The following is a 57,671-nucleotide window of genomic DNA, read 5'->3' as shown; positions in this document are numbered from 1 at the left end:
GACCGTATACGTAGTCAGACATCGAGGAGATGCTGAGCAGGCGAGTACGTAGTTGTCGCCTCGTGCGCTCTGCCTGCCCATCTGTGGGCGAAATGGACTAAGAAAATTCTTCTGCCGTAGCGGCGGCCAGAAAACTGGCAATCGCCGCCTATCATGTGCTGTCGAGAGAGAGGGAGTATGAATGGGTGCGACCGGCGTCATGGATGACTGAGGGCAACCGGGTCATACTGTGGCCCCGCTCGGCCGGGCGCGGCAGTCAGGAGGGGCGGGGCGGGGCATCAAGAAATTGCTCTATGCGGTTTGCCGCCGTTTCTGCTCCGCCGCTGCTCCTGATGATTTGCTTCATATGGGCAATTCTACTGGCGAGCGCTGAATCGCCCAACAACTCAGCTACCTTTTCCCTTATGGTATCAACGGACATCATTCTCTCTGGGAGATAGCCACCTAAGCGGAGTTCGGCTAGGCGGTAGGCCGTCTCTGCGTGAACTGGCATTCTAGGAATAACGAGCAATGGTACGCCGTAATACAGAGATTCCATGACGGTGCCCGTGCCTCCCTGAGATATCGCTATTGCTGCGTGTGGCAAAATCTGAAAGTTGAACGCGTGCCTGTTTAATTCAAAGTTATCTGGAAGCGAGCCGAGCAATTCATCCGAAACACTTGCTCCAGGAGACAGGATAACAAAAAAGTCAGATCCGGAGAAAGCATCGATCATAGCTCTAAAGTAAGTTGCGCCATCGTCAGCTTGCGATCCTGAGATGATTGCGATCCGTCTCCCCGCACTATGGTTCTTCCACTCCGAGCGGATAGGTCTAGTGAGGCATGGACCGACGAAGCAAAACCGATCATCGAATGAGTCCCCATGTGTCTGAAACTCACGAGGGATAAAAAATATGTTCAGGTCTTCCGCATGCGTAAGGTTGTTGCTGCTCCTGATGCCATATGCTTGCAAGAATGAATCGAGCACCTGCGAGAACGCAGGAATTGGGGAGGGATTCAAGAAGATCCCGTTCTCGCGAATAAATGTATCGGCATAGGGAGCAAAGTGAGGGCTAAGTTGAATGGCGGGACATCCAATACGAACAGCTAGCATTCGCCCCGCAAAACATGCGCGATCATACAAGACCAAATCCGGGGGGTTGTCTTTATAGAAGTTTTCCATTCGAGGTAATGCGCTTGCTGCGATAAGGAGGAGTAGTGGGCCAACGACAGATGCCCAAAAGGTATAAAAGTGCTGATCGTAGAATTCCGACGGCGTAAAGAACGACTCGGTATTTTCTACCTTCACATCTTTGATGAGAACGAGCTCTGCTCCTGCCAGCTTTACCTCAGGCGCGTAGCGATCGTTCGTGACGAAGGTCACACGATAGCCTCGCCTGACTAGTTCTGAACACAGGCCAAGAACAGGATACAAGTGAGCATTAGTCAAAAGCGTACAGATGGCGATGTGACGGTTCTTCATGATTTCCTCGGGTCTGTGTGCGGGTCCAGTGTGAGCAAGAGTTCGTAGGGCGCCGGGATGCGGCTTAGCGCGTGCCGCAGAATGATAAGGGCTGAAGGTGGGCGCGACGACGTGTCACCGCAGGATGGGTCCCCCACTTCTGAGAGATTGAGCCTCGAGCGGGTCTCCAGTGTTCACAGAAAAGATTCTTGGTCGCAGATGGTTCTTGTTCGTCAACGCCAGCGCCAGGATCATCAGCTAGCATCAATGCTTTCATATGCTCGCTCCGCGTGGTGGCCAGATCCAGATAAGGAGGTGTCGTGTTCTCGAAGAATCGACTGATTTATACCTACAATAGATAGTTACTGTCGCAAGAAGATCCGGCGAAAGAGCGCATAGATGTCTGTTGAGAGTTTAGAGATTTGAGAGTGCCATACTCGACGTGCAAGATGCTTGCGTTGAATGATGATATCGCTGCAGGCTCGGAAATCCGATGATCGAGCAATTCCAAGTTAGGATGTCAGCTAGTGGATTAATTCTGTTCTTACCTTCCAAAGTATCTATGTGAATGCACGATTTCCTCCGTTGAGACCCATCCGATTTCCTGGGTTGGGGACCACCTGATTTTCTGAGTTCGGGATCACCCGATTTCCTAGTGGGGACCACCTGGCGGAGCGCTTTTTCAGGCGCCGCCGGGCGCCAGGAGTGGTCCGCCGATGTCCAGAGTCGATCCGCCTGAGCCTGCCTGTAATGACCCAGTGAAAACCTGCTCAGGTGTTAATCTATCGGGAGAGACACTTGAGCACATTGATGGACGATGAGATCAAACGCTGGACAGCGCGCCGTAAGAGCGCGCTGGTTCTGGAGATCATCCAAGGCAAGACGACGATCGCTGAGGCGAGCCGAGCCTACGACCTACCACCTTCTGAGGTCGAGAAGTGGGTCGAGGATGGCAAGCGCGGGATGGAGAACGCACTGCGCGCCAACCCGCAGGATCTTCGCGAACAGTATGAGCGGCAACTGAAGGACCTGCAGGAAGCCTATGGCGAGGCGATGCTGGAAACTGCGTGCCCCGAAAAAAAANTTTTGCAGTCCCTGCTGGGCGAGAGCGAGAAGTGATCGGAACGATCCGCTAGGGACTCCACGATGATGGCTACACCGTTTCGATCAGTCAGCTGTGCCGCTGGTTCGGCGTTCCTCGCCGCAGCGTCTACTACAAGGCAACGAAGAAGCCGCCGGTGGTGCAGGAGCGCTTCGCTCGGCCGATCAAGCAGATGATCGAGGAGAATCCCTCCTTCGGCTATCGCACGGTCGCGTACCTGCTGAAGTTCAACAAGAACACCGTTCAAAGTAAGCGTCTGCTGAAGGCACCTTTTGTTTGTTGCTTATTCTGCCGCTTTGACCTTGCCGGCGACCTCGCGGGCAATGTTCCAAGGCAGCAGTTCTTCGATTCGATTGATCGGATGCTCGGCGATGCGCGCGAAGACCTCGCGCAGGTAAGCTTCCGGATTCAAGCCATTGAGCTTGGCGCTGCCGATCAAGCTGTAGAAGGCCGCAGCCCGCTCGCCACCCGCGTCGGAGCCTGCAAAGAGGTAGTTCTTTCTTCCCAAGGCGACAGTACGCAACGCGCGCTCAGCGGCGTTGTTGTTGATCTCAATGCGCCCATCCTGGCAGTAACGTGTGAGCGCATTCCATCGTGACAGCGTATAGCCAATAGCGCCGGCAATCGCAGATTTGCGAGAGGCCTGACGGACAGTGGCATGCAGCCAAGCGTGCAGCTCTTCTAGTTTCGGGAGCGCGCGCGCCTGACGAACGGCTCGTCGTTCTTCGGGCGATCTTCCGCGGATCTCTGCTTCGATCTTGTAGAGCACGCCGATACGCTCCAGCGCTTCGAGCGCGACCGGTGAGTCGGTGGCCGCATGGATCTCGAAGAACTTGCGTCGTGCGTGCGCCCAGCACGCGGCTTCCAGCAACGGTTCGTGCGACCGATCGTACAACCCCTGGAAGCCCGCATAGCCGTCGGCCTGCAAGGTCCCGCGGAAGTCTTCGAGATGCACCCGCGGCCGCTCAGCTTTGCGATCGGGCGAGTATCGGAACAGCACGGCCGGCGGGTCCGTGCTGCCGGCAGGCTGATCATCGCGAACGTAAGTCCATAGTCGTCCGGTCTTCGTCTTTCCGGTGCCCGGCGCCAGCACGGGGATCGGCGTGTCATCCGCATGTAGCTTGTTCGCAGCCATCACATAGCGGCCGAGCGCGTCAGTTAATGGCGCAATGACAGGTGACTCAGCGTGCCGACCCACTCAGCCAACGTGGAGCGATCAAGCTCAACACCCGAGCGCGCATAGATCTGGCTCTGCCGATACAGCGGTTGGTGATCGCAATACTTTGAGACCACGACGTGAGCGAGCAAGCCTGGGCCGGCGTAACCGCGCTCGATCGGTCTCGCCGGCGCGTTCGCTTGTACGAGACGTTCGCAGGACGTGCAGCTGTACTTGGGGCGGACGTGCCGATGCACCTTCCAATGCTCCGGGACGTACTCCAGGACTTCGGAGACGTCTTCGCCGATCGCACGCAGCGAGCCACCACACTGTGGGCAGTTGCACGTACCGGTGTTGGGCTCGTGGCGATGAGACTCGCGCGGCAGGTCTGCGGGTAATGCTTGGCGCGTGGGCTTGCCGGGAGCGCTGGCGGGTGTGACCGCTGCAGCATTCGGCTTCTCGGCGGCGTTCGCTTCCAGCTCTTCCAAGCTCAACTCCAGCTGGGCGATCTGCGCATCGAGTTGTTCGGAGGAGCGGCCGAATTTCATCCGCTTCAGCTGCGTCAGTTGCAGCTTCATCTTCTCGATCAATACATCGCGGGTGTGGAGCTGCGCGGATAAACGTTGTACTTGATCGTGCGCGGCGGATAGGAGCTTCTTCAAGCTCTCAACATCGTTCGGTAGCGAGTCCGCGCGAGGCATGCGCCAATATATCAATACGCACAGCGCTACGCCACACGCAAAGCCTAATAAACAAGCCACTTCACACCGCCAGCTGCGGAGACTCGGCCGTTCTCACAGGCCGACGCCAATCGATCCCCGCGAGCAGCATCGATAACTGTGCGGCCGTGAGCGCCACGCTGCCGTGTGAGGCTTGTGGCCATACGAAGCGGCCGCGTTCCAGGCGCTTCGCAAACAAACACATCCCATCACCACTCCACCACAGGATCTTCACGCGATCGCCGGCACGACCGCGAAAGACGAACAGCTGACCTGAGAAGGGATCTTCGGTCAGCTGCATCTGGACCAATGCCGCCAGTCCGTCGAAGCCTTTGCGCATATCGGTGGCGCCAGCGACCAGCCACACCTTTACGCCGGCCGGCAGCGCGATCATCGCAACGGCAACTGGTTGAGGATGCGATCGAGCACCAGGCGCTGAGCACCATACAAGCGGACGCGCACGCCATCGGGCAACACGAGCTCGAGCATCGATTCCGCAGTGTTGTCAGCGGTGCGCGCTCGGCGACGCTTGCCTCGGCCGGACGGAACTACTCGTTCGGTCGGGGTAAATGTCGGCGTCGCGATCTTCACGGGTAGCAGCGGCACCGGCTTGCCGTGCCGCAGACTCTCCAGCAGACCACTGCGATGCAGGCGCAGCCATCCGAACACCTGTTTCGCGTTCACGCCGTGATTGCGTGCGACCAAAGCGACCGACGCGTTCGGCCGGCTGGCTTCCTCGATGATCGCTAGCCTCTCCTCGAGCGTGCGCATCCGCCGAGATGTACCCTCGACGCTTGAATCGCCCGGACCACTCTTGGCCGAAGTGTCCATCTGAGCCTCACGTGGACACCTGAAAGGGTGTCGCCTTGAAGCTCAAGCTTAGTTGACGATTAGATAGGGTGCCGGCACCGGACGCCTATCGTTCAAAGGGTTTTCCAGCTGATGCATTGGCAGGTACGTAAGCGGCCCGTCGGCTTCCGGCCGCGCGTTCGAGCTCTGCCGTCGGTGGCGAGCGTGCCCAACGAACGCTGGGCAACGGACTTGTGTCGCGTCTGGAGTGGCCGCGACGGTTGGGCAGTGCTGGCCCTGGTCATCGACTGCTGCACCCGAGAGCTGCTGGGATGGCATCTATCTCGGAGCGGCCGATCGCGAACGGCCGAAGCGGCGCTCGAGCAAGCACTGATCGCGCGCTTCGGCACGCTGGGGCGCGTACCAACACCGTTCTTGCTTCGCTCGGACAATGGCCTGGTCTTCACCAGCCGCAGCTACACCGCGCTGGTGCGGGCTACGGGCTCCGCCAGGAGTTCATCACGCCGCACTCACCGGAGCAGAACGGCATCGTCGAACGCGTGATCCGTACACTGAAGGAGCAATGCGTGCATCGTCATCGCTTTGAGACCTTGCAGCACGCCAGTCGAGTCATCGGAGACTGGATCAACTTCTACAACAACGGCAGACCTCATCAGTTGCCGGGAATGAAGACACCCTCTGAGGCATTCAAATTAGCAGCATGACCTGAGCAGGAATCGCTGGGTCATTACAAAGACTAACAAGACCGACGCAGCTGACGCTGCGGCGACTTGGGAAGCAGCGCAAATGGCCAGGCATGGGCTTTGTTCCAGTCAAGAGTGAGCTGTAGCAGGGAATCCTCGCGCTCCACAATATGCCTTTCGATCGGCATAGTACGCGACCTGAGCACGCTATTCGTGGTCCTCGTTACCGCTCATTGACGTCAGAGAAAATGTGACTAGAGTCGGAACTCTCGATTCCAACACGGCTTCTCGAGTCAAGACAATAATGGCTTTAACCGGAGCGCAATTGCCGCTCGGAAAAGGGCGTTTGCCAAGGTGCGAGGAAGCAAGGCGACGAGAACAGGAATAAGCCCTGCGGCGCTGGTTGTCAATCGCGGGCGGATCCACAGCTTATACTGAACCAAAGAATAGCCCTGTTTGCCGCGTAGCCATAGTAGCGTGGGCACGTTTTTCCAAGGTCTCATTGTTTTAAGCGTTGCTTTAGCTGAGGTAGATAGTGCCAGCGAGTCCACAAGTGATGGCCACTTGTGAAGGAAGAGTTCCGTCCACATCGACGAAGCCGATTGCGTGTTGCCGAGGCGGTAGTTGATCAATGGCTCCGCAATGACTAGGGCTTCCCCCGGAAGATGATCCTGAAAGATCACGCCAACGTGGACGAACCAGGATCCGTAGTATCGTTCCCTGTCGCGGGCGATCCACATGCTTCGTTTCACGATGACATTCCCGATATTCCACAGGGTGTAGTCCAGCTCCACGAACAATCGATCCATTTCTCCCCGTTCATAGCGGCGGTCGGAGTCAAAGTTGATCCAGCGGGGGCGAATGACCTTAGACATACTGAAATCCCTGAGTTCCATGTTTACGATGAGTAGGCTTAAGTCCATAGACAAAGCCTCGAGGACTCGTGTTATGGCGTTTGGCTTCAGCCAGTCATCATCCGACATTAGCCAGCAATACTCGCCGCTGGCAAGCTCAACGGCACGGTCGAAATTTCGGTCAAGTCCCCTATTGGTTTCCTGTCGAAAGTAGTGCAGACGGTCGAAACGGCGAGCGTACGCTGCGATCAATTCTTCGGTGTTATCGGTCGATGCATTATCTGAAATTATTATCTCGCAGTCGCTGGTTGCCTGAGAGATAACTCTATCGAGTGTCGCTCCGAGGAAACTCGATCGATTGAACGTCGCGATACATATAGATAGCTTGCAGGAAGGTTGTTGCGTCATGGAATATCGCCTCGTTTGAGAGGGGGCAGGGAGCTTCTCGCGTTAAGATCGAGATGTGCGCGATGCTGGGAGGGACGGAACTATTCCCGATTGGCGGAGCACTGCATGCAGTGGAAGCAACGACCGAGAGGCGTTGCATAGCCTTTCGGGGGAGGCTCCACTGCGATAGCGGTGTACGCACCGGTAGTTTAGGTGCTGGTGACGCCACTGGCCCATCGTCAGGTCTGCTCCGAGGATGTACAGCGTGATCTTGATGTGGTCTTAAGCGACCTAGTGGCATGGCGCTAGGTCCCGTTTCAGATCAATCACCTAAGGCCGCCCTTGCAGCTTCTTCACCACTCACGAAAGCCTGATCCGTCCATGCGTGATCCCAGTTTCCGAATCGGCCGCAACACCGAACCTCCGCGTCACGGAGGTAGCCATGCACGACGCGCAGGGCAGCCATACGATCGAAATCGTAGATCACATTGGCGTATCGGCTCATGGCGGCGTCCGCGAGAAGTATTCGGTCATCCGCGCGCAGAAACCCGCAGCGTCTCAAGTCCTCGATCGTCCGCTCGATTAGATTCTGAGGAGAGCTGGCAAACGGCTTATACTTTTCGGAAAAATATATCTCAGCTTGAATTGTTCCACAGCCGACCGGTGCATTTTTGCTCGAGAATAGGTGCGGTAGATTAATTCTAGAGAAGATAACGTCTTCATCGTAGAAGTATGTGACCATCGCGTCAGAGAAGTCTGCGCGGCCCACGCCGAGATTTACCAGCCATACCGTACTGAAGGCAAGTCTCTGGGAGGCGGCGAGTACATCACCCGGGACGCCCTTCATGAGAGAAATCAGTTCTGGCAAAGGAATGGAGGAGATAACGGAGCCATACGAAATCGTCTCACCGTCTGCAAACTCTATAGCTTTTGCCACGGGATCGAGTTGGGTCAACCGTTTATTTAATTGAATACGGAATTGGCTTTCAAACGGTTCAAGGTAACTCAAGAAGCCGCCGGTCGACGGATATCTAAAGTGGTCAATATAGTTTGGAATAGGGGCCGTGCCAGGAAGCGCGGATCGAACGAGTTCCTGGATGGTAGGGCGGTACATGCGGGGCCCGATCCAATCTGTCGTCAGATTATCCATGTCAGTTGTGTGGTACTTCTTTCCATAGGCCATTGGGAAAGTCTTTGCAAATGTTGGGCCATATGCCAGATGTAGCCAGTCTGCATATGTTTGATGAGCAGGTGCGCCATTGCCAGATGCAGTTCCACAGGCGTCAAGAGTTTTGTAATCCGAAATTATTTGTACGATGAGTTCAGGTGGCAAATGGCGAAGATTGTTCTGTATAGGATGTGGTAACCGAAGTCCTTGCCAATAGTTATCGATAGTAAGCCGGTTCTCCACGAAGGCGCCACGCACGTTCTCAGCTAATACCTGTTGAACATGGGGGTTCTTGGTAAAGGAAATGTGTCCGCCCTCGTCAAAGATGAAGCCATTGTCGTAACGCAATGTTCGTGAGTGGCCGCCAACATAATTGTTCTTATCGTAGCAGGAGAACGATACGCCAGCGGAATCCAAGGCGTATGAGGCGCCAAGGCCTGCCATTCCAGCTCCAAGTACGACGAAAGGGACTTCTTCCATGACATCCTCTCAGAAACAGCGATGGGGTGACTATGTTGGCGGCGTAGTACTACACGAAGAGTGCAGAAGGAGCAATTAGGATCGTGATGTGTCTGGTGGCACACTACCCCGACATAACTTAACGAGCAGCGTGCGTCTCCAGTGAACGCCGCGGTCATCGGACCAGCTGACTCGACCTTCTCAAATACTCCACATCTGACACTGGTCGGATAGATGCTGAGCTATCGGAACAGTATCGTCAGTCGGGAGCGATTTGTTTGCAGCGTTGCTGTATCTGATGGATCCAGGGGGGGGCCTATGTCGTTGTCAATGGAGTTTCGGTGGTCGGCGGGCAGTAAAAAGTGCCGTCGCGAAGCATGGCGAAGAGCACATCGCAGCGCCTGCGCGCGAGTGCGATGAGGGCCTGATTGTGACGCTTTCCTTGACTGATCTTACGAGCGTAGTAGGCCCTCGAGATGGGGTCTCGCAGTGCCGCGAACGCCGACAGGAATAGCGCGCGCTTCAGTTGTTTGTTTCCCCGTCGAGAGGGTTGCTCGCCACGGATCGACGATCCAGAGCGTCGCGTGACCGGCGCACAGGTCGAGCATCGCGGGATGATCCAGATGTGGACCGACGGCGCGCTCCAGTGCCGGATGGATCTGCGTGAGCAGGCCACGATGCGATTGCTGGTTTGCGTGATCTGACTGGCGAGATCATCATCGAAGCCGCACAGCATCGTCAGCTCGGCGACGTCCTGATCAGCAATCTTCAGCGAACGAAGCGTGTGCGGCAGGCTGCGCCTTCTGCGATGGGGCATCGCGTGCATCGGTCTTGGCCTCACCGGCATGCAGATCAGCGATGCATCGCATCGCTAGTCCCGGCAGATAGGCGACGAGCGCGCCTTCATCGCGAGCGACAGCGACGGGCAGCGCACCGACGGTGGTAGGTTGGTCGATGACGAGCAAGATTGCGCCATGCTCTTTGAACTTGGCGATCAGCGCTCGCAGCTTGGCTTCATCGTTCGGCAGGGCGCTGTCGAGCAGGCGTTTGCCAGCACGGTTCAATGCGACGGCATGATGCGCGCCCTTGTAATGACCCAGTGAAAACCTGCTCAGGTGTTAATCTATCTGGAGAGACACTTGAGTACATTGATGGACGACGAGATTAAACGCTGGACGGCGCGCCGTAAGAGCGCGCTGGTGCTGGAAATCATTCAAGGCAAGACGACAGTCGCTGAAGCCAGCCGAGCTCACGACCTGCCACCCTCAGAGATCGAGAAGTGGGTCGACGATGGCAAGCGCGGGATAGAGAACGCGTTGCGCGCCAATCCGCAGGATCTTCGCGAGCAGTATGAGCGGCAACTGAAGGACCTGCAGGAAGCCTATGGCGAGGCGATGCTGGAACTGCGTGCCCGAAAAAAATTGCAGTCCCTGCTGGGCGAGGACGAGAAGTGATCGAAACGATCCGCCAGGGACTCAACGATGATGGCTACACCGTTTCGATCAGCCAGCTGTGCCGCTGGTTCGGCATTCCTCGTCGCACCGTGTACTACAAGGCGACGAAGAAGCCACCGGCGGTGCAGGAGCGATTCGCGCGGCCGATCAAGCAGATGATCGAGGAGAACCCATCGTTCGGCTATCGCACAGTGGCGTATCTGCTGAAGGTCAACAAGAACACAGTGCAGCGCGTTTTCCAGCTGATGCATTGGCAGGTGCGCAAGCGCCCCGTCGGCTTCCGGCCACGAGTTCGAGCGCTGCCGTCGGTGGCAAGTGCGCCGAACGAGCGCTGGGCGACGGATCTGTGCCGCGTCTGGAGCGGTCGCGATGGCTGGGCGGTTCTCGCTCTGGTTATCGACTGCTGCACCCGAGATGGCATCTATCTCGGAGCGGCCGATCGCGGACGGCAGAGGCAGCGCTCGAGCAAGCGCTGCTCGCGCGCTTTGGCGCGCTAGGGCGCGTACCCGCACCGTTCTTGCTTCGCTCGGATAATGGCCTCGTCTTCACGAGCCGCAGCTATACCGCGTTGGTGCGCGGCTATGGGCTTCGACAGGAGTTCATCACGCCGCACTCACCGGAGCAGAACGGCATGGTCGAACGCGTGATCCGCACGCTGAAGGACCAATGCGTGCATCGTCATCGCTTCGAGACGCTACAGCACGCGAGCCGAGTCATCAGCGACTGGATCAGCTTCTACAACAACCAGCGGCCACACCAGGCATTGGACATGAGAACACCCACCGAGGCGTTCAAATTAGCAGCATGACCTGAGCAGGAACCACTGGGTCATTACACCCTTGCCCACGTCGATGCCGACGAAGACTTGGATGGCTTCATGCTGATCGAGATCAGTCAGGCACACTCCTAAGTTGAGTCCGCTCGGCCAGCGACACAAGGCGACTGATCTCGGCATCCATGTTACGAGCGACCTCGGAGTAACTCCGGATCGGCCCCTATCAGCGATCATGAGCCGCCGACCAGACCCGGTGACAACACCCCTCGGATCATGGACGACTGGGGGCAGGAATCACTGGCTGGCCGATCTCAGGGTAACTGAGATGGGAAGAAGGTAACGGGGGCGGTAGATCCATTCCTTACTACGCCATCCGCGTAGTCGAACCGTTGCTCCGTGGTGGGACTCGAGGTAAGGCTCAGGCTTGCACAGAGGGTCACGACGAGCGCTCGCAAGTATCCGGCTGTTATTGAATGTGCATTGACGTTCGGTTGTGTGAGCCGGTGTGCGTCAATCGTAGTGTCGCTTTGTATCTATGTGCGAAGCTACTAAGTCCTCAAGGCAGGCATCATATCTCACTGTGCCCGGCTCGGAGGAAGCCGGGCCAGGATTGGATGCTCACGCTCAGCCGAGAATCCTCGGATCGAAGTAAGCGCGAACTTCGCGAAACTTTCCCGCCTCGACGCGCACAATGTTGACGCCAATCGGCCTATATACCTTGCCGGCCGCATCGGTCAGGGTGGCCTGCCATTCAAACGATGCCTCATTTCCTTGAACGATCTCGTGGACGATTTCAACCTTGACGCCTTGGAACTGGCGATATGTGGCTTCATACCATTTGCTGATGCTATCCCAGCCAACGAGGCGTTCTCCCGGGGGCATGAAAATAGCGTCGGCGTGATAGTGCTGTCCCACCTTTTGGACGTTTCGTTCGGCTTCCGCGCGCCAATAGGACTCGGCGACCTGTCGAGGTGTAGCGTTCTGACTGAGGTTGGCAGCCGACTTGGCAGGTGTGGCATGAGCGGGTGTAATGAGCATTGCGCTCGTTGCACTTGCTGCTGCAATTGTGAGCGAGTTCGATGCAGTCCGAGTCAAAAAGTAACGACGACTGAATAGGGATTTGTTCATACGTGGTTTGAATGTGGGTGAATAGAGAGCTTTAGGAGCGTCTAAAGTTTGCACGACCGCGAGCGTCGGTCAGTAGCCCGTGACACCTGGCGGTGCGAACTGCCGAGCCCGCCACTTGAAAGCGAGGATCCAGCGATTCCGCTCTCTGGAGCGAAACTGTGAGTTCCACGGAGCGAGGCCGTCAGCGAATTTCGCCAGGGTACGTGATACTACCGCCTGATGAGGCAATTTGGCCCCTGGGGATATGTGCATCCATGATCCAGAAATCGATTGAGGGGCAAGCGTCAGTGGCTATCTCTGGTCTACTTTGTGACTAGTTCGCGGTGGTCTCATGCAAAAGGCAGTCATCGAGCCACTCCGCATGAATGTGCTCAGTTAACGCCGGTGCTCCATGCTTGAGCATTGCCGCCGGTTATAAAGACTAGTCAATGACAGCCTAGCCGCCGGGTCGAGCTTTCATTTGATCTGCGGTCAATGCGGGACCTTCGCACATGATTCAATGACTGACATGAGTGAGTCACGATTGCTGCGCGTCGTTGATAGAGAACGCGGAGTGGGCATACAGCCTTGTACTTGGGGTGAAAGTCGACTGCGGCTAGTTGCGCTGTTCTCTGACACTGTCACTGTCGCTAGCACCGGCTCGCCTGCGACAGTGGAGAAAGTAGACTCCTGTTGCGAACTCGTCATCAGTGTGGATGAAGGTAACTCTTCGAGAGGCAATAATGATCCCAGTCGAAAGGATGCGAATCACCCGACAGGAGGACGGCACTGCGGTCATTGCGCGAGACCTCCCATGGCAGAAGCTCTCTGGCACCAGCTTCTTCATCACGGGTGGCGGAGGTTTCTTGGGTGGGTACCTGGTCAGGACGCTGCTCGCATTGAATTCATCCAGAGTACTGGATCAGCCGGTTCGGGTAACGGTTCTGGTCCGGAATGCGGCGAAGGCTCGCGCGAGCCTGATTGACGTACTGGACGATCCGGATCTCCAGCTGCGCGAGGCAGATCTGAGTGCTATCACGAAAGTCGAAGTTGCGAACTCTAACTATGTGATCCACGCGGCCAGTCAGGCCAGCCCGCGCTTCTATGGCAGCGATCCTGTCGGCACGCTGCTGCCAAACGCCGTGGGTACTGCCGCACTGCTGGAAGGTTTGAGAGAAAGTTCGGACCCGCGTGGCCTACTGTTTGTCAGCAGCTGTGAGGTCTACGGCGACGTGCCCCGCAGCAGTGCGTTGCATGAAGAGTCTTATGGCTTTCTAAATCCAACAGACATTCGGGCCTGCTACGCAGAGGGAAAGCGATTTGGCGAAGCATTCTGCGCAGCTTGGTATCACCAGTACAAACTGCCCACCTATATCGTCCGCCCGTTTCACACCTACGGGCCGGGACTTCAGGAGGATGATGGCCGGGTGTTCGCCGATTTTTCCTTCAATGTAGTACGAGGTGAGAACATCGTCATGAATAGCGACGGCTCCCCACGTCGTGCCTTCTGCTATGTGAGCGACGCGATCGCTGGATTCTTTACGGTACTGCTGAAGGGCGAGCCTGCTGTTCCCTACAACGTCGCGAACTCCGCGGGCGAACTGTCTGTGTACGAGCTGGCCCAGCTGCTCGTGAATCTATATCCGGAGAAGAGACTGTCAGTCGTGCGCCGCCAGACGACGCCATCGGCATCGCAGGCAAACGGCATCTCCTCGGAACTTCTACCTGATACAACCCGACTTACGGCGCTCGGCTGGCGTGCTACGGTGGATCCCGCAAGCGGATTTCGGCGGATGATCGATGCATATTTGGAGTGAAGCGAGTCAGCGGGACGGCTGGGAGCGTATTGATCCTGCGGTGAAGTTCTTGCAAGCGGTGTAGCCGCCGTCGACAACGATTTCCTGTCCTGTCACATGACTGGCGAGGTCGGAGAGCAGAAAGGCGCACACGTTGCCGATCTCATCGGCTGTTGCGGGACGGCCCATGGGAATGAGCGCTTGCGCTTCCTCGGGACTCATTTGGCGCAAGGCCCCGTCGGTGGTGGTGAACCCGGGCGCGACGGCGTTGGTTCGCACCCCCCGTCGGGCCCACTCGACGCCCAGTTGTCGAGTGAGACCCGCGACGCCAGCCTTCACAGAGCAATAGGCGGCGCCCCCATCCACGGCATTGTGGCTAGCGATGGAGGTGATGAAAACGATCGCGCCTGAACCCTGCTGCAACATCGGTCGAGCCGATTCCTGTGCGCAGCGGAAATACCCAGTCAGCCCCTGACCCACGACCATATCCCAAGCTTCCTCGGAGAAGTCCTCCGCGGGCTGGTAGGCACGCCGCATCCCGCCGCACACGAGCCCATCCAGTCGACCGTACGCCTCCAGCGTGCTACTGACCATGCGATGGCAGTCGCTGCGACGACTAACATCCATCTCCACGGCAATCGACCGGCCGCCTGAGGAATTGATCGTATCGCTGACTGTACGGGCCAGGGCTGCGTTGATATCGCATACCGCCACGTTCGCACCGAACCTTGCACAAACGAGCGCGGTCGCCTTGCCGATGCCTTGAGCGCCGCCGGTGACTGCGATTGATTTTCCGGAGAGCATGAACGACCACCTTGGTTTGTTTGGGCTTGTCTCAAGCAGGGCGCAGGTGCTGTTTGTTCAAGCAACTGCGTAGAGCGCCATTCTTCAAGTATCCCACCATCGTCTTCATCGAGATTTTCCTCGCGTCATCGCGACTCTCGACGCTTGACCATGCTGCATGTGGGGTGACCAGAAGCCTGCCATGCAGCCAGGGCTCGCGATTCGCATGACAGCGCAGCAGCTTCGGCACAGGATCGGGCGGCTCCGTCGGTAACACGTCGATGCCCGCCGCACGTACATGTCCGCTCTTCATCGCATCATAGAGGGCATCCCAGTCGATCAAGCCACCGCGGGCAGTGTTCAGGAGCGTTGCCTGGGGCTTCAATTTCGCAAGCGTAGTGGCATTGATGAGATTGGCGGTTTGAACGGTCAGTGGCGCATGCAGACTCAGGATATCGACCGCACTCAACAACTCCTCCAGCGATTCGACGCGTTCGATACCGAGTGCCAGCTCCTGGCCTCTGGGGAGGAAGGGGTCGTACGTCATCACCTGCAGGCCGAATGCCTTCGCCCGCAAGGCTGTTGCGGTCCCCACCGGACCCAGTCCGACGGTTCCGAACACCCGACCGGCAAGGCGCCGCTCATCCATGAAGATGCGGTGATCGAAATTCTTTATCGGATCTGCGCGAACGGCTTCATCGAACGGTATCAGTCCGCGCTCCAGGGCAAGCAACAAAGCAATGGTGTGGTCCGCGACTTCGGCCGTGCCGTAATCCGGCGTGTTGCACACCGGGATGTTCAGTTCGCTCGCCGCGGCTACGTCGATGTTGTTGTAACCCGTGCCACATCGCACGATGATCTTGCATTTGCGCAGCCGAGCGATCGTGGCAGCGTCCATGCTAATCATCTGCCAGAGCAGCAATCCATCCGCATTGGCGAGCAGGTCTTCATTCAGCTGTTCCTGACCATGCCACTTCTCGACACGCAGATCGATCAGGTCGCCGCCGATCTGCCTTTCCAGCACGCCGCCGTCGTCATATACGGCATCGGGGGTATACACCAAGAATTTCATAATGAAGTATTTCTCAAAGCAGTTTTGCGAGCAGACCGCCGTCGGCGATCAGGCCATTCCCGTTAACAAATGAGGATGCGTCCGAGAGTAGAAAAGCGATCACCGAAGCGATTTCCTGTGGCGTACCTACACGCGGAATCGCATTCAGATTGAACGAGAGGCCCAAGGCCTCAGCGCTGCCGGCTGCGGCGAACGCAGGTTGAGACATGCGCGTGTCCACGGAGCCAACGATCAATGCGTTCACTCGGATGCGATCAATGGCGTAGTCGAGTGCTAGTTGACGCGAGAGCGCCAACACAGCGCCTTTGCTCGCGGCGTAGTCGGCGTGACCTCGTGCGGTCGCCATCGCGTGTACCGAGGAGACGTTGACCACGCTGCCGCCGCCCGATCGACGCAGCACGGGAAGCCCGGCGCGGCAGATTCGGAAGATTCCTTTCAGGTTGATGTCAAGAGTGGTGTCCCATTCCGCATCGGACAAGTCCTCGAGGCGCTTGCCCGTGTTACACACGGCCGCGTTGTTGACGATGCCATGGAGCTGCCCAAAGTGTTGCTCCGCGAACTCAAAGGCAGCGTCGATCTGTTCCTGGTTTCGGACATCGACTTCCAGGAAATGCAGTCGTCCCGCCATTGCTGCACTCTCGCTGGTGAGCGACTGCGCATCACGGGCATCGCGGCTGACAGCGAGCACGGAGGCGCCCAGATCGGCGAGCATGAGTGCGGTCGCGCGTCCGATGCCCTTGCCGGCGCCCGTGACGAGCACTGACTTACCGGCCACTGAAAACTGCGTCTTGTTCATTGCTGTATCACTAGATTTGACTGTGCACTCGCCAATGCGGTGGGCGAAGATACCGCGCGCAAGATGCGCTTCTCATCGCCGTCGCCGCGGCTGAATTCGTCGACGATGTGGCCGTCAGCCAGGACCACAATTCGATGGGCCAACCCCAACACTTCCTCGAGCTCCGAGGACACGATCAAGACGGCAACGCCGCGCTCTGCCAGGCCCACGACGAGGCGATAGATTTCGTGACGAGTGGCCACGTCCACGCCCTTGGTGGGATCGTCCAGCAGCAGGATCTTGGGCTGCGGCATGAGGACGCGCGCAAAGAGCAGCTTCTGCTGATTGCCGCCACTCAAGTGCGAAACAGTGGCTTCGGGCGATGATGCTTTTACGGAGAGTTCCCGCATCGTGCGAAGCACGTGGTTGCGCTCGGCACTTGCCCGAACGAATCCGGCGGTGGAGAGCAGGCGCAGATTTCCGGCGGTAATGTTTGCCCGCAGTGGAAGATTGAATAGCAGGCCGTCTCGCTTTCGGTCCTCGGTGAGTAGCCCGATGCCGAGCGCTCGCGCATCGCGAGAGGAGCGTACAGAGCACTCGCGACCCTCGACATACATCTTACCGGTGTGTGGAAGATGGCCGTAGATCGCGCTCAGCAGCTCGGTTCGCCCCGCGCCGAGCAACCCGGCGATACCCAAGATCTCTCCTCGATGCAACACCACGCTGATTTCTCGCACTCGGCGCCGACCGTTGTGAGTGACCGAGAAATCCTCGAGCTTCAGTACGGCAGGCCCGCCTGCGGGTGACTTAACCTCTGGGAACTGAGTCGCGACTTTGTAGCCCGTCATCGCATCGTGGAGTCGATGGATGTCGAAATCCTTGCGCTCGAACTCTTCGGCAATCACTCCATCGCGTAGCACCGAGGCGCGATCGCACAAGCTCAGCACTTCCGGCAGACGGTGCGTGATGTAGATGATAGTCGTCGAGCGCTCCTTCAGCCGTCGCAACACACCGAACAGCCGCTCGATCTCCCGCGACGTAAGCGATGCAGTGGGCTCATCCAGCAGCAATACGCTGGGGCGTGCAACGAGCGCGCGAGCAATCATCACGAGATGACGCTGAGCGGCGGACAGTGAAGCCACTTGCGCACGAGGGGAGAAGGATAGACCCAAGTCGGTCAGGAGCTGATGGGCTCGCTGTTCGACATCCGGCCACGGCACGAGTGGACCTCGGCCAACCCGCAGCTGGCCGCAGAAGATGTTCTCCGCGACACTCAAGTTCTCGATGACCTCGATTTCCTGAGGAACGAACCCCACGCCTTGCTTACGTGCGTCCGCGGGAGAGCGGAAGGCGACAGCGCGTCCGTCGATCTTGAGCTCACCGCGAAACGCTTCACGCGGATGCACGCCGTTCAATATCTTCAGGAGCGTCGATTTGCCCGCGCCGTTCTGTCCGAGAAGCGCGTGAGTTTCTCCGCGTCGCACGCGCAAGTCGCAACCCCGTAGGGCAAACACACCCGAGAAATCGAGTTCAATCCCCAATGCCTCGATAGCGAAGGACCGCATCTACTGACCCGCCTTGTCCAGCAGAGCGTAGTACGGCCCGACCTCAGCGGCGGTGATGACTCGGGCGGGTAGGGGCGTGTGATAAGGAACGTCCTGACCTTGCGCCAACGCAGCCGCAAGCTCGGCGGTCTTAGCGCCCTCTTCATAGAGGGGCTGTGCAACGATGCCGAAGACCTCGCCGGCCTTCACCAGATCGAGGTTCGCTCGGATGTAGTCCATGCCGATGATGACCAAGCTGCGCCCCGCGGTTCGGGCCGCGCCTGCCCACGTTTGCGCGCCGTTACCTGTCGTGGAGAAAACACCCGTGATGTCGCGATTCCCCTGAAGCAAGCTGATGGCCTTGGCTTTGGCAGCCGTCGCTTCATAGCCTTCGAGTTGCGGCGGCAACACTGTGATCTTGGGAAAGTGTTCCGCCATGGAGCGCCGGAAGGCCTCCGCTTTGGCGTTTTCTTCAACGTTAAAGCTGCCTTGAGTCAGAGCAATGACGCCTTTACCGCCCAGGCGCGCTCCAAGTGCCAATGCCGCTTCCTTGCCGACCTGAGCGAGATCCTGTCCGGTCGCGGCTTTCAACCCTTTGATCGTGCCGGGCGGCGGCAACTCATGCCAGGTCACGACTGGCAATCCTTCCGCGGCAAGCTTTTCGACAAAGGGATAGATCGCCGTGTCGAGCGTGAAGACTCCGACCGCTCCAAACCTGTCTCGAGCGAGGGCAGCTTCGGCGAGCGGAATGGTTGCTGCCACATCGAGGTTCGTGGCGCTCGGATTGCCCACCACCTCACACGTATAACCGAGCTCCTCGCAACGGTTCAGAAAGCCCGCTTGCATCAGCTTGCACACGGGATGATCCCGCAGGGGTTGCACCCACAGCAGACGCTTGTTCGCCTCCTGCGGCACATGCGCGCTCGGAACTGTCGGCGTAGAATTCAAATGCGCTCTGACGCCCATAGCGCCGAGCACGGCCACCAACACGAGCAGAGAGACGGCCGATCCTCTTCGGTAGGTCATACCGAAGAGCTTGCCGACCCCGGATGAGGCGGCTGTCTGTGAGTGCGACTCGGGTGCCTCGGCGTGCAGGCCGCTCACCGCCAAGCGCCGACGCGCGGTGTCCAGGGCCACCGCAAGAATCATGATGAGTCCGACGGCAATCTGCTGCCAGTTCGCGCTGACGCCTACCGTGACGAGTCCACTTTGCACGACTTGTAATAACAAGACGCCAATCAAGCCGCCGATCACAGTACCGGCACCACCGAACAAGCTGACGCCGCCGACGACGACGCCGGCAATGACGGCCAGCTCCCAGCCTGAGCCAATGCCAGTGGTGGCGCTGGCAAGATCGGCCATGACAAACATGCCGGCGATCGAGGAGAGCGCCCCGACGGCCACGAACGCGGCAACCCGATATCTCCGAGTCGGGATGCCGACGAGGTCGGCCACGAGCGCATTGCCCCCCACGGCATACATGTTGCGGCCCATGACGGAGTGACGCAGCAGAATGTCCGCGGTCACCGCCGCCAGAAGAAAGAAAACAAAACTCCAGCCCAAGCCTGCGAACACCGCGCTCTGGCCAAGCTGCCCCACGCTCGAAGGCAACGGATAGACCGGATAGCCGCCCGTGACGAGTTGAATGAGCCCTTGTCCGATGAATAGCATCCCCAACGTTTGGATGAACGCCGGAATGCGAAGTCCGACCACGGATAGGCCATTGATCAACCCCACGGTGCAGCCACACAGCAATCCGCCGAGCAGCGCCGCGGGCACCGGCAAGCCCACTGCCGTCATCAGTTTTCCGCTGACGACGGCGGCCAGGCCTGCCACTGAGCCCACGGAGAGATCGAACTCACCATTGATGAGCAGGATGATCTGGCCGATCGCGATGATGCCGATGAATGAGACCATGTTGAGCATGGCTCGCACGTTGCGATCGGAGAGGAAGGCCGGCTCGAGCAGCCAGAACAGCAGCGCGATTGTAATCAGCGCGGCGATGACACCTGCTTCACCCAAAGCGAACACGCGCAGCAGGCGATCGGACGCCGACCCCGCCGTAGTTGTACCGGCAGCCGCCATCTAGTCATTCCCCCGGATCGACGTTGTATCGTTATAGTGGATTGGAGATATCACATATATCGGCGACTGGTCAAAGAACGCGCTGACCCCCTCGACATTCGCTGATGTCACATCGCAGCGACTGAATGTTCTCTGTCAGCGAGGACTTATGCTGACCGACCAGAAGATCAAAAAGCCAAAGTCTCTGACCCTCCTGGCGCTGGAGAAGATTCGCGCGGGAATCACCAATGGGGACTATCCATTGGGCTCACCGTTGTATGAGAAGGCGCTCGCCGAACAGTTTGGCATCAGCAAGACACCGGTCCGCGAGGCCCTCGTGCAATTGCAGCGAGAGAATCTCGTGGTGGTTCAGCCACATTCGGGAACGTTTGTCTTCGAGCTTGCGGACAAGGAAGTCACCGAGCTGTGCGAGCTGCGGCTGATTCTAGAGAGCAACGCACTGCAGCTGGCGATGCGCCGTCAAGCAGGGCGGCTGTTGGTTGAGCTGCACGATATCGTTGAGGGAATGTGTGTCGCCATCAGGGACAAGGAATCCGACGAATACCGCCGACTCGATGCGCGGTTCCACGCCGCTTTCTTCAAGCACTGCGGCAATGCCTATCTGGCGGGCGCGTACTCGATGATCGATGCCAAATTGCAAACTCTGCGGGTCAGTCTGATTGCGCCGATCCCCAGCCTGCTCGATGTCTCGCTCGATGAGCACCTACGCATCGCTAAGGCCTTGAAAGACTCGGAGATCGAGGTAGGGCTGAAGGTACTGAGCGAACACATCAAGCGGGCGCGCGAACTGATGCGGGGGCTTCGGGAGGTTGAACCCGTGACCGTGGAGGAGATGTGATGTGATCGCGGCGCCGATTCTGTCTCGAACAGATATATCTGGTGTCCGCGGATGACGGTCCGACGGGTCATCAAGGACGGTCCACCAAGGATGAGTCGCGTCGATCTCGCCCCTCACTGTGAATCGGGAGAACTCGTGTTAGCGGACAGACAGATGACGGATACGACCGAGCCCACCCCAGCGCTCCAGGCCTCCGCTGAAACACTGCTGAAGCTGTTCGAGACCATGTTTCGGATCCGGCGCTTCGAGGAGACGGCGACGGATTTGTTCAAGAAGGGCGTCATCAAAGGGACGGCCCACAGTTACATCGGTCAAGAGGCGATTGCGGCGGGCACCTGCGCCAATTTGACGGAACAGGACTTTGTCGGCAGCTATCACCGCGGGCATGGGCACTGCATCGCCAAAGGGGCGCGCGTTGATCGAATGCTCGCGGAGCTCCTTGGAAAGGAGACGGGATATTGCCGCGGGCTCGGCGGTTCCATGCATGTCGCCGACCTCGAGCTCAACATTCTGGGGGCCAATGGGGTCGTCGGTGCGACCATGCCGTTAGGCGCCGGAGCGGCGCTGGCAGCGCAGTATCACAAAACCAATGCCGTCTCGATTGCATTCTTTGGTGACGGTGCGGCAAACCAGGGCGTGTTTCACGAGGCGCTAAATCTTGCGGCGGTGTGGAAGTTGCCCATGGTGTTTATCTGCGAGAACAACCAGTACGCCCTGAATACGGCATTCAATCAAACGACGTCGGTGCCCCAGATCGCGCTGCGGGCATCGGCCTATGGCGTTCCCGGGCGGACCATCGATGGCAACGATGCGGAAGAGGTGTATCACGCCACCCGGGTTGCTATCGAGAAAGCGCGCTCCGGCGAAGGCCCGAGTCTCGTCGAGGCGATGACCTGGCGCTGGGGGCCGCACAGTATGCGAGCGAACCTGCGCGAGCCGCGTACGGAGGAGGCGATGAGCGCCTGGAAGGCGCGCGATCCGTTGATCCGACTGCAGGAGAAAATGGCCACGGCGCGCGTTCCGAGCGCTCGTATCGATCAGGTGAAGGCCGCTGTCGAGCGGGAGATCGAAGCCGCCATTGCCTTTGCCACTCAAAGTCCTGAGCCGTCGATCACGATCCTCGATACGGCCGTCTATGCGCCGCATCACGCACATCAGGAACCCACCGACAGGGGCGAACGCCCGCTCACGTATACCCAGGCGTTGAACGAGGCGCTCCATCAAGAAATGGAGCGCGATCCCAGCGTGCTGGTGCTGGGCGAGGACATCGCGGAGACGGGCGGCATTTTCCAGGTCACCAAGGGACTGGTGGAAAAATTCGGGGCCACGCGCGTGCGCGACACGCCGATCTCCGAGGCGACGTTCTGCGGCGCCGCCGTCGGTGCCGCGATCGCAGGCTTACGGCCGATCGTTGAAGTGCAGATCTTCGACTTCGTGACTCAGATGATGGACATGATCGTGAATCAAGCCGCGAAGTTTCGCTTCATGAACGGTGGCGTCGCGAAAGTCCCGCTGGTGATTCGCGGTCCGCAGGGCGGTGGCATTCGCCTCGCCGCGCAACACAGTCAAAGTTTGGAGGCATGGTTTGCCCATATACCTGGGTTGGTCGTCGTCGCTCCGTCCAGCGCATACGATGCCAAGGGCCTCTTGACCGCGGCCATTCGCGACGACAACCCGGTGATATTCCTGGAGCACAAGATGCTCTATCTGGGCGAGAAGGGGCCGGTGCCGGTGGAAAGCTATGCGATCCCCATCGGCAAGGCGGACGTGAAGCGCGAGGGCAAAGACGTGACGGTGGTTGCGACACAAGCCATGGTTGCGAAGGCCCTGTCGGTTGCCGTGTTGCTGGAGGACGAGGGCATCAGCGTCGAGGTCATCGACCCTCGGACCATCCGTCCGCTCGACGAGGACACTATTCTCGCCTCGGTGCGCAAGACCCATCGCCTACTCATTGTGCATGAGGCGTGCAAGACCGGCGGCTTCGCAGCAGAAGTATGCGCGCGGGTCGTGGAAAGAGAATTCGGCTCGCTAAAGGCGCCGGTGGTTCGAGTGGCCGCGTACGACACGCCGATGCCATTCAATGACAAGCTCGAAACTGCGGTCATTCCCTCGCGTGAAGCAATCGCGGATGCCATTCGCGCTGTGATGAAGGCGTAGCACATGACCGACATTCAATGCGTCTTCGATGCCAAGGCCCAGCTGGGTGAAGGCGTGTGCTGGGACCCTGAGGCACAATGCCTGTGGTGGTTGGATATCTTCGCGCAGGCAATTCATTGGTATGAGCCCAAGACGGGACAGACGAAGACCATCAGCACGCCCGTGCGACCCGGTTGCCTTGCCGTTCGGCGTCGGGGCGGCTTGGTGCTTGCGATGGGGGACGGGTTCTATTTTGTCGACCCGTCACACGGACGTTTTGAGTCGATCGTGAATGTCGAAGCGGATATTCCAGAAACGCGCATGAACGACGGCAAGACAGATCGGCAGGGAAGGTTCTGGTCGGGCACGGTGTTCGAGTGCGAAGGTCAAACACCGCGGCCCATCGGCTCGTTGTATCGCTTGGGTGAGAATCTGACGACCCAAAAGGCGGCGACGGGCTTCGTCTGCTCCAACGGTCTGGCATGGAGTCCGGACAGCAGCAGGCTCTATTTCACCGATAGTGCAACTCCCTATGTGTGGCAGTGGGACTTCGACCCGTCCACGGGTGACATGGAGCGCCAACGCATATTTATCGATCTGTCCTCCGAGCGGGCGGTGGGTGACGGCGCCACCATCGATGCGGACGGGTGCTATTGGTTGACCTTGCCCTTCAAAGGTAAGGTGCAACAGTACGATCCCAACGGAAAGCTCGTGCGAGCGATCTCATTGCCGACGGACACGCCTACGTGCTGCGAGTTCGGTGGGCCCGAGTTGGATATCTTGTATGTGAGCACGGCCACGTTGCGGCGCCCTGCGGCGCAGCTGCGAGACCAACCTTGGGCGGGCGGGCTGTTGGCGATCGACACGGGAGCGAAAGGATTGCCGGGAGCCGCGTTCGCCGGATAAGGGTGCGCGCCTAGCCAGAGTCGATCCTCCTCACCTTTCCAACAATAGACACAAGCCTAACCGTGACCCGCGGCGTGCTGAAACGCCGCGGTCGCTAACGATTTGAGGTCTGGCAATCCTACGGCTGCGCTCAGCGACTACCGCAACCCTCCTACTGATGATGAAGTGCCCGCAGATCGGTGAGGGGCATTCAGTATGGAGCATCCATGAAGGTAGTCATTCTGGCGGGCGGCTATGGCACGCGGATCAGTGAAGAGAGTCATCTTCGCCCGAAGCCGCTGATCGAGATTGGTGGCCATCCAATCCTATGGCACATCATGAAGATCTATGCGGCGCATGACCTGCAGGACTTCATCATCTGCTGTGGCTACAAGGGCTATCTGATAAAGGAATATTTCTCCAACTACTTTCTGCACATGGCTGACGCGACCTTTGACATGCGTCATAACAAAGTGCAAGTCCATCATCCCCACGCCGAGCCGTGGACCATCACGCTGGTGGATACGGGTCTCGAGACATTGACCGGTGGACGTCTGCTTAGAATCAAAGACTATCTGGATGGCGGGACGTTCTGCTTCACCTATGGGGATGGCGTGAGTGATGTGAACATCACCCAGGTCATTGAGAGCCATAAACGCCATCGGCGCCTGTCCACCGTCACTGCCGTGCAGCCGCCCGCGCGATTCGGCGCCTTGGAGCTCGATGACGATCGAGTCACTCGCTTCGTCGAAAAGCCGAAAGGCGACGGGATATGGATCAATGGCGGATTCTTCGTCCTGGAACCGGGCATCTTCGACTACCTGGAGGGCGATCAGGACGTCTGGGAACAACGTCCACTACGCATGTTGGCCCAGCAGAATCAGCTGAGCGCCTATCGGCACCCGGGTTTTTGGGCGGCGATGGATACGATGCGGGATAAGACGCACCTTGAGGAGCTCTGGGCGAGCCATCGCGCGCCGTGGAAAGTCTGGCGCTAATGCGCGTGGGCCTGCCGCTATCAGCGTGCAATAGGGAAGGGAAGCGGTGGCCAAAGTCACCCTGATCCGGGGGCACGAACTCTTCGAGTTCGAGGGGGGCGCTCACGAGAGCGTGCTGGATCAGGCGCTCGCATGCGGGGTACCGGCAAGCTATTCGTGCAAGCGGGGTAACTGCGGCCAGTGCGCCGCGCAGCTGATCGCCGGAACGCTCGACTGTGTCGATGCCAGCCGCCCGCTGACCGAGGGTGGCGAGGTACTGCTCTGTAACGCTCGGGTGGTATGCGATGTCTCGCTCCGCATTCCCCATTTTCCAGAGCTTGCCGGCGTTGAGGTCAAGCGCGCTCCCTGCAAAGTCCATGAGTTGAGGCGGCTTGCGAGTGAGGTCATGGAAGTGACCTTGCGACTGCCGCCCACGACGGTGTTTCGATCTCTGCCGGGACAGTTCATTCGCATCTGGAATCGCTGGCAAGTGGCACGCAGCTATTCGCTGTCGTGCGCGCCGGATACCAATGGGTTGCTACGAATCCACGTCAGGCGAGTCGAGGGCGGGCAGTTCAGCCATTACTGGTTCTCGGAAGCCAAGGTGGGCGACTTGCTGCGGATCGAAGGACCGCATGGGCGCTTCTTTCTACGCGATCGTCAGGTGAGCCGCGTGACATTGTTCCTTGCGACGGGCACCGGCATTGCTCCAATCAACGCAATACTGGAGGGAATGAACAAGGAAACTCTCCAACGGCTAGGAACGGTCGTGTTGTATTGGGGTAACCGTTACCACCGGGACGAATACTGGGCGGATCACCTCACTGAGCTTTGTTTGACGCGGGGAATCCGGTATCAACCGATCTACTCGCGAGAGCCGGCGGTGTCCGGCGTCGCCAGATACGTTCAAGATGCCGTTGCGGAAGAGCACGCGTGTCTCGAGGACGCTGCGGCGTTCGCGTGTGGCTCATCGCAAATGATCACCGCAGCGAAAGACCGGCTCGTAGGCCTAGGGCTTCGTGCCGAGAATTTCGTTGCCGATGCGTTCACGGCTTCGTGAGATCGAATCGCCTGGGAAGGTGTGATGATGCACAAGGACTTTTGGGCGGGAAAACGCGTTTTTCTGACCGGCCACACCGGGTTCAAAGGTGGCTGGCTCACACTCTGGCTGCAATCGCTTGGCGCCGAAGTGACGGGGCTTTCGCTATCGCCCGAAACGACGCCCAATCTATATACGCGGGCTCGGGTAGATCACGGCATCGCATCGATTCTTGGGGACATCCGGGATCCCGTGCTCGTGCGTCGCGCGATGTCCGATGCGCGCCCGGAGATCGTTATCCACATGGCGGCACAGCCGTTGGTGCGTTACTCGTATGCAAACCCGCTCGAGACGTATGCGACCAACGTCATGGGCACGGTTCATGTGCTGGAGGCGGTCAGGCAATCGCGCGGTGTGAAAGCGGCCATCGTGGTTAGCAGCGATAAATGTTACGAGAATCACGAGTGGGTTTGGGGTTATAGGGAGAATGACCGTCTGGGCGGCCACGACCCGTATAGCAACAGCAAGGCCTGCACAGAGCTCGTCACGTCCTCCTATCGGCAGGCGTACTTTCCATCGACCAGTTACGTCACCCATGGAGTGGCGCTGGCGAGCGCCCGCGCCGGCAACGTCATTGGAGGCGGTGACTGGTCGGAGGATCGTCTCATTCCCGACGTGATCAGAGCGATGGAGCGCGCGCAGTCTGTGGTGATTCGAAATCAAAGCGCGATTCGTCCCTGGCAGCATGTGCTCGAGCCGCTCAGTGGCTATCTGCTGCTGGCTGAGCGGCTGTACACGGAAGGTAGCACCTACGCGGAGGCGTGGAACTTCGGACCAAGCGACACCGACGCGCGACCCGTACGATGGATAGTCGAACGGTTGACCGCTCGCTGGGCGCCCGGGGCGGCCTGGCTGCCCGATCAAAACCCTCAACCCCACGAGGCTCAGCTGCTTAAGCTCGATTGCTCCAAAGCGCGAAGCCGGCTGGAGTGGCAGCCGCGGTGGTCGCTGAGCACGACGATTGATCGAGTCGTCGAATGGTACCGGGCTGCGCAGTCGAGCACGGATATGCGCGAGTTTACGTTGGGCCAGATCGAGGCGTACCAAACAGACGCCTCGGTCTGCGCGTAGTCGATCGACGAGTCCGTTCGGCAAGTGGCGCGACAGAGGAGCACGATGGATCGTTCACAGGCACTGCGAACACAAATCTCCGAACTAGTTGCGGAGTACGCCGCAACGATGTTTCGACCTGCGACCTTTGAGCCTGGCACGACGGTGATTCCACCGTCCGGCAAGGTGATTGGTGCGAGCGAGCTGCAGATGATGGTCGAAGCCAGCCTCGATGGCTGGTTGACCACCGGTCGATTTAATGAAGAGTTCGAGCGGCGCCTGGCCGCGTTTCTCGGCGTGAAGCACGCCATCACGGTCAACTCCGGCTCTTCGGCCAACCTCGTGGCGTTCTCGACGCTGACCTCGCCCAAGCTGGGGAAGCGCGCCATCAAACCAGGCGATGAAGTCATTGGCGTGGCCGCCGGTTTCCCAACCACCGTCAACCCCATTCTGCAGTTCGGCGCGGTGCCGGTGTTCGTGGATGTGGAGCTCGGCACCTACAACATCGATGCTGAAAAGATCGAAGCTGCCATCTCGCCGAAGACCAAGGCGATCATGCTCGCGCATACGCTAGGCAACCCCTACAACCTGTCGATCGTCACTGCCCTATGCAAGCAGTACAACCTTTGGCTCGTGGAGGACTGTTGCGATGCGCTGGGCGCAACCTACGGTGGGCGACTTGTAGGGACCTTCGGCGACTTGGGCACGCTCAGTTTTTACCCCGCGCATCACATCACGATGGGCGAGGGAGGGGCGGTGTTTACCAACAATGCCGAGCTCAAGGTCATTGCAGAATCGTTTCGTGACTGGGGTCGGGATTGCTACTGCGCACCGGGCAAAGACAACACCTGCGGCAAGCGATTTCAGTGGAAGCTGGGGGCGCTGCCGGAAGGCTACGATCACAAGTACACCTATTCCCATCTTGGGTATAACCTCAAGATCTCGGACATGCAGGCGGCCTGTGCGTTGGCGCAGATGGATCGTTTGAATGGCTTCATTGCCACTCGCAGACGGAATTTTCAATTCTTGAGCGATCGTCTGCGCTCCTGCGAAGAGTTCCTTGTTCTTCCGACAGCCACCACGAACAGTGAGCCCTCGTGGTTTGGATTTCCGCTCACACTGACATCGGCGAGTCCTGGCAGCCGCACGGAGCTGCTGACCTACCTCGATCAGAACAAGGTCGGCACGAGGCTTCTGTTCGGCGGCAATTTGACTCGACAGCCCTACATGCAGGGCCGAACGTACCGCATCTCGGGGCCGCTGGACGTGACGGATCGGGTAATGAACAGCACGTTCTGGATCGGCGTCCATCCCGGTCTCGACGAGCAACATCTTGCTTACGTCGTGGAGAAGATCGAGCAGTTCTTTGGCATTGGATTCTGACGCTTAGAACGTCATGACGGGCATCGCACACGGATGAGAAGTATGAGCAATAGCTTTGATCCTGCCGCGCTCCGTCGCACGATTCTCGAGATGGCCTTTGCCGGATCCACAGTCCACATCGTGTGCGCCTTCTCAATTGTCGAGATTCTCGCGGTGCTCTACCGCAATCACTTGCACTTGGGAGATGGCACGCCGCGCGCCGAAGGGCGTGACTATCTGGTGCTCAGTAAGGGGCATGGGGTCATGGCGCAGTATGCGTGCATGCGTGAGCTTGGCTGGCTCAATGACGACGACATTCGCAACTACTTTGGAAATGGCACGATTCTGAAAGGGTTGTCGGATGCACACGTACCGGGTCTCGAGGTGACCTCCGGGAGCCTGGGACATGGGTTGTCGGTGGGGGTCGGCATGGCGCTCGGCGCGAAGCGCAAGGGCTCTGGGCAGCGGTGCTATGCCATCGTGGGCGATGGAGAAATGAACGAGGGCGCGATCTGGGAGGCGATTCTGTTCGCCGCCCATTTCAAGCTCGACAATCTGACCCTGATTGTCGACGAGAATGGATTCCAAGCCATGGGGGCGACGTACGACATCCTGAACCTCGGAAATCTCGTCGAGAAGCTCACCGCATTCGGTTTCGACAGTCAAGCAGTGGACGGGCATGATGAAGTCGCGCTCGATGAGGTACTTTCAAAGATAAAACATTCATCGAATGGCAAGCCCCAGGCCATCGTTGCCAAAACCGTCAAGGGTAAAGGCGTGTCGTTCATGGAGAACCGAAACAGTTGGCACTACACGCGCTTGACCCAAGCGAGCTATGCCGACGCGCTCGCGGAGATCAACGCGACATCGGCGGCGAATGGAGATAGGCGACGATGAGAGAAGCATTCTCGAGATGTCTGGTTCAAGCAGCGAAGGCGAACCCGCGGCTGGTACTTCTGACGGGAGATCATGGCTACGCGTTGTTCGACGAATTCCGCAAAGAGTGCGGCTCACAGTATCTCAATGCGGGTGTGGCCGAACAGAACATGGTGGGTGTCGCGGCGGGGCTGGCCAAGGTCGGATTCTTTCCGGTTGTGTATGGTCTGTCGTCCTTCGTGCCGATTCGTGTGCTGGAACAGATCAAGATGGATCTTTGCTATGAAGGACTGCCTGCGCTGTTGATCGGAGATGGCGCGGGTGTCGTCTATAGTTACTTGGGTGCGAGCCATCAGTCGACGGAGGACATCGGGGCACTTCGCGCAGTTGCAAACGTTTCTATATATTCCCCCGCGGATGCAGCGGAGATGGAGTGGTGTTTCTCGGCAGCCATCGCATCAGGACGCAGTTGTTACTTGCGGATGGGTAAGGCCGACCTGGGGCGCGTACATGAGTCTGGCGTTTCAAATCCGCTCGCCAACCCGGTGAGGGTGCTGGGCAGTATCGATGATGACATCGCGTTTGTCGCCACAGGGTCCATGGTGCGTACGGCGATACGGCTCGCGGAACAGTGGCGGGGAGTGTCGGTGTGGAGTGTTCCGCGACTCAAGCCCTTGCACGATATGGTGATGGACGTCTGCATTGCGAATGCCAGAAAAATCGTCACATTCGAGGAGCATTCGGTACACGGCGGCCTAGGATCTATTGTGGCGGAACTGAGCGCGCGGCGAGGCTCTTCCATGAGGGCTACGCTTCTCTCACTTGGGATTGACAATCAGTTTTCGGATCTGTGTGGGTCATATGAATATCTAATGGATTGGCATGGGTTGAGCGAGGACAAGCTGCACATTCGTTTGCGAAGATTTCTCGAAGGCGATGACCGCACACCGCCGCAGGTCGATCGATAACGCCCTGAATCGCATGCGTGATGAGGGGCCGCGCATTTTGATAGACATTTCTGCGAGTGTCGCGATCTGATGCACATACTACAACGAGATGCGGTGTCGACCGACTCGGCGCATCTCGGCAAGCTCAAACCAGCGCGGGAGTAAAGCTGGCTGGTCCCCTGGAGCGCACGCTTCAGATTGGACCAAGAGCATGAGCGGGCCAAGGCGCCAGCGACTTGTCGAGCTGGCTAATCCGGCGATCGTTAGCCGAGTGCTGGGCGCGGCCCCTTAGAGTTGCGGACGTCTTCGATGACCTGCAGGGGCCGAGTCACGATGTCCTTGAGCGTCTCGTAGTCTCCCCAATGCAGTCCTTAGACTTTCATGGCTTCATGAAAGTTTCGAAGCGTGCTCAGTGATTTGAACTCCCGGGTGATGTCATAGAACCAATCAGGCAAAGGCGCCCAACGCCCTGAGGTCGTGAGTGCTAGCAGTATTAACTGCCACGATCGATTGAAGGATGCAGGTCCGTCCGCGGCATCGGCCTTGGGTTCGCGCTCCAACTCGACGCGCTCACTCCAGCGGGTGATCAGTGCAGTCGGCGTCGACAGACCACGTAGGCGGGCTTGCGAGGCACCGGAATGCTCCTGAGACGGTGCCCGACGTCTCAGTCGAAGAAGGCGGACCTCATCGCCCAAGGGGTCAGGTTCGTTAAGGAGCCGATCTGTCCAGTGATACAGCGTTTCTGTCGAACTGTTCGATACAGAAGGGCGGAGATAATAATGAAAACTACTACACGTTGGCTCTTCATTTCTGGCGCGGCCAGCCTCGCGTTTCCTGCTTTCGCGCAGACAAACGTTGTGGCGGCGCCGGATCAACCGAACGTTCATGCTGCGGAGAACGCACGAAGCTTAAATTCAACCAGTTCACGACGCGGTACTTTGGAAGAGGTTGTCGTCACCGCTCAGAAGCGGCAAGAGAATCTTCAGGACGTACCGATCTCGATCTCGGTGCTAAGCGGCGTTGAACTCGGCAAGTCGTCCGCCCAGGGGGTCGGTGAGGCTTTAAACCAAGTCCCAGGCGTAGTGGCGACGGACTACTATGGTGGATCCAGCCACATCGGAATAAGAGGGGTAGCCGCCGGTGCACCGTATCAAGGAGGCGCCAGCCCCGTGGGCTACTATCTTGATTCGGTGCCGCTGAATGGGACCGGTGGTTCACTCCTTCCAGATGCCAATGTCTATGATCTCCAACGGATAGAGGTGATGCGCGGCCCTCAGGGAACACTGTACGGGGTGAACTCCGTAGGCGGATTGGTGCGAGTGCTAACGCAGGACGCGAATCTAACACGATGGGATTTTAAGGGGCGCGTGTCCGCTCAGACCACCGATGGGGGCGATGGCAGCTATCGCGGTGACGCGGCAATCAATGTCCCCCTCATCGAGGGAAAGCTAGGGGCGCGAGCCGTTCTGGGCTATCAAGACATCGGCGGCTGGATAGATAGTCCAAACAGGAAAGACATCAACGGGGCGGAACTGCAGACATACCGTGTCAAGTTGAATGCTCAGCCGCTGGAGAAGCTTGCGGTAGGTGTATCCGCATGGAGTTCGCGTCAAGACTATTCCGGACCATCGAAGGCGGATGAAGCTGGTCGCCTTTCGTATGACGATCCGGAACCTATGGCCACGGATTATGATATTTACGGATTCAGTATAGCCTATGACTTCGCTTCTTTCTTATTGTCAAGCACAACGAGTTACATTGATCAACAGACCAATATGCTTGTCAGCCTTACCCCGTTTGCTTTGGACGTGCATACCGTAACAAGCCTCGGCAATAGAGTTATTTCGGAGGAGCTACTGGTGAGGTCCAACGATGCGGAGCGATGGAAATGGAGCGTTGGTACTTTGCTGAGGGACGAGACAATCACTTACTCTGCGGACATTCCAGGAATGTTTTTATATCCGATCCGAACGCGTGCCAGATCCGAATCATATGCAATATTTGGCCAGTTCGGTCGGCGATTTGGTGATGATAAATTCGAGTGGGCGCTCGGTCTGCGGAGTTTCCGGGATCGGCAGTCGAGCGATGGCTTTGGTACTTTGAACGAGCCACTGCCGAGCGTGGATGGATTCATTTCTTCGGCGACGACGCCACGCGCGGTGTTGACGTGGTATCCGGCCAAGAGCATCACAATATATGGCTCATATGGACAAGGTTTTCGTAGCGGCGGTCCTGCGCCTGCTACGGCGCCTCAGCTAGGTGCGCTGCACCCGGACAAATTGAACAACTATGAACTCGGTGCAAAGGCAGACGCGTTGGATGGTCGCCTCTACTTCGATAGCGCGGTGTACTACATCAAGTGGGATGACGTGCAACAATTTCAGACGGTGATAGTGCAAAACGTACCATATGGACTACTTAGGAATATTGGGGCTGCAAGCGGGGTTGGTGTCGACTTAAGTGTCGCTTCGCGGCCAATTGAAGGTGTCAGTTTAGGGCTCAACCTTAGCTGGAATGACTTGAAGTTAGATCAAGATGTAACGTCGATCACGGGGCTCTTGAAAGGTAGCCGTCTGAACTATTCATCAGAATATACGGCTGGAATATTTGCAGGATATGAGTTTGCCATCGGAAGCACTGGCCTGAGAGGCTCGTTATCAGCGTCGGCGAATCACATTTCTAAGCAATCCTACAACGGAACAGCAGGGGATGCCCTGTCGATTGTTGGGGCAAGCTTCGCAATCGCGTCAGCCGACGATCAATGGACAGTCACGCTGCTTGGGGACAACCTCTCGAATGAGCGGGGCGGCCCTCCGTCCATGGATGGAATCGCAGAATGGAGCGCGCGCATGCGTCCACGGAGTATCGGGCTTCAAATCGAGTATCACCTCTAGTGTTTTCTAGCGTGATCGCTATTCAGGTCAACGCATACCAATACCGCTGACGACATAGAGGTCCCTGAGAGAGAATCAATAAGTCTTGGCCTCACGTTGCACAAGCGGGTCACCGTATGATGGCTTGGAGCCGCGCAGAGGCTCGCAGCAGTGTTGCGCCTAGGTGTGGAGATTAGTCGTGAATCGAGGCGCGAAAACTACTGACAACATCATGGGCCCATTCGTTGATGGCCTGCCCTTGATATCCGCGAGCGAAGGTATTGTCGAGGTGGTCAATCCTTCGAACGGCCAGCATTGCTTGACCATTCCAGCTGGCTGTGAAGAGGATGTAAATCGCGCGGTGGCGTCGGCGCGCCGCGTTTTTGACGCTGGAGCGTGGGCTGACGCCACTCCCATGACGAGGAAGAGGGTGCTTCATCGGTTCGCCGACCTGATCGCGGCCGAAGCCGTGAGGCTTGATGCATTGGACGCCGCTGAAATGGGTAAACCGGTTCGGGAGCGGTTTGCCAGTGCTAGCGTTGCCGCCGATCTGATGCGGTTCCACGCTGAGGCGATTGACAAGGTCATGGGCGATGTGTATGGCACCGATAAGAACAGCTTCGTCACGCAGCGTCGCGTGGCACGCGGGGTTGTTGCGGCGATCGTGCCTTGGAATTTTCCGGTCTACAGCGCTGCGGTCAAAATCGCTCCCGCGATTGCTGCTGGAAATAGCGTCGTACTGAAACCCTCCGAGCAATCTTCACGGTCCGCCATGCGGCTGGCGCAACTGGCATTGGAGGCTGGCCTTCCGCCTGGCGTCATGAATGTTGTGCCGGGCTTGGGAGAGACGGTCGGCAAAGCGTTGGGATTGCACATGGATGTGGACGTTGTCGCTTTCACCGGGTCCTCGGTCGTCGGCAAGCGGTTGCTTGAATATGCCGGACAATCGAACATGAAATTGGTGTTAGCCGAGTGCGGGGGCAAGTCGCCGCAGATTGTCTTCGACGATGGTGTGGACCTCGACACCGCGAGTGAGTCGATCGCGAGGCTCTTGCTCACCAACCAGGGACAAATATGCACAGTTGGTTCGAGACTACTAGTGCAGCGATCAATAGAGGGTGAAGTGTTGGAGAAACTCACAACCATTTTCCAACAGATCGTGATGGGCGATGCCTTGGACCCGTCCACGACTTTCGGCCCCGTCGCGTCGGCTAGACAATGCAAACAAATCATGCGCTACGTTGAAACGGCGGCGGCAGAGGGAGCGCGATTGGTTGTGGGGGGGCGCGCTGTGCTTCAGGAGACGGGCGGGTACTTTGTCGAACCTACCATTTTTCGCAATGTATCGCCTAGGGCGCGCATAGCGCAGGAGGAAATCTTTGGGCCTGTGTTATCAGTGACCACGTTCGAGGATGACGCGGAGGTGATCCGTATCGCCAACAGCACGATGTATGGACTCATGGCCTACGTGTGGACGACCGACATAACAACCGCGATGAGAATGGCAAAAGGTATCCGCTCCTCGGTGCTCATCAATGCCGACGCGCCGACCGGAGAGGGAGGCGGTCACGCGTGTTCTTTTGAGCCTGCCGGTCAGTCTGGGGTTGGCACCGAAGGGGGGCTCGCCGGCTTGGAAAGCTATCTGCGCCGCCAGCTGGTATGTATCAATCACAGCTAGGTGCGGAGTGCGCCAGAAGAGCGCTGCACGCAGTAGCGGCGGGAATTGATACCGTGTTTGGTTTGATCTTCAAGGAATAGAGACATGGCAAGTGCATCGATGGAAACGGCAAGCGATGAAACGATACGGCCGAAGAGCGACGCTTCGCCCGAGGCGGGCGGTGCAGGTATCTGGGCATACGCCGCGCCCGTCATGGGATCGTATTTCTTTTACATCCCCATGTGGAGCATCTTGCCGGGCATCTACGCGACGTACTTTGGTTTAACGTTGACCTCGGTCGCCGGCGTGCTTCTGTCTATTCGCTTGTTTGATGGCGTGAGCGATCTGACCGTGGGCTACCTGTCGGACCGGCACAGGGCGGCTGGTGGATCCCGAAAACCATGGGTGATCGTCGGAGGGATAGGCGCCATTGTCGCATGCTATTTTCTCTTTACTCCGCCAGCGCCAACTACGACGACGTACTACCTGATTTGCTCATTGGCATACTTTCTCGCCTTCGCTGTCTCGGAGATTCCTCATCTAACGTGGGGAAGCGAACTCACGTTGAATTATCAAGTCAGAGCGCGGGTATATGGCGCTCGTAACGTGCTTTCGAAGGTCGGTATCTCGGCTTTCTACGCTCTGCCCCTGTTGCCAATTTTCAGTTCGGCCGCCTATACGCCCGATGTTCTACGCGTCGCGGTGCTTGTGGGAGCGGTCGTGACAGTACCGGGGCTCATGTGGGCGCTATTCGGCGCGCCGGCGGGTGTTCCCATCCAGGCAGTACGCGAAGACAGCGTCCGATTGTTGCTCCAATCAATTGTTCACAACAAGCCGTTGCTGCTCTACTTCGCTGCGGTCAGCTGCGGGGCGCTGTGCTACGGAATGTGGTTTGGCCTCGTCTATATCTATCTAGACAGCTATCTGCGAATGGGCGAGCAGGTCGCGATAATATTCTTGCTCGCGACGGTTGCCTCGATACTCACGACTCCGCTTTGGCTGAAGCTGATTCAGAGGACAAGCAAGGCCACCACGTGGGCGGTGGGCGTCGCGCTATTTGGCTGTCAACTGTTGGGAACGCTCTGGATCGCGCCGGGCGATCCTTGGTGGATGGCGCTCTTGGTGGTGTTTCTTGCGAACCTATGCTTCACCGCAAATGATGTGGCCGCGGTGTCCAGCATGGGAGATATCGTGGATTACGGGAAGTTGAAATTTGGGGTCGATCGAGGCGCCACGTACTTTGCGATTCTAAACCTGCTCTTCAAGGTATCACTCGGCATTGGGGGAGGTTTGGCGCTTGGAATCGCTGGCGAGTTTGGATTCCGAACTGAGGATGCAATCCACAGCGCCTCCGCGATATGGGGGCTTCAGCTCGGGTTCATCGTCTTGCCGGCGTGTTGCGCGCTGGTGTGCTTGCTGCTGGTCCTTCGTACGCCGATCGATAGACAGCGGCATCGCACTATTCAGCGTCGGCTTGAGTCTCGCTTGCTCCGGAGCGGCGCGTAACCGCCCAACTGGGTTTGATAACTGACTGGGGAAAGGAGGCAGGTCTTGAAGATGCCCTTGTCCGATTGGCAACAGCGCGAAGCCTATCGTCGCATGCTGCGCATACGAAGGTTCGAGGAGGAAGGAACTCGGCTTTTCAAGGCGGGGAAGATTCCCGGCGCCTTCCACGCCAGCATCGGTCAAGAGGCCACCATAGTGGGGGCCTGCATGGCGCTTCGCGACGACGATGCGATGACTGGCACGCATCGCTCTCATGGTCATCCCATTGGCAAGGGCGCGGACTTGAAGGCGCTTATGGCAGAGCTCATGGGTAAGGAGACGGGTGTTTGCAAGGGCCGTGGTGGATCGATGCATCTAGCGGACAATAGCGTGGGAATTATCGGTGAGTCGGCGATCGTGGGCGGCGGTATTCCGCTGGCGACCGGGTGTGGTCTAAGCGCAAAGGTTCGAGGCACCGACCAAGTGAGTTTGTGCTTTTTCGGCGATGGAGCGGTGAATCAAGGAACCTTCCACGAATCCCTCAACATGGCATCTCTCTGGAAGTTGCCGGTCATTTACCTGTGTGAGAATAATGGGTACGCAATTACGACCTCGATCGCTCGCAGTCATGGGCAACCACATATCTCGAAACGAGCGCCTGCATATGGAATGCCAGGAGTTTTCGTCGACGGGCAGAATCTCTGCACAGTCTATGAAGCAACGATCGACGCGGTGGGGCGAGCGCGGCGCGGTGAGGGGCCGACGCTGATTGAGGCGAAGACGTATCGGTTCGATGAGCACCAAGTCGGCCTGTTCGTTCCAGGTGAGCCCTATCGCTCGTCGAATGAAGTCGAGGAACACCGAACGCAGCGAGATCCTCTCGCTCTATTCCGGAAGATTCTCCTGGCGAACGATTTCGGTGAGTCTGAACTGTCGATGATCGAACATGAGATCGCGGACGCGGTTCAAGACGCGATTCGTTTCGCGGAAGAAAGCTTGCCGCCCGATCCCGCAACATTGTTCGACTTCATGCATAGCCAACCGATTCCTTAGCCTGGAGCTCGTAATGTCAGCCGCAATAGAAGGTACCGACGACAGCGTGCTTCGTATGACCTACTTGGAGGCGATAGTTCAGGCTCAGATCGAGGAACTGGAGCGGGACGAGCGCGTCATCCTCATGGGCGAAGACATCGCCGTATACGGAGGAGGGAAATTGGTGGCTCGTTTCGATTCCAGCCGTATCTGGAGCATGCCCATTTCCGAGACCAGTTTCACAGGCGTGGGCATCGGAGCGGCCATCACGGGCCTGCGCCCAATCGTGGATCTTAATATCGCTAGCTTCATGTATCTGGCCTCGGATCAGATTATCAACCAAGCCGCGAAGCTTCGGTTCATGACCGGCGGTCAGATTCAAGTGCCAATCGTGTTTCGGTGTTGTATGTACTATGGCGCGGCGATTGCCGCCCAGCACTCCGACCGGCCCTATCCGCTCTTCATGAACGTGCCGGGACTGAAGATCATCTGCCCGACCAGTCCTGCGGACGCGAAGGGGCTATTGAAGTCGGCGGTGCGAGACAATGATCCGGTCCTCATATTCGAGGACACGAAACTGTGGCCTGTGAAGGGGTTGGTGCCAGCGAACTCCGATCATCTTGTGCCGCTAGGGAGGGCTGACGTGAAGCGAGTGGGCGATGATGTCACGGTGGTCGCCATTGCCGGCGCAATGCGGCATGCGCTTGAGGCCGCCAAGAGCCTAGCGGAGCAAGGCATATCCGCGGAGGTCATCGATCCTCGGACGCTCAAGCCCTTGGATATGGAGACCATCATCCGCTCGGTCGCGAAGACTCGCCGTTTAGTGCTGGTGGAGAACGCGCATCGCATCGCGAACGTGAGTGCTGAGATCGCGGCGACGATTTGCGAAGAGGCGTTCGAGAGCCTCAAGAAGCCAATTGTCCGCCTTAGTGCTCCCGATGTGCATGTTCCGTTCAGTCCCGTGCTCGAGGCAAAGCTATTTCCCACCAAAGACGACATCGTGGCGGGCGTAAGGAAGATCTGCTGTTGACTAGGCGCGTCGTCGATGCATTTGTCGGAGGTGTTTCATGAGTACCAGGGTCGTGCTTCCGAAGTGGGGCATGGGAATCGAGGAAGGAACCGTCACTCGTTGGCTGAAGTCGGTGGGCGAAAAGGTCGAGAAGGGAGAGCCTCTCGTGGAAATCGAAACAGCCAAGGCGACACAGGAGGTCGAATCGCCAGTCAGCGGCATCCTGGTCGAACTCTTGTTGGCCGAGGGCGAGACAGCGGCTGTCAATAGTGAGATTGCGGTGATCGACTAGAGGTCATGGTCAGGTGCCGCGTGATCTCGAGCGTCAACGAAGCATGTTGACGAAGCGTGGAGAAGTTAAGCGTGGCGACGTACACGTGAGGCATGCTTGAAGAATCTTGACTTGATTCAGAGATGGTTGGGAGACAGTCATCTCGCTGGGCTGATAGTTCCGTCCACGGATGAGTTTCTCAGCGAGTTTCCTCCAGCAGCCAATCGACGCCTGCTCTGGGCGACCGGTTTTCGCGGGTCGGTTGGGCTGGCGGTCATCCTGCGCAAAGCGGCCGTCCTCTTTCTGGATGGGCGATATTTGCGCCAGGCGACGGAAGATGTCGGAGAAGCGGAGATCGAAATCTTGCCCACGAGCTTGGCCGCCCGGCGAGGCTGGTTGACTCGATTGCTTTCGCCAAACTCACGCCTCGGTCTCGACCCACGGCTGCATTCGCCAACGGAGGTGACGCAATGGCAGGGCTTGGCCGCGGAGTTTGGATTCGGGCTTGAAATGCTCTCCGAGAATCCGATCGATCAGCTTTGGTCCGAAGCGCGTCCAGCGGCTCACCGACCACAGATCATCGATTACTCCGTCCGTTATGCCGGCGAGACATTTCAGGCCAAATGTGCTGCTGTCGTGGACCATCTCCAGGCCACCGGCCTTCATGCGCTTTTCGTGCCCGATCCCGAGGATGTGTCATGGCTGCTCAACGTGCGGGCCGCGGACGTAGCACTCAAGACGGAGGTAGGGGACTGGCATGTCGTGCCGTCCTGCACCAGCAGCGCGCTCGTGCGACAAGATGGGCGGGTCTTCTGGTTCGTCGACGCCGACCGAATCGCCGTGGACGTTGTGGCTCGTCGTGCGGAAGACATTACCATCCTGCCGCCAGAGTCGATCGCTGCGACGATCCGCGACGTCGCGCGGCACGGATCTATCGGCACCGATCTGCGTCGGACGTCGGCGGCGATCGCAGCGATTCTCGAGGAAGTGGGAATATGGCGCGACGATGGGATCGTGGCCCGTCGTCGCTGGCGCAAGCATCCCGCAGAGCTGCAGGCTGCTCGTCGCGCGCACATAATCGACGCTACGGCCGTAGTGCGGTTCATGGCGTGGCTTACCCGCGTCGTTCCTCAGCGTGCCGTGTCCGAATTCGAGGCGGCGCAAAAGCTTGACGACCTGCGCGGCGAGCATCCTGATTACAAGGGGGCTTCGGCACCGATTATGTCGGCCTCTGGGCCAAGCGGAGCGCAGCCACATTATATTCCGCGCGCGTCGGTCTCGCGGAAGCTCAACGATCACCCGCTCTTCTGGATTGATTCCGGGGGGCAGTATCCCGGCGGGACGACGGATAACACCATCACGCTGGCCGTAGGCACCCCGGAGGCGAAGCATGTTCTCGCTCACACCCTGGTGCTAAAGGGATTCATCGCTCTCGCGACAACGCGCTTTCCGGCGGGCATTCCTGCATTTCGATTGGACGCGATCACGCGGCAGGCGCTTTGGAGAGAAGGAATGGACTTTCCCCATAACACGGGACATGGCGTGGGCAACTGCCTCAATGTTCACGAAGGACCCTACATAGGCCGCGACCCTGGACCGCTCACGATGGTGCCGATTGAAGAGGGGATGATCATAACCAACGAGCCTGGCTATTACGCAGAGGCAGACTTCGGATTGAGGATCGAAAGCCACTTGGCCGTGGTCGAATCACACCTTCCTAACTTCTTGGAATTCGAAACGATCTCTCGCCTTCCCATCGATCCTGGTCTCGTTGATTTTGATCGTCTATCGCTTTCGGAGAGGCAGTGGCTGATCGATTATCACCGCACCGTGCTACGTGATCTCGAGCCGATGCTCGATGCACTCTCGCTTGAGTGGCTCCGCCAACTCGTCGGCGTCTTCATCCAAGCGGGTGGGTTTCCCGACTCCCATGGCGCGAGTGCTAAGTCGAGCGCGGTTCCACCGACCGTCGGCGCCTGAGGCTGTGGAGCGATTGAATGCATCGGCTGGTGGGGAGGACGGCCCAGATCACCGACGGCGCAGTCGGACTTGGAAAATCCGTGCAGCATTTTGCTTCGAAGGCGCTCGCGTAGTCACGATCGAGATTTGTGCCAAGATTGGCCGATCGAAGGGTGCAGAATGCGGCGTCACTTTCTTCGAGCGGGATGTGTGCGACGGGGTTTGATGAGATCAGATCGTTCAGAACTCGCAGGGCCCTCACGGCCGGGGTTAAATATTCTGGTCAAAAATGCAGGCATGCGTGGCGCCACGGATCCCGTCAATTCCGCACGTGTGCAATGGGCCAATTGGTCGAAGACCTCCTGCGTGAACCTGGAGCAGAATATTCTTAAGCCGCCGCGGGTGCGAGCGAACGCTGGCGTTCACGCTCGGACCTCGATCCATATACCAAAGAGTATGAATTGAGATCACCAACCGCGCGCGACGCCCGGCACTTGCGCGCATTGATAGCGGCGGTCGCGTCGCGAGCGCCGATATTCAAATGTCAGTTACAAGACTAACCTCGGCACTAGTGGCGAAAGATGGATTTCCTCTGTCGCCGAGCATCCTTCCCCTGACCGGACGGCCCGAATTCTATCGCCAAGGGTTAGCGACGTGACGACGCGTGGTTTCGGTTCAATCCATTATCACGTCACGACTTAGTTTGGAAAAACTCAAGCTCCAGAATTGCCAGCGAGAAAGCAGCTGCGCCGTACGAAACATCAACAAATATAGATCAGTGCCACGCTGATGAAGCGAAGCTGGCGGGTGTGCGAGATCGCGGGCACTGATTAGAAGATGCCGGTGGGCGGGTTGATCCGGATCCAAGTTGTGCCCTGTGACCAACTAGACCATCGTTAGGGTTCGCGTGCGAGCAAGCATTCCCCGAATTTTGGCGATACGTTGTTGGCCTGGAAGAACGCGAGTCGCCTCTAATGAACTCCTCGGAGGTCGCATCCAATTGAATGCTGGACGGTCGGAGTTGCCATTAGATCGGTGCTCTCGCATCGTGCCTGTTGGTTCAAGACTCCGGCGCGAATGCCAGTGGCGTGAACGGCTGCGCAACAAGGAAATAAGCGATGCTTCAAGACCTTCGGAATCAGACCGGCTCACTTACGAGCGATGCGACGGGAAGTCGGTTTCGGATGGATTTTTTTGGGCGATGAGGCAGTGTGAAGAGCACGTCGACCTTACGTGGCTCAACGCTGTCCCATTGTTCAATCCAGCGGCGCATCATGATGCTGATGCACCTGAGAGGTTTAGTCGATGACTGCAGGGAACCCGACCAATCTCGGACTGAACGATCCGCATTCCAGTTCGAATGGATTGAAGGCACGACCGAACGAGCCTTCCACACGGCCACAGAGGGAACGATCGATCGTAGTGGCGTCGACCTTCACCGCGGACCCGCTCCGTGTGCCGCTTGAGTTCTGGTTGGATCTGCTTGGCATCCGTGGAGACGTCACGATCGCGCCCTATGGTCAACTCATGCAGGAACTGCTGAACTCAAGAAGCGCAATTGGAACAAACAATGGTGGCTTCAATGTCGTACTGATTCGCCTGGAAGATTGGATACGCGACAGAGCGAGCGAGAGCTTCGAGGGAAACATCGAGCAGGTACGTCGAGCCGTGATCGATCTGGTGTGCGCGTTCGAGGATGTGGCGGCGCGAACCGGTGCCACGACATTCTTGGTTTTTAGTCCGTCGTCCAATCGGGCGATGAGCGTATATGGCGAGGTGTTCGAGGAGGCGCAACGCTGTCTCCTCGGGCGGCTCCACACGCTGGATCGTGTGTGGTGTTGGACTCATGCTGACGTGATTCGATTGTACCCCCTGGATCGGCACGAGGATTCGCTCGCCGACAGAATCGGCCATATCCCCTACACAAATGAATACTTCGTCGCACTGGCGACTTTCATAGCGCGGCAAGTCTCAGCACGTGTGAAGCCGCAGTTTAAGGTGATCGCGGTCGATTGCGACAACACACTCTGGAAAGGCATCTGTGGAGAAGTTGGTGCGGAAGGCGTGATGGTATCGCCTGCGCACGTTCGGTTTCAGCAGATGTTGGTACGTCAGCACGATTCTGGAATGTTGCTATGTTTGTGTAGCAAGAACAATGAGAGCGACGTCGAAGCAGTGTTCAAAGGACGCGAGGAAATGGCGCTGCGCGAAGAGCATCTGGTCTCGTCGCGGATCAACTGGTCGGCCAAGTCATCCAATCTAGTTTCTCTCGCCGAGGAGCTAAATCTCTCGTTGGACAGCTTCATCTTAATAGACGACAGCCCTCTGGAATGCGCCGAGGTGCGTGCCCACTGTCCGGGCGTGCTCGCTCTGCAGTTTCCTCAGGAACCTGAGGAGATCGATCACTTTATAGATCACGCGTGGGCGTTCGATCGGGTTGGCGTCACGGAGGAGGCGAGAGAACGTACCAGAAAGTACAGGGAGAACAACGCGCGTGCCAAGGCGCGTGAGGAATCGGGGGACCTCAAGCGATTCCTTGCCTCACTTGAACTGAAGGTGAACATAGCGGGGATGAAACCAGGCCAGCTGGATCGAGTGGCGGAGCTGATATCAAGGACGAATCAATTCAACCTCACGACGATTCGTCGAGGCGCGAGCGAGATCGCGACGCTCTGCGAGGAAGGCGGATTCGAATGCCTCGTCGTTCACGTGCGAGATCGCTATGGGGATTATGGGCTCGTGGGCGTCGTGCTGTTTCGTCGCGAGCCCACGTCGATTCGCGTGGATACATTCGTCTTGAGCTGTCGTGCACTCGGTAGAGGCGTCGAAGGGTGGGTCGTGAACGAACTCGCGCGAGTGGCACGGAGCGAGCAGCGCACGACGATCCTGATGAGCTATCGGCCGACCACGCGTAACGCACCGGCGCGGATGTTTCTTGACGGGACCTTCGGACGATTTCGCGAGATCGCAGACAGCGATGCCGGCGAGATTTTATTCAAGATCCCCGTGGAGCGCGCCGAGGAGCCGCTCACGGACGCGCTTGTCGACTGGCGAGTCGATGAATCGGAGCACCGGCTGGTCGCCGCGCAACACGTTCGCTCGGAGACCCCGACTCATGACTGGCATGAGGCGGCGTACGCGCTAAGTCATCTACCGGAGATCGTCTCGCGAGTCGATCGGTTCGCGGCGGGCAGGCGAGGCGCGCCGATCGAATACGTGGCGACGCGAACCAAGACGGAGATGGCGATCGCCTCGATATGGAGCGAGGTGCTGGGTTTGGAGCGAGTAAGTCTTCGAGCGGATTTCCTGGCGCTGGGAGGAGATTCCGTGTTGGCCGTCCGGGTGATCACCCGAATAGCCGCCACGCTCGGGCTTGAACTGTCCATTTCCGACTTCTTCGGAGGCGCGACCGTTGAGACAATCGGGGCGAAATTGGCCCGCGCGCGGGAAGCGAGCGCAGGTGTCCAGCGCCGGGATACGATAGGAGCACTGCCGATGTCGGGCGCGCAGCGACGGCTCTGGTTCATCGACCAGTTGGAAGGCGGGAGCTCGGCCTATCACGTTCCACTGGCGCTGCGGATTCACGGGCGCGTGGATGCCAACGCGCTGGGCGCGGCGTTCGACGAGCTCGTGATGCGACACGAGGTGTTGCGAACGACCTTTGTCAAGGCGAACGACGAGCCTGCGCAGGTGATCTCGCCGCGCGGCCACTTGGAGCTTCGGATCGTTGACCTGAGCGAGCTTGCGCGCGAGCCGCGCGATGCTAGCGTGCTGGCCCATGCGAGCGAGGAGCTCGGGCGCGCGTTCGATCTGCGCGTGGGACCACTCATCAGAGCTCTGTTGCTTCGCCTTTCGGAAGAAGAGCACGTGTTGTTGATCACCATGCATCACATCATCTCAGATGGCTGGTCGACGGGAATATTGATCCGAGAGTTGACAACATTGTATGAGTCGCATCGGGAACACCGAGCAGATCCACTTCCACCACTCATCGTCCAATACGCCGACTACGCCCAATGGCAGAGGGAATGGTCGGCGGGGATTGATGCCCAGAATCAGTTGAGTTATTGGAGGCGGCACTTGCACGGTGCGCCGCAGATGTTGGAGTTGCCAACGGACCGGTCGCGTCCACCGGTGCAAAGCTATCGAGGAGCGACCGAACCATTCCTCTTGGGGCGGGATCTCACCGCGCGGCTGAGGGAGTTTTCGCGTGGCCGAAATCTAACCCTGGCCATGGCCTTGCAATCGGCGTGGGCGATCTTGCTTTCAAGACTCAGCGGACAGACGGATGTTGTCGTGGGAATGCCGGTGGCGAATAGGCCCCGTCATGAACTCGAGAACTTGATTGGCTTCTTCGCGAACACGCTCGCGGTGCGAATACGACTCGAAGATGATCCTCGAGTCGAGGATCTGCTCTCGCGTGTCCGAGACGTGATGCTCGATGCGTATACGAACCAGGAAGCGCCGTTCGAACAGGTCGTGGAAGCGCTACAGCCGGTGCGGCGGCTAAGCCACAATCCGATTTTCCAGGTGATGTTTGTTTTTCAGAACACACCGCGCTCCACGTCAAGCCTGCCTGGTTTGCGCTTGGTGGAGGAAGAAGTGTCATTGACCACCGCTCAGTTCGATCTTCTCCTGTCGCTGCGAGAGGTGGCGGACGATATCACCGGTTTTCTCAACTACGCGACTAGTCTGTTCGACGCGGAGACCATCCGAACGTGGCTTGGATGTCTCAGAACCATTCTTTGGGCAATGGTGAGACAGCCACAGTCGACGATTGGCCGGCTGCCGTTGCTCGATGACCGGGAACGACAACAAGTCATCGACGTGTTCAACCGCACCCGATCGAACTATTCACGTGAGAAATTGATTCAAGAAATGTTCGAGGATCAGGCGCAACGCACGCCGCACCGGATCGCGGCCGTGCAGGACGGTCGATCACTTACGTACACGGAACTTAACAACAAGGCCAACCAACTTGCGCGATGTTTGATGGAGAAGGGTATTCGCCCGGATGGATTGGTGGCGATCTTTGTCCACAAGAGCGTGGACATGGTCGTTGGGCTGCTGGGAATCCTGAAGGCCGGCGGCGCTTACGTTCCCTTGGATCCTGGCTATCCCATCGATCGATTACGGTACATGCTGGAGGACGCCGGTGCAAGCATCGTGCTGACGCAGAAGGAGCTGCGGTCCGCTCTGCCCACCATGTCGGCGGAGCTTATCGTCCTGGACGCGAATCCGGCGAAGATAGAGAGGTACGCCAAGGAAAATTTGGCACGCGATGAATGTGGGGTGACCGCGTCCAATCGAGCGTACGTCATCTACACCTCTGGATCCACGGGCCGGCCAAAGGGCGTCGCGATGGCTCATCGCTCGATGGTCAATCTCATTGAATGGCACCGGAAGACATTCGCGGCTCGGGAGGACGAACGGGTGCTGCAGTTCGCCTCACTTAGTTTCGACGTGGCATTCCAAGAGATCCTCTCCACGCTGTGCACCGGAGCAACATTGGTGTTGCCCCGCGAGGAAGTCCGTAAGGACGCTCGAGCGCTTCTTGAGTTTTTGGTGAATCAAGGCGTCGAACGGCTCTTCGTGCCGCCGTTGATGCTGCAGAGCCTGGCGGAGTGTCTTGGGGGAGCTAGGACGCCGCCGACGAGTTTGCATGACGTGATCACCGCGGGGGATCAGCTGCGCATCAGTCCTGAGATATCGATGTTCTTCAAACGGCTCGCGGGATGCAGACTGCACAACCATTACGGGCCGACGGAGACGCACGTGGTCACGGCGCTGACATTGCCGGAGGACCCGAATGATTGGCCCGTGCTTCCGACCATCGGCCAACCGATATCGAACACTCGAATCTACATATTGGACTCGCTTCGCCAGCCGGTTCCTACGGGAGTGGTGGGTGAGTTGTACATCGGGGGAGCCAACGTCGCTCGTGGTTATCTGAATCGGCCGGCGCTGACGGCGGAACGATTCCTCGGAGATCCATTCACCGATGATCTCTATTCCCGTATGTATCGTACGGGAGACCGTGCGCGGTGGCGATTGGATGGTTCGATCGAATACCTCGGTCGAAATGACAATCAAGTGAAGATTCGTGGGTTTCGCATCGAGCTGGCGGAAATCGAGGCGCAGCTTGCTGGCCATGAGCAAGTGCGAGACGTGGTGGTGGTCGCGCGCGAAGATGGCATCGGCGAGAAGCGTCTCGTGGCCTACGTCATCGCGGTCGATGGACGCGCGCTAGATGCGGATCAGTTGCGCGAGTTTTTGCGGCCGATCTTGCCCGAGCACATGATCCCGAGTGCCTATGTCGTCCTGAAGCAGTTTCCGTGTTCGCCCAACGGGAAGCTTGATCGACGAGCACTGCCGGCGCCGGAGCTGCGTGCGTACGCGAGCCACGACTACGATCCACCGCAAGGAGAGGTAGAGGAGGAGGTGGCGCGGATTTGGCGGGAGTTGTTGCACGTGGAGGAAGTCGGCCGCCAAAACAACTTCTTCAAGCTCGGTGGACATTCACTCGCGGCGACACGCGCCGTGACGCACATCGAGCAGCTCTTCGATGTCGAGGTTCCTCTCCGCGTCATGTTCGAGACACCGACCGTCGAGGGGCTGAGCAAGTTTATTCTGCAAAAGATCGCTGCTGAAGTCGCGATGGAGGCGTCATGACAGAGGAAGGTCGCGAGGGGAATTCGGGCGAGTCGCTGAAGCACATGACCCTGGCGCAAATCAAACAGCTACGCGATCAATCCACGGCGCGTAGCAAGCGGACGCGTCTTCCTCCGGTGATGGTCGTGGACCGAGGCGAGGCATTGCCTCTATCGTTCGCCCAGGAGCGATTTTGGTTCCTGGAACAGCTTGGGCTCGTAGGCGCGGCCTACAACGTACCCATGGTGACGAAGTTGGATGGGAACCTCGACGCCGTGGCGCTTGAGCGCGGTATCGCAGAACTGATTCGTCGTCATGAAAGTTTGCGAACGCGCTTCGAAATCCGCGCCGGCACGCCAATCCAGGTGGTCGCCTCCCCAGGTTCGTTCGCCTTGGAGGTGGTGGATCTGTCGGCGCTACGCGAAGAGGACAAAGAGTCGCGGTTGCGTCGCCTAGGTACCGAGCAGGCGCATCGCCTGTTCGATCTGGCGAAGGGACCTCTGCTCCATGCGTGCTTGGTGAAGTTGTCGCCCCTAAGGCATGTCCTATTGTTAACCATTCATCACATCGTGATCGATGGTTGGTCTTGGGGTGTGTTGTTTCGCGAACTTGGCGCTCTCTATGAGTTCTACGCCGAGGGTCGAGGCGCGCGACCGCTGGATCCGCCGCTGCAGTATGTTGACTACGCACTCTGGCAGCGGAAATGGTTGCGAGGGGAAGTGCTGGAAGAACAGTTGCGGTACTGGAAGGAGCACCTTGTCGGCGCGGCCCCGCAGCTACAATTGCCCACGGATCGGCCTCGGCCAGCCACCGAAAGCTTCCGAGGCGCGACAGTGAGGTTTAAGTTGTCCGCGAGTGTGTCCGAGGCGCTGGGTAAACTGGCGCGTCACGAGGGCGCCACGCTATTCATGGTGATTCTGGCGGCTTATCAGACATTGCTGGCGCGCTGGAGTGGTCAACGGGACATTCTTGTCGGGGCGCCAGTCGCGGGTCGGAGGAGCCGCGAGCTCGAGGATATCGTTGGATGCTTCATCAACACGCTCGTTTTTCGAGCCGACGTGGACGGCGAACTCACGTTTCGCCAACTGCTAAGCCAAGTCAAGGACGTGACCTTGGCCGCGTATGCTCATCAAGACTTGCCTTTCGAGGCACTTGTCAGGGAACTGCATCCGGACCGCGATCTAGCCCGACAACCGATCTTCCAGGTCGCCCTCGAGATGGAGAACCAAGGCGACGCGTGCTTGGAGCTGGCCGAGCTCACATGGACTTGGTCCTGGACCGAAGTCGAGCGCGCGGTCACCCACTTCGATCTTACCCTATTCATGAGCGAACGGCGCGATGGACTTGCGGGAATGTTTGAATACGCGGTGGATTTGTTCGAAGGCGATTCAATCGAGAGAATGGCGGGTCATTTTCGAACATTGCTGGAAGGAATCGTGGCGGATCCCGATTGCCCGGTACGGCGGTTGCCGCTTCTTGGGCAGGGCGAGCGAGATCAATTGTTAGCGATGTCGAGAGCGAAGGAAGCACAGTTTCCTAGCACCGCCTTGATTCATGAGCTATTCGAAGAGCAGGTGCGTAGGTCGCCTCACGAGATCGCCGCGACATGCGACGACGAGCGACTGACCTACGCCGAACTCAATGAGCGAGCGAATCGGCTGGCCCGATATCTCGTCGGCATGGAAGTTGGGCCGGAAGCCTTGGTCGGAGTCTTCTTCGAAAGGGGTTTGGAGATGCTGGTGGCGGTGCTCGGAGTGCTAAAGGCGGGAGGTGCCTATCTCCCCCTCGATCCAGCGTATCCCACCGAGCGACTCGCCTACATGCTCGCGGAGGCGTCCCCGAAGATAGTCTTGACTCAGGGACGATTGACAGGATCGTTGCCGGAGACCGGCTCCGCGATTGTCGCGATGGATCGCGACTGGCCGTGGATCGAGGGATACTCACCCAGCAATTTTGACGCCCAGGAGTTGGGCTTGCGATGCGATCACCTCGCGTACGTGATCTACACGTCCGGCTCCACGGGGAGGCCGAAGGGCGTGATGATCGAGCATCGCAATGTCACTCGATTGTTCTCGGCCACCGAAAAGTTGTTCAACTTCGATCGACAAGATGTCTGGACGCTTTTCCACTCGATCGCCTTCGATTTCTCGGTTTGGGAATTGTGGGGAGCGTTGTTGTACGGAGGACGCCTTGTGGTCGTCCCACTTCTCACAGCGCGATCGCCCGAGGACTTGTATAGCTTGTTGTGCCGAGAACGAGTGACGGTGCTCAATCAGACGCCGAGTGCCTTCGCGCAACTGATCGACGCTCAGGGGCGCCGCGTCGAGGAACACTCGCTTCGCCTTGTAATTTTTGGTGGCGAGGCGCTCGAGCTGAGGGCCCTTCGACCCTGGGTGAAGCGTAACGGCGCGAGTAGACCGCGTCTGGTGAATGGGTACGGTATCACCGAGACGACGGTGTTCGTGACCTTCAGTCCATTGTCCGAGGATGCCATCGCGTCCGGGCAAGTGAGCTCGATAGGCAATGCCATGCCGGATCTTGGCACGTATCTAGTGGATCAGAGCTTGCAGTTCGCGGCGATCGGCGTGATGGGAGAAATCCACATTGGTGGCGCGGGGGGCGCACGCGGATATCTCAATCAACCCGGGCTGACGGCGGATCGATTCATTCCCGATCCATTCTGCGAGCAGCCGGGGTCACGCATGTATAGGAGCGGGGATCTGGGACGATGGCGAGCGAATCAGTCCATCGACTACATGGGCCGCAACGACCACCAGATCAAGATCCGAGGCTTTCGGATCGAATTGGGGGAGATCGAAGAACAGCTCTCCCGCCATTCGAGGGTCAAGGAAGCGGTGGTCATGGCGCGAGAGGATGAGCGGAACGAGCAGCGGCTCGTGGCGTATGTCACTCTCGATGGTTCGACGGAAGAATCGCGCTCGAGCACGGAAGTATTGCGAGTGCATCTACGCGCGGTGCTTCCGGAGTATATGGTGCCCAATGCCTTTGTCGTGCTCGATCGGATGCCGCTGACATCGAATGGCAAGCTTGATCGCAAGTCGCTCCCCATGCCGACGGAGTCGAGCGGTCTCCAATTTGAGGCTCCCGAAGGAGAGGTTGAACAAGTCCTGGCTGAAGTCTGGAGAGAATTACTGGGGCTCGGGCGGATCGGTAGATTGGATAACTTTTTCGAGCTTGGAGGACATTCGCTTCTTCTCATGAAGGCATTGTTCAAAATTAACCAGGCGCTTGATTGTGAACTGTCGGTCGCCGACGTATATCGAAGTCCAACGATCAGGGATCTGTCGTCGCGGATCGGCGGAAAGGTGTTCAGGGACAACTTCATCGATCTTTCGCGCGAGGCGGTGCTGGAGGCAGATATCGTCGCGAACGGAGAGTCTCCTCGTGTTCCAGCGCGAGCCGTCTTACTGACCGGTGCCACTGGTTTCGTGGGTCGGTTCCTTCTAAGTCAGCTTCTTAACGAGACATCGGCGACCGTCCATTGCCTCGTGCGCGCACCCTCCAGTTCCCAAGCCTTCTCTCGACTCAAGGCGACGTTGCTGAAATGGGATCTGTGGGAGGAACGGTTCGAGTCAAGAATCGTGGCGATCCCTGGGGATTTGCGAGCTCCTTGCCTGGGCCTTGAACCCGATGTCCACGAAGCGCTTTCGCGGGATATCGATAGTATTTATCACTGCGCCACCAGCATGAATCATCTCGAAACCTACGCGATGGCGAGGCCGGCGAACGTGCGGTCGGTCACCGAATTGCTGCGGCTCGCGGTCCGTGCGAAACCCAAGCTCGTCAACTATGTCTCGACGCTGAGCATTTTCGGCGCATCCGACGCGCATCGAGTGGTGGACGAAACTAGCTCGATCGACGATGAGAAACATCTGGCCTCCAATGGTTACGCCGGGAGCAAGTGGGTCGCGGAAAAGATCTTCATGGCCGCCCGCGAGCGGGGCATTCCTTGCAACATATTCCGCCTTGGCCTCGTGTGGGCGGACACGAGGAAAGGGCGTTACGACGAACTCCAGCGCGAGTATCGCATCTTCAAAAGTGCCCTATTGTCCGGTTGTGGAATCAAAGACTATCGCTATCCGGTGCCTCCGATACCCGTTGATTGCGTGGCGCGATCCGTAGTGCTTCTGGCGACTCGGCATCCGCGAGGCGACGGTGTCTTCCACCTCTCTTCGTCGAGGCAGATGAGCGAGGGCTTGTTCGAGCGCTATAACGAAATCGCGAGTACCCCTCTCGAACTTAGGTCTTTCTATGACTGGATCGCTGAAGTCAAGCGGCGATGCCGCGCGGGGCAGTCACTGCCCGTGGTGCCGCTCGTCGAGTATGCATTCTCCATGGATGAGCAAGCGTTTCTGGAGTGGCAGGGAAGGGAGGGCGCGGGCACCATTCTTGATTGTGCTTCCACTCAGCAGGAACTGGAGCGCGCGGGCATCGTCGTGCCGGCGATGAACGACGATTGGCTAGGTGCGTTCGTGCGACGGGTCGTCGCGATGGAAGCTGAATGCGCGGAATCGATCCACGGCGTGACCTGCGAGATTTGTCGGAGCGAAGGCGCGGGCTGAGAACGGAGGCGGGAGAGGCTTCAGGGCCTCGAGCCAGGAGTATTCGACAAGGAGCTGACATGAATATGGCAAGGGAGCACGCGCGGGTGGAGTGGCCGCCGAACGAGGAACGGCGCGAGATGCTGCGGAGGATGTTCAGGATTCGCTTCTTCGAAGAACGCGCGTCTTCGATTCGGGTTGAAGCGAAATTGCCTGGTGTGCTGCATAACTCCATCGGGCAAGAGGCGGAGATTGTTGGCGCGTGCATGGCATTGCGCGCTGTCGATTACATGACGGGCAATCACCGCTCGCATGGTCATCCGATCGGCAAGGGGGCGGAACTGCCGCCGTTGATGGCGGAACTGTTCGGAAAGAAGACAGGCGTGTGCCGAGGCAAAGGCGGCTCGATGCATTTGGCGGCCTTTTCCGTTGGCAGCCTTGGCGAATCCGGAATCGTCGGTTCACTGATGCCGGTCGCGGTTGGCGCGGGACTCAGCGCGCGATTGCGCGGAACGGATCAAGTGTGTCTCTGCTTTTTCGGGGATGGCGCGGCGAATTGCGGTCCCTTTCACGAATCATTAAACCTCGCGAGCGTGTGGAAACTACCCGTCGTGTTCTTATGCGAGAACAATGGGTATGCGATTCACACTTCGCAAGCGCAGACGACGGCCGTCGCCGATATCGCGCAGCGAGCCAGTGCCTACAACATTCCTGGCGTGATTGTCGACGGTCAAGACGTTTTGGCGGTGTACGACGTTGTGTCGATGGCGGTCGCCCAAGCGCGAAGTGGCGCTGGGCCAATGCTCGTCGAAGCAAAGACGTATCGATACTGTGAACATTCCGAGTTTGGCGAGCCGGCCGATCCTCCCCCCTATCGAAGCGAATCCGAATTGGTCCTCTGGAGAGAAAAGGATCCCATCGAGATCTTTTGCGCTCGACTCGAGGAAGCCGGGCACCTTAGTCGCGAGGAGATCGAGACGATGCGGAAGGAAGTGTTGTCGGAGGTGGATGAGGCGGTGGCGTTCGCGGAGAGGAGCCCGGTGCCAGAACCGCATGAGCTCCACGACGATGTCTACGTCTGACGATTCACGCGGAGGATGAGCACGTGCCGCAGATCACATACAACGATGCATCGACGGAAGCTGTCTTGGAGGAAATGCGGCGAGATCCGCGAGTCTTCGTCATGGGGCAGGACGTGCAGAGCGGCGCGTATGCTGCCGCGGTGGGTGAGTTCGGTCTCGAGCGGATTCGAAACACGCCAATTTCCGAGACGGGGTTCTATGGCGCCGGTATCGGAGCGGCACTGACGGGCATGCGCCCGGTCATCGAGGGTGGTTGCTCCACCTTTTTCTACTCGGCCATGGATCAGATCGTGAACCAGGCGGCCAAAAGCCGATATATGTTTGGCGGTCAGGCGAGCGTTCCGCTCGTGATACGCGCGCCGGCGGTGTATTCGGTCGCGCTGGCGGCGCATCACTCCGATCGTCTCTGGGGGCTGTTCTCGCAAGCTCCGGGTCTAAAGATCATTGTTCCGACGACGCCACGCGACGCCAAGGGGCTCATGAGGGCGGCGATTCGCGATCCGAACCCAGTTATGTGTTTTGACGATTTCTCACTGTTGGGTTTGATGGGGGAGGTGCCGGATGGAGACTATGTCATTCCCCTGGGCGTGGCCGATATCAAGCGCGCGGGATCCGACGTGACCATCGTCGCGCTCGCCAAGGCCGTTCATCACGCCTTGGCGGCCGCGGATGTCCTCGAGCGTGAGGGCATCTCGGTGGAAGTGGTGGACATACGATCGGTCGTCCCCTTGGATCGGCGAACAATCCTCAACTCCGTGGCGAAGACGGGGCGCGTGATGGTCGTCGACCCGGCGCCGAGGACCGGAGGCGTCGCGGCCGAAGTCGCGGCCACCGTCGCCGAAGAGGCGCTTGGGTATCTCAAGGCGCCGATTGTCCGCTTAACCGCGCCGGATATCCCGGTTCCCTTCAGTCCCCACCTTGAACAGTTGATGTACCCGACCATGGAGAGCATCGCCGCCGCTGCTCGTAAGCTCTGCGCCCCTCAGATCTCGACGCGAACCGAACGTCGCGGGAGTTCGCGCCAATGAGCGGACAGCTCGCATTCGGGGGACAATAGACACGATGAACGTACCATGGTGCATTCTCCTCATGGCACCGCACTCCTGGTCGATGGCGTCGGCCGTGGCATCCGCGTCTCGCGCGGCGACCGGATTCAGTGGTGGGCGCGCGGTTACGACACGGCACGATTCGGGCGGAGGATTGGAATCCTGTCGTCGAGAAGGCGATGGGCGGTTCGGTCGTTTGACTGTCTTGTCAATCGCGCGCGAACACCCTTGGTCGAAAGTGGCGCTGGCATGTCGCTCGATTCGTGGCGATGAGTGCCGGGGAGCATGTGCAAGGCGTTCCTGACGTTGGCAGTTTCGTCGCGCCGCGAGCCAAGCATTCCATGTACTCCCGCTCTTGAGGCGCTTGTGTGGCGGCGCCGCGACGGTTTCTTTCAAGCAGGGCGTGCATCGTATAGCGCGCTTGGCCCGTAAGCCGACTAGGAGAGCTCCGGTTCACTCGTGTCGCGTCGAGGCTATTCCTCTCGCGCGATTCTTTGCGCCGACCTCGCTGAACCTTTGTCGAGATTGAAGGGATGGACCCGTATGCTTGTAGGCTCGTCGCGATCTTCGGCACCGAAGTTATCGATCTGCATCACGACATTCAATCGGGCTGCTTTCATCGGCGAGACGATCGAGAGCATCCTCGCTCAACTGACCGACGAATGCGAAATCGTCGTCGTGGACGGTGCCTCCACCGATGACACGCAATGCGTGGTCAAGGAGTATGCGCGGCGTTGTGAACGTTTGCGCTATTTCAGGCAACTGCAGAACAGTGGCTTCGATCGTGACTGTGATCGAGCCGTGGAGCTGGCGAATGGAGAATATTGCTGGCTGATGGCGGATGATGATCTGTTGAAGTCCGGCGCCGTCGCGGCGGTGCTGGGAGCGATTGGCTCGGATGTCAGTCTCGTCGTCATCAACGCCGAGGTTCGGGATTTCGGGATGTCCGAAGTGGTCCAGGGACGGTGGATCCATTTGGAATCGGATCGTCTGTATCCCCCCGAAGACACGGATCGGTTGTTCGTCGAGATGGGCGATGGCCTGACGTACGCCGGCAGTGTGGTTATCAAGCGAGGGATCTGGCTCGCGCGCGAGAGGGAGCGGTACTATGGTTCGATGTTCATTTTTCTCGGCGTGATCTTTCAAGAGCGCCTTCCTGGGGATGCCAGGATCATCGTGGATCCTCTCGTTAGCTACCGAAGTGGTAACACGCACACCTTCTCGTTGGCCTACTTCGAGACCTATATGCTCAAGTTTCCGGCGCTCGTGTGGTCGCTACCGCTCGCTGACTGGGCAAAACGAAAAATTTGCGACCCGGAGCGTTGGCGAGACGCCCGAGAGTTGTTCCTATGGCGCGCGCGAGGTTCCTACTCTTGGCGGGAGTACCGGCAGTGGATTCTCCCTGGTCGTCGGGTTCGCGATACCCTTGTCCCGGCCCTCATCGCGCTCCTACCGGCAGCGGGGGTGAATGCCTGGCTCGTGTTCTACTACTCGATTTTCCGCCGGCCGTATCGTGGCGTCTGGGAACCAGCGATCATCCTACAAGCACTGAGGCAGAGTCCCTTCCACGTCCGAAACTGGCGAGCATTCAAGTGGCTTTAGCGGCCGCTTGAGCCAAACTGTCGAGCTTCCATTCGGGTAGGCGATATAATCCGCCACTGCTCGCACGGTTGTTGGCGCAAGACTGAGTACGGCATGTGAGTGTCTGAAAGAAGGAGAACCACAGCCGCTACGTGTGAAACTGCGGGTTGAAGCGTTTTTTTTTCGAGAAACGGAGCTGATCTAGGCGATGACTAGATCGAAACGCTGTGTGTTCAAGGCGTAGTAAGGCATGAGCGCCCCTAGCTTCTTGAAGAACTTCACCGTGTCCGCGCTATTCGTGGCGTGTGTTCCTTCGGTCTTCACGAGGTGAGTGAAATCTTCGGCGCTTCCTGTCTTCTTGAAGTCGGACCAGACGAGCCAAAACGATCTTCCATCCGCTGAGATCCATTTGGGAGATATTTGAGGGGCGAAAGCGCGCGCGCCTGCGTCATTCTGTGGCGTCCACGAGGTATCTTCGAGAATCTGCGCCCAAGCTCCCCAGGGATTCTTTGATACCCAAAGTCCGAGATAGCTCGGCCTTCCGAACCAACTCCCATCCGGTGCGCAGCCCATCCCCCAGCTAGCCATCATGTAGACATCAAGGGGCGCGTTGTAGGTGACGCTTGGCATCCACGCCCACGGATGGATGGATGTGTTGACCCAACCGCTGGGGAACGTGTGCACGACGGACCGCGCGTCGATGTCCGCGGTCCAGCGGGCGGCCCCGCCCGGCCGAATGCCCGCGAAGAACTCATATCTGGTCCGATCATGGATGGATGACTTTGGTGCTCGGAACATGACCAGCTGATTCATCGTGCCATCGGTGTTACCGTTCGGAGCATAGACATAGACGAACCCATCTTTGTTGGCTTGGTAGTCCCGGCCCATCTGCAGAACGGACAGAAGCGAAAATGCATCCTGGTGCTCTTCATAAAAGAGCATGTTCTTCTTTGATCGATCTTGCCAACGTTCCCACGTCACCGGCGTGGAGCCGTCCTGGTTGCGCCAAATACGTCCTTTGTCGCTGGTATATATGAGCTTCGCGCCGACAAAGCGCGCATCGGGCCATGGAGCGAAATTGTCGCGGGAGAACTGGTGGTTCGGAGTGCTCAGAAACTGAACGATCCGGCCATCCAGTGCGATCGTTCCGAATCCGTAGTAGCGCTCAATGTTCTCGCTGTTCAAAAGGCCGGGCAGCTCGGGGTAGTGCTCCACCTCATGAAACCGAGCATCGATGGGGCCATCCGTGATGGTGTAGAGGCGACTGTTATAGAAATCCTTAGGATTTTCGACCCAGCCGAGACCATCGCACACGGCGACGAGCTGCCGATCGTCGGCGGTCCACGTCATATGGTAGTTGTCACCCATCCCACCAAGCCGTAGCGTGGTTTCCTCGCGAGGATGAGCTGCCTGGATGCGTGAACCGATCTGGATTTTCGCGGCGATAGCATCGGGTGGGGCTGCTTGACGAACATTGGCGGGCTGGGCGCCCAAGACGCTCGAGATAGATGTCGCCACGCCGATCCCGGCGGCTGCCTTCACGAACTCTCGCCGGGTCGTCATAAGATTAACCTTCCGCTACCCGTGTCATTGATCGGTCAAGAGTCGCTTTGTGGGCCCGGCACCAAGCAACGGCGAACCCGCAAAGTCATCGCGTGATCGATAGACTGGTTCAACCGGGGCGGTATCCCCGGATCAGGGGGAGTAAAGGTGCATCGGGCGCTAAGATGGACCCTGGTGTTTCTTGCAAACTGGTACTGGGACTGGCTGTAATGACCCACCGATTTCTGCTCAGGTCATGCTGCTAATTTGAACGCCTCAGCGGGCGTTCTCATGTCCAATGCCTGGTGTGGCCGCTGGTTGTTGTAGAAGCTGATCCAGTCGCTGATGACCCGATTTGCATGCTGCAGCGTTTCGAACCGGTGACGATGCACGCATTGGTCCTTCAGCGTGCGGATCACGCGTTCGACCATGCCGTTCTGCTCCGGTGAGCGCGGTGTGATGAACTCCTGGCGAAGCCCATAGCTGCGCACTAGCGCGGTATAGCTGCGGCTCGTGAAAACCAGGCCATTATCCGAGCGAAGCAAGAACGGCGCCGGTACGCGCCCCAGTGTGCCGAAGCG

At 58.4% G+C, this 57,671-nt stretch carries 41 protein-coding genes and 2 pseudogenes; 28 read left to right on the top strand and 15 right to left on the bottom strand.

Translation table 11 applies throughout. The features are described from left to right. Positions 1-256 precede the first annotated feature (256 nt). Entirely contained in the window at positions 257-1,462 is a 1,206-nt protein-coding gene (locus D0550_RS19730; RefSeq protein ID WP_116810909.1) for a nucleotide disphospho-sugar-binding domain-containing protein, read from the bottom strand. A gap of 777 nt (positions 1,463-2,239) precedes the next feature. On the opposite strand from D0550_RS19730, the gene D0550_RS19725 reads away from it, so the two are divergent. Then, on the top strand, positions 2,240-2,560 hold the full coding sequence (locus tag D0550_RS19725; RefSeq protein ID WP_116810908.1) for a DUF1153 domain-containing protein: 321 nt from the start codon (positions 2,240-2,242) through the stop codon (positions 2,558-2,560). 266 nt (positions 2,561-2,826) lie between these two features. On the opposite strand, the pseudogene tnpC reads toward D0550_RS19725, so the two are convergent. The 3 genes and pseudogenes from tnpC to D0550_RS19705 form a co-directional block, all read right to left on the bottom strand. Further along, positions 2,827-4,400 (bottom strand): annotated as a pseudogene (tnpC, locus tag D0550_RS19715) (IS66 family transposase). 61 nt (positions 4,401-4,461) lie between these two features. Next, complete coding sequence (gene tnpB, locus D0550_RS19710) at positions 4,462-4,812, bottom strand: IS66 family insertion sequence element accessory protein TnpB (RefSeq protein WP_116810907.1); 351 nt, start codon at positions 4,810-4,812, stop codon at positions 4,462-4,464. Then, on the bottom strand, positions 4,809-5,249 hold the full coding sequence (locus D0550_RS19705; RefSeq protein ID WP_116810906.1) for a transposase: 441 nt from the start codon (positions 5,247-5,249) through the stop codon (positions 4,809-4,811). The genes tnpB and D0550_RS19705 overlap by 4 nt, the downstream gene beginning before the upstream one ends. 111 nt (positions 5,250-5,360) lie before the next feature. Here D0550_RS19705 and D0550_RS36015 point away from each other — a divergent pair, with 111 nt between their 5' ends. Together D0550_RS36015 and D0550_RS36890 are read left to right on the top strand one after the other, a co-directional pair. Further along, on the top strand, positions 5,361-5,771 hold the full coding sequence (locus D0550_RS36015; RefSeq protein WP_241520856.1) for a DDE-type integrase/transposase/recombinase: 411 nt from the start codon (positions 5,361-5,363) through the stop codon (positions 5,769-5,771). After that, complete coding sequence (locus tag D0550_RS36890; protein ID WP_349770726.1) at positions 5,768-5,932, top strand: integrase core domain-containing protein; 165 nt, start codon at positions 5,768-5,770, stop codon at positions 5,930-5,932. Before D0550_RS36015 ends, D0550_RS36890 begins: the two co-directional genes overlap by 4 nt. Before the next feature lie 272 nt (positions 5,933-6,204). Here D0550_RS36890 and D0550_RS19695 read toward each other — a convergent pair whose 3' ends face one another. From D0550_RS19695 to D0550_RS19685, 3 genes and pseudogenes are all read right to left on the bottom strand, one after another. After that, entirely contained in the window at positions 6,205-7,173 is a 969-nt protein-coding gene (locus D0550_RS19695; RefSeq protein WP_116810905.1) for a glycosyltransferase family 2 protein, read from the bottom strand. 301 nt (positions 7,174-7,474) lie between these two features. Next, positions 7,475-8,800 (bottom strand): protoporphyrinogen/coproporphyrinogen oxidase, encoded by a 1,326-nt coding sequence (locus D0550_RS19690; protein WP_116810904.1) that lies wholly within the window; start codon positions 8,798-8,800, stop codon positions 7,475-7,477. Positions 8,801-9,095: 295 nt separating this feature from the next. Further along, a pseudogene (locus D0550_RS19685) lies at positions 9,096-9,894 on the bottom strand (IS110 family transposase). A 36-nt stretch (positions 9,895-9,930) separates the two neighbouring features. On the opposite strand from D0550_RS19685, the gene D0550_RS19680 reads away from it, so the two are divergent. Genes D0550_RS19680 through D0550_RS36005 form a run of 3 tightly spaced genes read left to right on the top strand, consistent with a single transcriptional unit; the run spans position 9,931 to position 11,041 of the window. Then, positions 9,931-10,233, top strand: a complete 303-nt coding sequence (locus D0550_RS19680; protein ID WP_206606417.1) for a transposase — start codon at positions 9,931-9,933, stop codon at positions 10,231-10,233. Next, the gene (locus D0550_RS36010) at positions 10,230-10,730 is read left to right on the top strand and encodes a hypothetical protein (RefSeq protein WP_241520855.1); all 501 of its coding nucleotides are present in this window, start codon (positions 10,230-10,232) and stop codon (positions 10,728-10,730) included. The genes D0550_RS19680 and D0550_RS36010 overlap by 4 nt, the downstream gene beginning before the upstream one ends. A 20-nt stretch (positions 10,731-10,750) precedes the next feature. After that, positions 10,751-11,041 (top strand): integrase core domain-containing protein, encoded by a 291-nt coding sequence (locus D0550_RS36005; RefSeq protein ID WP_241520854.1) that lies wholly within the window; start codon positions 10,751-10,753, stop codon positions 11,039-11,041. A gap of 591 nt (positions 11,042-11,632) precedes the next feature. Here the strand turns inward: D0550_RS36005 and D0550_RS19670 are convergent. Beyond that, positions 11,633-12,046 carry a nuclear transport factor 2 family protein gene (locus tag D0550_RS19670; RefSeq protein WP_206606415.1) on the bottom strand — a complete coding sequence of 138 codons (414 nt, stop codon included), beginning with the start codon at positions 12,044-12,046 and terminating at the stop codon, positions 11,633-11,635. An 812-nt stretch (positions 12,047-12,858) separates the two neighbouring features. Between D0550_RS19670 and D0550_RS19665 the strand changes: the two genes are divergently transcribed. Beyond that, entirely contained in the window at positions 12,859-13,932 is a 1,074-nt protein-coding gene (locus D0550_RS19665; protein WP_161965935.1) for an NAD-dependent epimerase/dehydratase family protein, read from the top strand. A 6-nt stretch (positions 13,933-13,938) separates the two neighbouring features. Here the strand turns inward: D0550_RS19665 and D0550_RS19660 are convergent, their stop codons facing one another. From D0550_RS19660 to D0550_RS35560, 5 genes are read right to left on the bottom strand one after another with little or no spacing between them, the layout of a single operon-like run. After that, on the bottom strand, positions 13,939-14,715 hold the full coding sequence (locus tag D0550_RS19660; protein WP_116810900.1) for an SDR family NAD(P)-dependent oxidoreductase: 777 nt from the start codon (positions 14,713-14,715) through the stop codon (positions 13,939-13,941). Between the two features lie 31 nt (positions 14,716-14,746). Further along, the gene (locus tag D0550_RS19655; RefSeq protein WP_116810899.1) at positions 14,747-15,766 is read right to left on the bottom strand and encodes a C-terminal binding protein; all 1,020 of its coding nucleotides are present in this window, start codon (positions 15,764-15,766) and stop codon (positions 14,747-14,749) included. Positions 15,767-15,779: 13 nt separating this feature from the next. Then, entirely contained in the window at positions 15,780-16,562 is a 783-nt protein-coding gene (locus D0550_RS19650) for an SDR family NAD(P)-dependent oxidoreductase (protein WP_116810898.1), read from the bottom strand. Beyond that, complete coding sequence (locus D0550_RS19645) at positions 16,559-18,106, bottom strand: sugar ABC transporter ATP-binding protein (protein WP_116810897.1); 1,548 nt, start codon at positions 18,104-18,106, stop codon at positions 16,559-16,561. The genes D0550_RS19650 and D0550_RS19645 overlap by 4 nt, the downstream gene beginning before the upstream one ends. Further along, complete coding sequence (locus D0550_RS35560; RefSeq protein WP_206606413.1) at positions 18,107-20,170, bottom strand: ABC transporter permease subunit; 2,064 nt, start codon at positions 20,168-20,170, stop codon at positions 18,107-18,109. It lies immediately after the preceding gene. Between the two features lie 148 nt (positions 20,171-20,318). Here D0550_RS35560 and D0550_RS19630 point away from each other — a divergent pair, with 148 nt between their 5' ends. From D0550_RS19630 to D0550_RS19530, 21 genes are all read left to right on the top strand, one after another. Then, positions 20,319-21,008: a GntR family transcriptional regulator gene (locus D0550_RS19630; RefSeq protein WP_116810896.1), complete on the top strand. Its 690-nt coding sequence runs from the start codon at positions 20,319-20,321 to the stop codon at positions 21,006-21,008. Positions 21,009-21,161: 153 nt separating this feature from the next. Further along, on the top strand, positions 21,162-23,165 hold the full coding sequence (locus tag D0550_RS36430) for an alpha-ketoacid dehydrogenase subunit alpha/beta (RefSeq protein ID WP_275129258.1): 2,004 nt from the start codon (positions 21,162-21,164) through the stop codon (positions 23,163-23,165). A 3-nt stretch (positions 23,166-23,168) separates the two neighbouring features. Further along, the gene (locus D0550_RS19620) at positions 23,169-24,050 is read left to right on the top strand and encodes an SMP-30/gluconolactonase/LRE family protein (protein ID WP_116810895.1); all 882 of its coding nucleotides are present in this window, start codon (positions 23,169-23,171) and stop codon (positions 24,048-24,050) included. 206 nt (positions 24,051-24,256) lie between these two features. Then, positions 24,257-25,027: a glucose-1-phosphate cytidylyltransferase gene (rfbF, locus tag D0550_RS19615; RefSeq protein WP_116810894.1), complete on the top strand. Its 771-nt coding sequence runs from the start codon at positions 24,257-24,259 to the stop codon at positions 25,025-25,027. Between the two features lie 46 nt (positions 25,028-25,073). After that, a complete protein-coding gene (locus D0550_RS19610) occupies positions 25,074-26,066 on the top strand; it encodes an FAD-binding oxidoreductase (protein ID WP_116810893.1) in 993 nt (330 codons plus the stop codon). A gap of 24 nt (positions 26,067-26,090) precedes the next feature. Continuing rightward, on the top strand, positions 26,091-27,176 hold the full coding sequence (gene rfbG / locus D0550_RS19605) for a CDP-glucose 4,6-dehydratase (RefSeq protein WP_116810892.1): 1,086 nt from the start codon (positions 26,091-26,093) through the stop codon (positions 27,174-27,176). A 45-nt stretch (positions 27,177-27,221) separates the two neighbouring features. Beyond that, the gene (gene rfbH, locus D0550_RS19600; RefSeq protein ID WP_116810891.1) at positions 27,222-28,538 is read left to right on the top strand and encodes a lipopolysaccharide biosynthesis protein RfbH; all 1,317 of its coding nucleotides are present in this window, start codon (positions 27,222-27,224) and stop codon (positions 28,536-28,538) included. A 42-nt stretch (positions 28,539-28,580) separates the two neighbouring features. Then, complete coding sequence (locus D0550_RS19595; RefSeq protein WP_116810890.1) at positions 28,581-29,414, top strand: transketolase; 834 nt, start codon at positions 28,581-28,583, stop codon at positions 29,412-29,414. Continuing rightward, positions 29,411-30,361, top strand: coding sequence for a transketolase family protein (locus D0550_RS19590; protein ID WP_116810889.1), 951 nt, complete (start codon positions 29,411-29,413; stop codon positions 30,359-30,361). The genes D0550_RS19595 and D0550_RS19590 overlap by 4 nt, the downstream gene beginning before the upstream one ends. A 758-nt stretch (positions 30,362-31,119) precedes the next feature. Further along, complete coding sequence (locus D0550_RS19585) at positions 31,120-33,234, top strand: TonB-dependent receptor (protein ID WP_161965934.1); 2,115 nt, start codon at positions 31,120-31,122, stop codon at positions 33,232-33,234. A gap of 178 nt (positions 33,235-33,412) precedes the next feature. After that, a complete protein-coding gene (locus tag D0550_RS19580) occupies positions 33,413-34,891 on the top strand; it encodes an aldehyde dehydrogenase family protein (protein WP_206606412.1) in 1,479 nt (492 codons plus the stop codon). An 84-nt stretch (positions 34,892-34,975) separates the two neighbouring features. Further along, positions 34,976-36,376, top strand: a complete 1,401-nt coding sequence (locus D0550_RS19575) for an MFS transporter (protein WP_116810886.1) — start codon at positions 34,976-34,978, stop codon at positions 36,374-36,376. Positions 36,377-36,427: 51 nt separating this feature from the next. After that, complete coding sequence (locus D0550_RS19570; RefSeq protein ID WP_116810885.1) at positions 36,428-37,408, top strand: thiamine pyrophosphate-dependent dehydrogenase E1 component subunit alpha; 981 nt, start codon at positions 36,428-36,430, stop codon at positions 37,406-37,408. Between the two features lie 13 nt (positions 37,409-37,421). Then, positions 37,422-38,417: an alpha-ketoacid dehydrogenase subunit beta gene (locus D0550_RS19565; RefSeq protein WP_116810884.1), complete on the top strand. Its 996-nt coding sequence runs from the start codon at positions 37,422-37,424 to the stop codon at positions 38,415-38,417. A gap of 37 nt (positions 38,418-38,454) precedes the next feature. Continuing rightward, on the top strand, positions 38,455-38,688 hold the full coding sequence (locus tag D0550_RS19560) for a biotin/lipoyl-containing protein (RefSeq protein ID WP_116810883.1): 234 nt from the start codon (positions 38,455-38,457) through the stop codon (positions 38,686-38,688). A gap of 96 nt (positions 38,689-38,784) precedes the next feature. Beyond that, positions 38,785-40,647, top strand: coding sequence for an aminopeptidase P family protein (locus D0550_RS19555; RefSeq protein ID WP_116810882.1), 1,863 nt, complete (start codon positions 38,785-38,787; stop codon positions 40,645-40,647). 1,401 nt (positions 40,648-42,048) lie between these two features. After that, positions 42,049-47,298, top strand: a complete 5,250-nt coding sequence (locus D0550_RS19550; RefSeq protein WP_161965933.1) for a non-ribosomal peptide synthetase — start codon at positions 42,049-42,051, stop codon at positions 47,296-47,298. After that, positions 47,295-51,860, top strand: a complete 4,566-nt coding sequence (locus D0550_RS19545; protein ID WP_116810880.1) for a non-ribosomal peptide synthetase — start codon at positions 47,295-47,297, stop codon at positions 51,858-51,860. The genes D0550_RS19550 and D0550_RS19545 overlap by 4 nt, the downstream gene beginning before the upstream one ends. 65 nt (positions 51,861-51,925) lie before the next feature. Beyond that, a complete protein-coding gene (locus tag D0550_RS19540) occupies positions 51,926-52,921 on the top strand; it encodes a thiamine pyrophosphate-dependent dehydrogenase E1 component subunit alpha (RefSeq protein WP_174842506.1) in 996 nt (331 codons plus the stop codon). A 23-nt stretch (positions 52,922-52,944) separates the two neighbouring features. Beyond that, the gene (locus D0550_RS19535) at positions 52,945-53,949 is read left to right on the top strand and encodes an alpha-ketoacid dehydrogenase subunit beta (protein ID WP_116810879.1); all 1,005 of its coding nucleotides are present in this window, start codon (positions 52,945-52,947) and stop codon (positions 53,947-53,949) included. A 543-nt stretch (positions 53,950-54,492) separates the two neighbouring features. Then, the gene (locus D0550_RS19530; protein WP_161965932.1) at positions 54,493-55,569 is read left to right on the top strand and encodes a glycosyltransferase family 2 protein; all 1,077 of its coding nucleotides are present in this window, start codon (positions 54,493-54,495) and stop codon (positions 55,567-55,569) included. A gap of 180 nt (positions 55,570-55,749) precedes the next feature. On the opposite strand, the gene D0550_RS19525 is transcribed toward D0550_RS19530, so the two are convergent. Both D0550_RS19525 and D0550_RS19520 read right to left on the bottom strand, forming a co-directional pair. After that, a complete protein-coding gene (locus D0550_RS19525) occupies positions 55,750-57,090 on the bottom strand; it encodes a hypothetical protein (RefSeq protein WP_206606411.1) in 1,341 nt (446 codons plus the stop codon). Between the two features lie 254 nt (positions 57,091-57,344). Then, a partial coding sequence (locus tag D0550_RS19520) for an integrase core domain-containing protein (RefSeq protein WP_153067237.1) occupies positions 57,345-57,671 on the bottom strand: 327 nt, incomplete at its 5' end.

The organism is Steroidobacter cummioxidans, from assembly GCF_003104955.1.
This window is presented reverse-complemented; position numbering and strand designations above follow the sequence as displayed.

Excerpts from the sequence above, each read along its gene's own strand:
- D0550_RS19730 (WP_116810909.1), bottom strand. The coding sequence starts at position 1,462 with ATGAAGAACCGTCACATCGCCATCTGTACGCTTTTGACTAATGCTCAC.
- tnpB (WP_116810907.1), bottom strand. The coding sequence starts at position 4,812 with ATGATCGCGCTGCCGGCCGGCGTAAAGGTGTGGCTGGTCGCTGGCGCC.
- D0550_RS19705 (WP_116810906.1), bottom strand. The coding sequence starts at position 5,249 with ATGGACACTTCGGCCAAGAGTGGTCCGGGCGATTCAAGCGTCGAGGGT.
- D0550_RS36015 (WP_241520856.1), top strand. The coding sequence starts at position 5,361 with ATGCATTGGCAGGTACGTAAGCGGCCCGTCGGCTTCCGGCCGCGCGTT.
- D0550_RS19695 (WP_116810905.1), bottom strand. The coding sequence starts at position 7,173 with ATGACGCAACAACCTTCCTGCAAGCTATCTATATGTATCGCGACGTTC.
- D0550_RS19690 (WP_116810904.1), bottom strand. The coding sequence starts at position 8,800 with ATGGAAGAAGTCCCTTTCGTCGTACTTGGAGCTGGAATGGCAGGCCTT.
- D0550_RS19680 (WP_206606417.1), top strand. The coding sequence starts at position 9,931 with ATGGACGACGAGATTAAACGCTGGACGGCGCGCCGTAAGAGCGCGCTG.
- D0550_RS19670 (WP_206606415.1), bottom strand. The coding sequence starts at position 12,046 with ATGCTCATTACACCCGCTCATGCCACACCTGCCAAGTCGGCTGCCAAC.
- D0550_RS19665 (WP_161965935.1), top strand. The coding sequence starts at position 12,859 with ATGATCCCAGTCGAAAGGATGCGAATCACCCGACAGGAGGACGGCACT.
- D0550_RS19660 (WP_116810900.1), bottom strand. The coding sequence starts at position 14,715 with ATGCTCTCCGGAAAATCAATCGCAGTCACCGGCGGCGCTCAAGGCATC.
- D0550_RS19655 (WP_116810899.1), bottom strand. The coding sequence starts at position 15,766 with ATGAAATTCTTGGTGTATACCCCCGATGCCGTATATGACGACGGCGGC.
- D0550_RS19650 (WP_116810898.1), bottom strand. The coding sequence starts at position 16,562 with ATGAACAAGACGCAGTTTTCAGTGGCCGGTAAGTCAGTGCTCGTCACG.
- D0550_RS19645 (WP_116810897.1), bottom strand. The coding sequence starts at position 18,106 with ATGCGGTCCTTCGCTATCGAGGCATTGGGGATTGAACTCGATTTCTCG.
- D0550_RS35560 (WP_206606413.1), bottom strand. The coding sequence starts at position 20,170 with ATGGCGGCTGCCGGTACAACTACGGCGGGGTCGGCGTCCGATCGCCTG.
- D0550_RS19630 (WP_116810896.1), top strand. The coding sequence starts at position 20,319 with ATGCTGACCGACCAGAAGATCAAAAAGCCAAAGTCTCTGACCCTCCTG.
- D0550_RS36430 (WP_275129258.1), top strand. The coding sequence starts at position 21,162 with ATGACGGATACGACCGAGCCCACCCCAGCGCTCCAGGCCTCCGCTGAA.
- D0550_RS19620 (WP_116810895.1), top strand. The coding sequence starts at position 23,169 with ATGACCGACATTCAATGCGTCTTCGATGCCAAGGCCCAGCTGGGTGAA.
- rfbF (WP_116810894.1), top strand. The coding sequence starts at position 24,257 with ATGAAGGTAGTCATTCTGGCGGGCGGCTATGGCACGCGGATCAGTGAA.
- rfbG (WP_116810892.1), top strand. The coding sequence starts at position 26,091 with ATGATGCACAAGGACTTTTGGGCGGGAAAACGCGTTTTTCTGACCGGC.
- rfbH (WP_116810891.1), top strand. The coding sequence starts at position 27,222 with ATGGATCGTTCACAGGCACTGCGAACACAAATCTCCGAACTAGTTGCG.
- D0550_RS19595 (WP_116810890.1), top strand. The coding sequence starts at position 28,581 with ATGAGCAATAGCTTTGATCCTGCCGCGCTCCGTCGCACGATTCTCGAG.
- D0550_RS19590 (WP_116810889.1), top strand. The coding sequence starts at position 29,411 with ATGAGAGAAGCATTCTCGAGATGTCTGGTTCAAGCAGCGAAGGCGAAC.
- D0550_RS19585 (WP_161965934.1), top strand. The coding sequence starts at position 31,120 with ATGAAAACTACTACACGTTGGCTCTTCATTTCTGGCGCGGCCAGCCTC.
- D0550_RS19575 (WP_116810886.1), top strand. The coding sequence starts at position 34,976 with ATGGCAAGTGCATCGATGGAAACGGCAAGCGATGAAACGATACGGCCG.
- D0550_RS19570 (WP_116810885.1), top strand. The coding sequence starts at position 36,428 with ATGCCCTTGTCCGATTGGCAACAGCGCGAAGCCTATCGTCGCATGCTG.
- D0550_RS19565 (WP_116810884.1), top strand. The coding sequence starts at position 37,422 with ATGTCAGCCGCAATAGAAGGTACCGACGACAGCGTGCTTCGTATGACC.
- D0550_RS19560 (WP_116810883.1), top strand. The coding sequence starts at position 38,455 with ATGAGTACCAGGGTCGTGCTTCCGAAGTGGGGCATGGGAATCGAGGAA.
- D0550_RS19545 (WP_116810880.1), top strand. The coding sequence starts at position 47,295 with ATGACAGAGGAAGGTCGCGAGGGGAATTCGGGCGAGTCGCTGAAGCAC.
- D0550_RS19540 (WP_174842506.1), top strand. The coding sequence starts at position 51,926 with ATGGCAAGGGAGCACGCGCGGGTGGAGTGGCCGCCGAACGAGGAACGG.